45 protein-coding genes and 2 riboswitches (2 of these 47 only partly in view) are annotated in these 57,671 nt (G+C 72.2%); of the genes, 15 read left to right on the top strand and 30 right to left on the bottom strand.

The features are described 5' to 3' along the window. Together J8N05_RS01760 and trpS are read right to left on the bottom strand one after the other, a co-directional pair. Window positions 1-379: the 5' portion of a 2'-5' RNA ligase family protein gene (locus J8N05_RS01760; protein ID WP_210880729.1), read on the bottom strand. The gene continues 200 nt to the left of window position 1, outside the view; the window shows 379 of its 579 coding nt (coding positions 1-379); the start codon lies at window positions 377-379; its stop codon lies off the left edge, out of view. 149 nt (window positions 380-528) lie between these two features. Further along, complete coding sequence (trpS, locus tag J8N05_RS01765; RefSeq protein WP_210880730.1) at window positions 529-1,521, bottom strand: tryptophan--tRNA ligase; 993 nt, start codon at window positions 1,519-1,521, stop codon at window positions 529-531. Between the two features lie 176 nt (window positions 1,522-1,697). Here trpS and J8N05_RS01770 point away from each other — a divergent pair, with 176 nt between their 5' ends. The 3 genes from J8N05_RS01770 (at window position 1,698) to J8N05_RS01780 (ending at window position 4,352) form a co-directional block, all read left to right on the top strand. Next, window positions 1,698-2,345: an RNA polymerase sigma factor gene (locus J8N05_RS01770; protein ID WP_247706650.1), complete on the top strand. Its 648-nt coding sequence runs from the start codon at window positions 1,698-1,700 to the stop codon at window positions 2,343-2,345. Continuing rightward, the gene (locus J8N05_RS01775; RefSeq protein WP_407699961.1) at window positions 2,338-3,285 is read left to right on the top strand and encodes a hypothetical protein; all 948 of its coding nucleotides are present in this window, start codon (window positions 2,338-2,340) and stop codon (window positions 3,283-3,285) included. Before J8N05_RS01770 ends, J8N05_RS01775 begins: the two co-directional genes overlap by 8 nt. A 296-nt stretch (window positions 3,286-3,581) precedes the next feature. Then, window positions 3,582-4,352: a hypothetical protein gene (locus J8N05_RS01780; protein ID WP_308286783.1), complete on the top strand. Its 771-nt coding sequence runs from the start codon at window positions 3,582-3,584 to the stop codon at window positions 4,350-4,352. A 32-nt stretch (window positions 4,353-4,384) separates the two neighbouring features. Here the strand turns inward: J8N05_RS01780 and J8N05_RS01785 are convergent, their stop codons facing one another. From J8N05_RS01785 to J8N05_RS01795, 3 genes are all read right to left on the bottom strand, one after another. Next, complete coding sequence (locus tag J8N05_RS01785; RefSeq protein WP_210880732.1) at window positions 4,385-5,830, bottom strand: glycine hydroxymethyltransferase; 1,446 nt, start codon at window positions 5,828-5,830, stop codon at window positions 4,385-4,387. Window positions 5,831-5,861: 31 nt separating this feature from the next. Further along, a riboswitch (ZMP/ZTP riboswitch) is annotated at window positions 5,862-5,948 on the bottom strand. A 111-nt stretch (window positions 5,949-6,059) separates the two neighbouring features. Further along, the gene (locus tag J8N05_RS01790) at window positions 6,060-7,247 is read right to left on the bottom strand and encodes a glutathionylspermidine synthase family protein (protein ID WP_210880733.1); all 1,188 of its coding nucleotides are present in this window, start codon (window positions 7,245-7,247) and stop codon (window positions 6,060-6,062) included. A gap of 61 nt (window positions 7,248-7,308) precedes the next feature. After that, complete coding sequence (locus J8N05_RS01795) at window positions 7,309-7,665, bottom strand: hypothetical protein (protein ID WP_210880734.1); 357 nt, start codon at window positions 7,663-7,665, stop codon at window positions 7,309-7,311. Window positions 7,666-7,789: 124 nt separating this feature from the next. Here J8N05_RS01795 and J8N05_RS01800 point away from each other — a divergent pair, with 124 nt between their 5' ends. Next, window positions 7,790-8,656, top strand: coding sequence for a DMT family protein (locus J8N05_RS01800; RefSeq protein WP_210880735.1), 867 nt, complete (start codon window positions 7,790-7,792; stop codon window positions 8,654-8,656). Between the two features lie 20 nt (window positions 8,657-8,676). Here the strand turns inward: J8N05_RS01800 and pdxR are convergent, their stop codons facing one another. Further along, window positions 8,677-10,086: a MocR-like pyridoxine biosynthesis transcription factor PdxR gene (gene pdxR / locus J8N05_RS01805; protein ID WP_210880736.1), complete on the bottom strand. Its 1,410-nt coding sequence runs from the start codon at window positions 10,084-10,086 to the stop codon at window positions 8,677-8,679. Window positions 10,087-10,133: 47 nt separating this feature from the next. On the opposite strand from pdxR, the gene J8N05_RS01810 reads away from it, so the two are divergent. Next, on the top strand, window positions 10,134-10,628 hold the full coding sequence (locus J8N05_RS01810) for a carboxymuconolactone decarboxylase family protein (RefSeq protein ID WP_210880737.1): 495 nt from the start codon (window positions 10,134-10,136) through the stop codon (window positions 10,626-10,628). Window positions 10,629-10,866: 238 nt separating this feature from the next. Here J8N05_RS01810 and J8N05_RS01815 read toward each other — a convergent pair whose 3' ends face one another. From J8N05_RS01815 to J8N05_RS01835, 5 genes are all read right to left on the bottom strand, one after another. Beyond that, window positions 10,867-11,844, bottom strand: coding sequence for an ABC transporter substrate-binding protein (locus J8N05_RS01815; RefSeq protein WP_210880738.1), 978 nt, complete (start codon window positions 11,842-11,844; stop codon window positions 10,867-10,869). Between the two features lies 1 nt (window position 11,845). Next, window positions 11,846-13,843, bottom strand: a complete 1,998-nt coding sequence (locus tag J8N05_RS01820; RefSeq protein ID WP_210880739.1) for an ABC transporter permease — start codon at window positions 13,841-13,843, stop codon at window positions 11,846-11,848. After that, a complete protein-coding gene (locus J8N05_RS01825) occupies window positions 13,843-15,003 on the bottom strand; it encodes a quaternary amine ABC transporter ATP-binding protein (protein ID WP_210880740.1) in 1,161 nt (386 codons plus the stop codon). Before J8N05_RS01825 ends, J8N05_RS01820 begins: the two co-directional genes overlap by 1 nt. Further along, the gene (locus J8N05_RS01830) at window positions 15,003-16,580 is read right to left on the bottom strand and encodes a GMC family oxidoreductase (RefSeq protein WP_247706112.1); all 1,578 of its coding nucleotides are present in this window, start codon (window positions 16,578-16,580) and stop codon (window positions 15,003-15,005) included. Before J8N05_RS01830 ends, J8N05_RS01825 begins: the two co-directional genes overlap by 1 nt. A 69-nt stretch (window positions 16,581-16,649) precedes the next feature. Continuing rightward, entirely contained in the window at window positions 16,650-18,161 is a 1,512-nt protein-coding gene (locus tag J8N05_RS01835) for an aldehyde dehydrogenase family protein (protein WP_210880741.1), read from the bottom strand. Between the two features lie 170 nt (window positions 18,162-18,331). On the opposite strand from J8N05_RS01835, the gene J8N05_RS01840 reads away from it, so the two are divergent. Then, a complete protein-coding gene (locus tag J8N05_RS01840) occupies window positions 18,332-19,258 on the top strand; it encodes a bifunctional helix-turn-helix transcriptional regulator/GNAT family N-acetyltransferase (protein ID WP_210880742.1) in 927 nt (308 codons plus the stop codon). Window positions 19,259-19,312: 54 nt separating this feature from the next. On the opposite strand, the gene J8N05_RS01845 is transcribed toward J8N05_RS01840, so the two are convergent. The 4 genes from J8N05_RS01845 to J8N05_RS01860 all read right to left on the bottom strand — a co-directional run bounded on the left by J8N05_RS01845 (window position 19,313) and on the right by J8N05_RS01860 (window position 24,609). Next, the gene (locus tag J8N05_RS01845; protein WP_210880743.1) at window positions 19,313-20,302 is read right to left on the bottom strand and encodes a malate dehydrogenase; all 990 of its coding nucleotides are present in this window, start codon (window positions 20,300-20,302) and stop codon (window positions 19,313-19,315) included. 594 nt (window positions 20,303-20,896) lie between these two features. Further along, on the bottom strand, window positions 20,897-22,093 hold the full coding sequence (locus J8N05_RS01850; RefSeq protein WP_210880744.1) for a helix-turn-helix domain-containing protein: 1,197 nt from the start codon (window positions 22,091-22,093) through the stop codon (window positions 20,897-20,899). 880 nt (window positions 22,094-22,973) lie between these two features. Beyond that, window positions 22,974-23,414: a DUF3017 domain-containing protein gene (locus tag J8N05_RS48100; RefSeq protein ID WP_210889960.1), complete on the bottom strand. Its 441-nt coding sequence runs from the start codon at window positions 23,412-23,414 to the stop codon at window positions 22,974-22,976. Between the two features lie 340 nt (window positions 23,415-23,754). After that, entirely contained in the window at window positions 23,755-24,609 is an 855-nt protein-coding gene (locus J8N05_RS01860) for a bifunctional methylenetetrahydrofolate dehydrogenase/methenyltetrahydrofolate cyclohydrolase (protein ID WP_107015734.1), read from the bottom strand. A gap of 297 nt (window positions 24,610-24,906) precedes the next feature. Between J8N05_RS01860 and J8N05_RS01865 the strand changes: the two genes are divergently transcribed. Next, window positions 24,907-25,551, top strand: a complete 645-nt coding sequence (locus J8N05_RS01865) for a hypothetical protein (protein ID WP_210880745.1) — start codon at window positions 24,907-24,909, stop codon at window positions 25,549-25,551. A gap of 102 nt (window positions 25,552-25,653) precedes the next feature. Here the strand turns inward: J8N05_RS01865 and purH are convergent, their stop codons facing one another. Beyond that, window positions 25,654-27,261, bottom strand: a complete 1,608-nt coding sequence (gene purH / locus J8N05_RS01870; RefSeq protein ID WP_210880746.1) for a bifunctional phosphoribosylaminoimidazolecarboxamide formyltransferase/IMP cyclohydrolase — start codon at window positions 27,259-27,261, stop codon at window positions 25,654-25,656. Continuing rightward, window positions 27,258-27,887 (bottom strand): phosphoribosylglycinamide formyltransferase, encoded by a 630-nt coding sequence (gene purN, locus J8N05_RS01875; RefSeq protein WP_210880747.1) that lies wholly within the window; start codon window positions 27,885-27,887, stop codon window positions 27,258-27,260. The genes purH and purN overlap by 4 nt, the downstream gene beginning before the upstream one ends. Window positions 27,888-28,241: 354 nt before the next feature. On the opposite strand from purN, the gene J8N05_RS01880 reads away from it, so the two are divergent. Then, window positions 28,242-29,033 carry a hypothetical protein gene (locus J8N05_RS01880; protein ID WP_210880748.1) on the top strand — a complete coding sequence of 264 codons (792 nt, stop codon included), beginning with the start codon at window positions 28,242-28,244 and terminating at the stop codon, window positions 29,031-29,033. 22 nt (window positions 29,034-29,055) lie between these two features. On the opposite strand, the gene J8N05_RS01885 is transcribed toward J8N05_RS01880, so the two are convergent. After that, window positions 29,056-31,239 (bottom strand): cell division protein PerM, encoded by a 2,184-nt coding sequence (locus J8N05_RS01885; RefSeq protein ID WP_407699879.1) that lies wholly within the window; start codon window positions 31,237-31,239, stop codon window positions 29,056-29,058. 97 nt (window positions 31,240-31,336) lie between these two features. On the opposite strand from J8N05_RS01885, the gene J8N05_RS01890 reads away from it, so the two are divergent. Continuing rightward, window positions 31,337-32,221, top strand: a complete 885-nt coding sequence (locus tag J8N05_RS01890; protein ID WP_247706114.1) for a SigE family RNA polymerase sigma factor — start codon at window positions 31,337-31,339, stop codon at window positions 32,219-32,221. 87 nt (window positions 32,222-32,308) lie between these two features. On the opposite strand, the gene sucD is transcribed toward J8N05_RS01890, so the two are convergent. The 7 genes from sucD to J8N05_RS01925 all read right to left on the bottom strand — a co-directional run bounded on the left by sucD (window position 32,309) and on the right by J8N05_RS01925 (window position 42,469). Then, window positions 32,309-33,193 (bottom strand): succinate--CoA ligase subunit alpha, encoded by an 885-nt coding sequence (gene sucD / locus J8N05_RS01895; protein WP_107015729.1) that lies wholly within the window; start codon window positions 33,191-33,193, stop codon window positions 32,309-32,311. Window positions 33,194-33,214: 21 nt separating this feature from the next. Next, a complete protein-coding gene (sucC, locus tag J8N05_RS01900; protein ID WP_210880750.1) occupies window positions 33,215-34,393 on the bottom strand; it encodes an ADP-forming succinate--CoA ligase subunit beta in 1,179 nt (392 codons plus the stop codon). Window positions 34,394-34,850: 457 nt separating this feature from the next. Beyond that, window positions 34,851-36,086, bottom strand: coding sequence for a hypothetical protein (locus tag J8N05_RS01905; RefSeq protein ID WP_210880751.1), 1,236 nt, complete (start codon window positions 36,084-36,086; stop codon window positions 34,851-34,853). 223 nt (window positions 36,087-36,309) lie between these two features. After that, entirely contained in the window at window positions 36,310-37,239 is a 930-nt protein-coding gene (locus J8N05_RS01910; RefSeq protein ID WP_210880752.1) for a hypothetical protein, read from the bottom strand. Between the two features lie 339 nt (window positions 37,240-37,578). After that, complete coding sequence (locus tag J8N05_RS01915; protein ID WP_247706115.1) at window positions 37,579-38,832, bottom strand: vWA domain-containing protein; 1,254 nt, start codon at window positions 38,830-38,832, stop codon at window positions 37,579-37,581. Then, on the bottom strand, window positions 38,829-41,321 hold the full coding sequence (locus J8N05_RS01920) for a DUF5682 family protein (protein ID WP_210880753.1): 2,493 nt from the start codon (window positions 41,319-41,321) through the stop codon (window positions 38,829-38,831). Before J8N05_RS01920 ends, J8N05_RS01915 begins: the two co-directional genes overlap by 4 nt. Further along, the gene (locus J8N05_RS01925; protein ID WP_210880754.1) at window positions 41,318-42,469 is read right to left on the bottom strand and encodes an ATP-binding protein; all 1,152 of its coding nucleotides are present in this window, start codon (window positions 42,467-42,469) and stop codon (window positions 41,318-41,320) included. Before J8N05_RS01925 ends, J8N05_RS01920 begins: the two co-directional genes overlap by 4 nt. 134 nt (window positions 42,470-42,603) lie before the next feature. On the opposite strand from J8N05_RS01925, the gene J8N05_RS01930 reads away from it, so the two are divergent. Further along, window positions 42,604-43,956, top strand: coding sequence for an SWIM zinc finger family protein (locus J8N05_RS01930; protein ID WP_210880755.1), 1,353 nt, complete (start codon window positions 42,604-42,606; stop codon window positions 43,954-43,956). A 73-nt stretch (window positions 43,957-44,029) separates the two neighbouring features. Continuing rightward, window positions 44,030-45,718, top strand: coding sequence for a DUF5691 domain-containing protein (locus J8N05_RS01935; protein ID WP_247706116.1), 1,689 nt, complete (start codon window positions 44,030-44,032; stop codon window positions 45,716-45,718). A 201-nt stretch (window positions 45,719-45,919) separates the two neighbouring features. Here J8N05_RS01935 and J8N05_RS01940 read toward each other — a convergent pair whose 3' ends face one another. Beyond that, on the bottom strand, window positions 45,920-46,330 hold the full coding sequence (locus J8N05_RS01940) for a cobalamin B12-binding domain-containing protein (protein ID WP_210880757.1): 411 nt from the start codon (window positions 46,328-46,330) through the stop codon (window positions 45,920-45,922). A 563-nt stretch (window positions 46,331-46,893) separates the two neighbouring features. Here J8N05_RS01940 and J8N05_RS01945 point away from each other — a divergent pair. Together J8N05_RS01945 and J8N05_RS01950 are read left to right on the top strand one after the other, a co-directional pair. After that, on the top strand, window positions 46,894-47,799 hold the full coding sequence (locus J8N05_RS01945; RefSeq protein WP_210880758.1) for a lipase family alpha/beta hydrolase: 906 nt from the start codon (window positions 46,894-46,896) through the stop codon (window positions 47,797-47,799). 334 nt (window positions 47,800-48,133) lie between these two features. Then, window positions 48,134-49,864, top strand: coding sequence for a M23 family metallopeptidase (locus tag J8N05_RS01950; RefSeq protein ID WP_210880759.1), 1,731 nt, complete (start codon window positions 48,134-48,136; stop codon window positions 49,862-49,864). A 161-nt stretch (window positions 49,865-50,025) separates the two neighbouring features. Here the strand turns inward: J8N05_RS01950 and pcrA are convergent, their stop codons facing one another. Then, window positions 50,026-52,572, bottom strand: coding sequence for a DNA helicase PcrA (gene pcrA, locus J8N05_RS01955; RefSeq protein WP_210880760.1), 2,547 nt, complete (start codon window positions 52,570-52,572; stop codon window positions 50,026-50,028). A 530-nt stretch (window positions 52,573-53,102) separates the two neighbouring features. Continuing rightward, window positions 53,103-53,274, top strand: a riboswitch (cyclic di-AMP (ydaO/yuaA leader). A gap of 7 nt (window positions 53,275-53,281) precedes the next feature. On the opposite strand from pcrA, the gene J8N05_RS01960 reads away from it, so the two are divergent. Next, window positions 53,282-54,436, top strand: a complete 1,155-nt coding sequence (locus tag J8N05_RS01960) for a C40 family peptidase (RefSeq protein WP_210880761.1) — start codon at window positions 53,282-53,284, stop codon at window positions 54,434-54,436. Between the two features lie 148 nt (window positions 54,437-54,584). On the opposite strand, the gene J8N05_RS01965 is transcribed toward J8N05_RS01960, so the two are convergent. Continuing rightward, window positions 54,585-54,938, bottom strand: coding sequence for a hypothetical protein (locus J8N05_RS01965; RefSeq protein ID WP_210880762.1), 354 nt, complete (start codon window positions 54,936-54,938; stop codon window positions 54,585-54,587). Between the two features lie 440 nt (window positions 54,939-55,378). Here J8N05_RS01965 and J8N05_RS01970 point away from each other — a divergent pair, with 440 nt between their 5' ends. Then, window positions 55,379-56,443 carry a C40 family peptidase gene (locus tag J8N05_RS01970; protein WP_210880763.1) on the top strand — a complete coding sequence of 355 codons (1,065 nt, stop codon included), beginning with the start codon at window positions 55,379-55,381 and terminating at the stop codon, window positions 56,441-56,443. Between the two features lie 43 nt (window positions 56,444-56,486). Here the strand turns inward: J8N05_RS01970 and J8N05_RS01975 are convergent, their stop codons facing one another. Beyond that, window positions 56,487-57,266: a LuxR C-terminal-related transcriptional regulator gene (locus J8N05_RS01975; protein WP_210880764.1), complete on the bottom strand. Its 780-nt coding sequence runs from the start codon at window positions 57,264-57,266 to the stop codon at window positions 56,487-56,489. Next, window positions 57,263-57,671, bottom strand: partial view of an ATP-binding protein gene (locus tag J8N05_RS01980; protein WP_210880765.1) — the 3' end only. 875 nt of this gene lie beyond the right edge of the window; 409 of the gene's 1,284 nt are visible here — the last part of the coding sequence; its start codon lies beyond the right edge, outside the window; its stop codon occupies window positions 57,263-57,265. Before J8N05_RS01980 ends, J8N05_RS01975 begins: the two co-directional genes overlap by 4 nt.

A 57,671-nucleotide genomic window follows, 5' to 3' on the forward strand; every position in this document is an offset into this window, starting at 1 on the left:
GCGCCACCGTCACATGCGGGTGGTACGGGAACTGCAGCTCGCGCGCCACGGGCCCGGACGCGTCCCGGACCTGCTTCTGCAGCCAGGTGCAGGCCTCGGCTCCCTCGACCACCTGCACGAACACGACCGGGGACAGCGGACGGAACGTTCCGGTGCCGTTCAGCCGCATCGAGAAGGGCCGGCCGGCCGCCGCGACCTCCACGAGATGCGTCTCGATCGCGGGCAGCGCCGCCCGGTCGACCTCGGTCGGCGGCAGCAGTGTGACGTGGGTGGGAATGCCGGAAGCCGCGGGGTCGCCGAAGCCCTCGCGCCGCTCCTGGAGCAGGCTGCCGTGTGGCTCCGGGACCGCGATCGACACACCGATCGTTACGGTCCCCACGTCGTCTCCTGTCGTTGTGCCGGTGTTCTGTCGCACCGTGTCCGCGTTCCGGTCGGGCGAGGGTCGCCGCCGGTTCGGCTATCGACTGTACGGCGGTGCGGGCCCGTTCCGGATGTCGTGCCGGTGTTGTCCTGGTCTCGTCCAGGCGATCAGTGCTTGGCGGGCAGGAAGCCCACCTTGTCGTACGCCTGGGAGAGCGTCTCCGCCGCGACCGCGCGAGCCTTCTCCGCTCCCTTGGCCAGGATCGAGTCGAGCGTCTCCGGGTCGTCCAGATACTGCTGGGTGCGCTCCCGGAAGGGCGTCACGAAGTCGACCATGACCTCAGCCAGGTCCGTCTTCAGCGCACCGTAGCCCTTGCCGACGTACTTCTGCTCCAGTTCCGCGATACCGGTGCCGGTGAGCGTGGAGTAGATGGTCAGCAGATTGCTGACGCCCGGCTTCTCCACCGGGTCGAACCTGATCACCGTGTCCGTGTCCGTGACCGCGCTCTTGACCTTCTTCGCGGTGGCCTTCGGCTCGTCGAGGAGGTTGATGAGGCCCTTCGGCGTGGACGCCGACTTGCTCATCTTGATCGTCGGGTCCTGAAGATCGAAGATCTTCGCCGTCTCCTTGAGGATGTACGGCTTCGGAACCGTGAACGTCTGCCCAAGACGGCTGTTGAACCGCTCGGCGAGGTCACGTGTCAGCTCGATGTGCTGGCGCTGGTCCTCGCCCACGGGTACCTCGTTGGCCTGGTACAGCAGGATGTCCGCGACCTGGAGGATCGGGTACGTGAAGAGGCCGACGGAGGCGCGGTCCGCGCCCTGCTTGGCGGACTTGTCCTTGAACTGGGTCATGCGGGAGGCCTCGCCGAAGCCGGTGAGGCAGTTCATGATCCACGCGAGCTGGGCGTGCTCGGGGACATGGCTCTGGACGAAGAGTGTGCAGCGCTCGGGGTCGAGCCCGGCGGCCAGCAGCTGGGCGGCGGCGAGCCGGGTGTTCGCACGCAGGTCCGCGGGGTCCTGCGGAAGGGTGATCGCATGCAGGTCCACGACCATGTAGAAGGCGTCGTGGGACTCTTGCAGGGCCACCCACTGGCGGACGGCGCCGAGGTAGTTGCCGAGGTGGAACGAGCCTGCGGTGGGCTGGATTCCGGAGAGCACACGCAAATCAGGCTGCGGCGCGGAGCGCCCCGTTTGAGGGCGGGGGTGGGAGACGGGCGGGCGGTCAGAAGCCATGCTCACCATTCTCTCAGGTGTCGGGGCCCACTCCGGAACTGGTCGGAAACAGGTGGGAACCGATCTGTCTCCGGCGGTGTAACAAGAGTGTGGGGACGAGCTTGGGGACGGGTGCGCAGGAGCGTGAGGGGGGCCGCATCGTCGATGAGGACGCGGTCATCGCACGGGTGCGCGCCGGAGAGCCGGAGGCGTACGCGCAGCTGGTGCGCGCCCATACGGGCCTCGCGCTCAGGGCCGCCGCGGCGCTGGGCGCGGGGGCGGACGCGGAGGACGTGGTGCAGCAGGCCTTCTTCAAGGCCTACAGCTCCCTGGGGCGTTTTCGGGACGGCGCGGCGTTCAGACCGTGGCTGCTCTCGATCGTCGCCAATGAGACGAGGAACACAGTGCGGACGGCGGTGCGGCAGCGGTCTCTGGCCGGCCGCGAGGCCGCGCTCGTGGAGGCGGAGCCGCTGATACCGGAATCGGCGGACCCGGCGGCCGCCGCGCTGGAGACCGAGCGCAGGACGGCGCTGCTGACCGCCCTGGAGAGCCTCGGCGAGGAGCACCGCCTGGTCGTCACCTACCGCTATCTGCTGGAGATGGACGAGTCGGAGACGGCCCAGGCCCTGGGCTGGCCGCGCGGGACGGTGAAATCCCGGCTCAACCGCGCCCTGCGAAAGCTGAGCAGACTCCTCCCGGACTTCGAACCACACCGGGAACGGCCCGTGACGAGAAGAAACGAGAGGAGAGGAGGTGATGAGCATGAGTGAGCGGTACGAGGACGGGGGCGGCGAGGCCTCCGGTGACGGGGGGCGGCATGGGCAGGGGCATGGGCATGGGCGGCGCGACGGGTTCGGGAATCGGCCCGGGCTTGAGCGCGAGCGGGTCTCGCGGCTGACGGAGGAGCTGCGGGCGCTCGGGCGGTCGATGGACCGGCCCGGGGGCCCCGACGGCGAGTCGATGGTCGAGCGGGTGCTGGAGCAGATACTCGCCGAGCGGGTGCCGACCCCGGTGGCCGAGCCGCCGGCGCCAGCCGAGCGGCTGCGGATGCTGCGCCGCTGGGTGCGGGCGCGGGGGCGCGTACTGACCGCGGGGCTGTGCGGTCTGCTGACGGTCCTCGTGCTCACGCCTCCGGTACGGGCCGAGGTCGTCGACTGGTTCGACTTCGGCGGGGTCGAGGTGCGGCACGACCCTTCGGTGAAGCCGTCGCCGGGCGCCGAGGTGCCCGGCTGCGGAGGCCCCTCCCTCACACTCGCCGAGGCCGGACGGCGGGCCGGGTTCGCACCCCGCACGCCGCCCGCCCTCGGGCCTCCGGACGCGGTGACGGTGACCCGTGAGCCCAGGGAGCGGTTCCTGATGAGCCTGTGCTGGCGCGAGCGGGGGCACACGGTCCGGCTCGACGAGTATCCGGCGTCGCTGAGCCCCGGTTTCGCGAAGGTCGTGCCGGAGCCGCCGGAGTACGTCCCGCTGGACGAGGCCGCGGAGTTCGCCGGCGGCCGGGCGCTGTGGTTCTCCGAGCCGCATCTTCTGCGGCTCTGGCTGGTGGACTCGGACGGCGACTTCACCCGCTCCGTCCGGACCGCCGGACCCACGCTGCTGTGGACGCACCGGGGCGACACGACGCTCCGGCTGGAGGGCGTGGCGTCCAAGACACGGGCGGTGGAGATCGCGAGGTCGTTGGAACAGGCGCGGGCGGGGGCGCGGGAGTAGGGGACGGTGCGGGAGTACCGGCCAGTGCGGGAGTACCGGCCGGTGCGTGAGTAGGGGCCGGTGCGGTGGCGGATTTTTTTGGTGGCCGCGGAGTGGGAACCCCGGCGGGTCGGGCGGTGTACCAGAAGTGACGGGCGGTCGCGGACGGACCGGGACCGTCGTGGGCGGACCGCGCCGGGTGTGCGGGGCGCACGCGGGCGCCAGGGAAACGGCGAAACGGGGAGGGACAGCGATGCGAGGAGGGGTGGGGATGCAAGGAGAAATGGGCGCAGGGTGGCCTCGACAGGAGCCGAGCGATGGCTGAGGTGGGGGCCCGGCCGGGAGCGGGGGTTGTTGCCGGCGCCACGTTCGGCGGGTTCGGCGTGTTCACGGCGCTCGCCGCTGTCGCCGTGGCCGCCGTGGTCACCGTCGCCGCCGCGCTCGCCCTGGTCGTCGGGTTCGGGGCGGCTCGGGCTCACGCGGCGGTCCCGGGTCCGGACCGCGGCTCGCCGAATCTCGCGGTCGTCGTGGCGGGCGACGGTACGGGGCAGACCACGAGCGTGAGTTCCGGGGAGCCGGACTTCGCACGGCTCTGGCAGTTGACGGGACCGACGGCCACCGGCACGGAGAAGGTCCCGCAGGACTGGCTCGAAGGCCGTTTCCCTGCCGTGCGGGCCACGGTCATCTGGGGGACGACCGGAGTGGGCGGCTGGCCGGAGACGGACAGCGCGCCCGGGGGCGACATCTTCATGGGCCGCCAGGACCAGGTGTTCCTCGCGAAGGACGGCACGCCCTGGATCCGGTCCGACCCGGCACTCGACGTGAACGACGACGACATCCGCTGGCACCGGGCGCCGCGGTCGGTCTACGACCAGGTGCAGCGAAGGGAGTTGTTCGGTTCCGGACCCGTCGTGGGCGATGGGTCGCGCTCCGGGGACCGGGCGTGGTGGGCGGCGCCGGGGCTCTCGTCGGGCCTGGCCGCGGGACTCGTTCTCGGCTCGGGCGGCACTCTGCTGATACGCCGCGCGGCGGCCGGGCGTGAGCCGGGGCCGCCGCGGGAGTCACGACAGGAACTGATCGACTTGTGAGACGACCGGCCGGGGCCGGGGTGGCCGGGAACTCAGCCGAGGTCGATCTCCGGGTACAGCGGGAAGCCGGTGAGGAGGTCGGTCGCACGGTGGGAGATCTCGTCCGCGATCTTCGGGTCGAGGACGTGCTGGGCCTTGGAAGGGGTGCCCTTCTTGGTGGTGCCCGGTTCCGTGGTGGTCAGGACGCGGTCGATGAGGCCGGCGATCTCGTCCATCTCGGTGGCCCCGAGGCCCCGGGTGGTCAGCGCGGGCGTGCCGATCCGGATGCCCGAGGTGTACCAGGCGCCGTTCGGGTCGGCGGGGATCGCGTTGCGGTTGGTGACGATGCCCGAGTCGAGCAGGGCCGACTCGGCCTGGCGGCCGGTGAGGCCGTAGGAGGAGGCGACATCGATGAGGTTGAGGTGATTGTCCGTGCCGCCGGTGACCAGCGTGGCACCGCGCCGCATCAGGCCCTCGGCGAGGGAGCGGGCGTTGTCGACGACGGCCTGGGCGTAGTCGCGGAACTCGGGGCGGCGTGCCTCGGCGAGTGCGACCGCCTTGGCGGCCATGACGTGCGGAAGGGGGCCGCCGAGGACCATCGGGCAGCCGCGGTCGACCTGGTCGGCGAGCGACGAGTCGCACAGGACCATGCCGCCGCGCGGGCCGCGCAGCGACTTGTGGGTGGTCGTGGTGACGATCTGGGCGTGCGGCACCGGGTCGAAGTCCCCGGTGAGGACCTTGCCGGCGACGAGGCCGGCGAAGTGCGCCATGTCGACCATGAGCGTGGCACCGACCTCGTCGGCGATCTCGCGCATGATCCGGAAGTTCACGAGACGGGGGTAGGCGGAGTAGCCGGCGACGATGATCATCGGCTTGAACTCGCGGGCCGTGGCACGCAGGGCCTCGTAGTCGATGAGGCCGGTGGTGGGGTCGGTGCCGTAGGAGCGCTGGTCGAACATCTTGCCGGAGATGTTCGGGCGGAAGCCGTGGGTGAGGTGGCCGCCGGCGTCCAGGGACATACCGAGCATGCGCTGGTTGCCGAAGGCCTGGCGCAGTTCGGCCCAGTCGGCCTCGGAGAGGTCGTTGACGTTGCGGACGCCGGCCCTCTCCAGGGCGGGGGCCTCGACGCGCTGGGCGAGGACGGCCCAGAAGGCGACGAGGTTGGCGTCGATGCCGGAGTGCGGCTGGGCGTAGGCGTGCTCGGCGCCGAAGAGCTCGCGGGCGTGCTCGGCGGCGAGGGCCTCGACGGTGTCCACGTTGCGACAGCCGGCGTAGAAGCGGCGGCCGACGGTGCCTTCCGCGTACTTGTCGCTGAACCAGTTGCCCATCGCGAGGAGGGTGGCCGGGGAGGCGTAGTTCTCGGAGGCGATCAGTTTGAGCATCTCGCGCTGGTCGGCGACCTCCTGCCCGATGGCGTCGGCGATCCGGGGTTCGACGGCACGGATCACTTCGAGGGCACTGCGGAAGGCGGTGGATTCGGTGGAAAGGGGCTCTGGCATGACGGCCTCCGGACGTGGCGTTCGGCGTTCACGGTTCGGCCCAGGCGCACGGCACACGGTTCCCGGGCCGCTCCCCGATGGTCGATCCCATCCCAGCGCGCCAGTCACGGCCCGTGGATCAGCGTACCGGGAGGGCCCGCGGGAGAGGGCCCGCCGTCCACCATGCGAGCGACGGCGGGGTCCGGTCGGGAGCGGGCCCCGCCGTGGGTCGGCCGGGCCCTGCCGTGGGTCACAGGATCACGTGCGGCAGGAAGCGCGCGTATTCGTCCGTCACCAGGCCGGACGATTCGCGGATGCCGAGGCCGGCCGATTCGTGTCCGACGACCCAGGCGCCGAGGACGACCCGGTTGCCGTCGAAGGACGGCAGGGGCGCCAGCTCCTGGTAGCAGCAGGCCTCCTCGCGGACGGCGGCGGGGCCGGAGCCCGGTTCGTGGATGGTGACGCCGGCGCCCTCGCGGCCGAGGAGGGGCTTGGCCACGTATCCGCTGGTGCCGGCCAGTTCGCGGGGGCCGTCGAGATAGGCGGGGAGGAGGTTCGGGTGGTCCGGGTAGAGCTCCCAGAGGATCGCGAGGAGGGCTTTGTTGCTGAGGAGCATCTTCCAGGCGGGTTCGATCCACATCGTCGTGCCGGTGCCGCCGCCGTTGTCGAGGGTGGCGAGGACGTGCGGGGCGAAGCGGTCGGTGGTGAGCCATTCCCAGGGATAGAGCTTGAAGCAGCTGCGGATGAACCGGAGCTGCTTGTCGACGAAGCGTCCGGAGAGGCGGTCCCAGCCGATCTCCTCCATCGCGATCCAGGCGGTGTCGAGGCCGGCCTGTTCCGCGGTCTCCTTCAGATAGCCGACCGTCATGAGGTCCTCGCCGAGTTCGTCGGCGGCGGAGTGCGCGAAGTAGAGGGGGCTGCCGGGCGGGAGGAGGGAGGCCTGCTTCCGCCAGGCTTCGACGAGCCGTTCGTGGAGGGAGTTCCACTGGTCGGCGCCGGGGAAGCGTTCCTCCATCCAGAACCACTGGGGGCTCGCGGCCTCGACGAGCGAGGTCGGGGTGTCGGCGTTGTACTCCAGGAGCTTCGCCGGTCCCGTGCCGTCGTAGCGGAGGTCGAAACGCCCGTACAGGGAGGGGAGTTCGGCGCGGCGGCGCCAGGCCTCGGCGACCGGTTCCGCCACGCGCGGGTCGGTGATCCCGAGGTCGGCGAGGCGGTTCTCGGTGACGATGTGCTCGGCCGCGGCCAGGCACATCGTGTGGAGTTCCTCGACGACCTCTTCCAGGGCCTCGACCTCGGGCAGGGAGAAGACGTAGTGGGCGGACTCGTCCCAGTAGGGGCGCAGGGAGTCGTCCGGGTAGCGGGTGAGGGGGTAGATGAGGCCCTGCTCCTCGACCGTTCGCTGCCAGCCGGGGCGGGGTTCGATGGTTCGGCGTTCCACAGTCGTGTGTCCGTAGATCTGTCAGTAGTCCGTAGATCCGTCGGTGCGTTCCGTGTCCCGGTCAGCCGCCGCCGCTGCCGGAGCCCGAGCAGCCGAAGCCGTCCCGGTCGACGGCCTCGCTGCGGCTGAAGGTGCCGTCCTCGGCGCGGCCTGCGGAGACGTCGGCGTCGTAGTACCAGGCGGCGTCGACCTTGCCGCTCCCGTTCGTCCCGCGTTTCCTGCCCGACGAGGTGGAGCCGGAGCCGGACGCGCAGTTCTTGTCGACGACGACCTTGTAGCCGCCCGCGTAGTCGTAGCTGTCGCGGTCCACGCAGCGGCGGTCGGGATCGGAACCGCACGAGGTGAGGGCTGTCGCGAGGATGCCCATGCCACCGAGTACGACCGTGCTGGACCGTAGTCTTCTGCGCTGCTCCGCCATGTCTCTCCCCCGTCCGGCCCGTTCTTCGGGCTCATCAGTCCGACAGCGTAAAGATCACGCGCCCCGGTTGTACAAGCGGCTACCCCAACTCTCCCTCCTCTAATGTCACTTTGTGCTCTTTGGAATGCTGTGTGCCCTTGGTGCGTCGGTGTGCTTCGGGACGGCGACGGTGTTGCAGGCGATCGCCGCGAGGGCGGCCGGGCCGGGCACGGAGCCCTCCGAGACGGCTTCCGGGGTGGACGCCGCGCTGTTCCTGCGGGCCGTGCGGGAGTGGCGGTATCTCGCCGGGCTCGCGCTCGACGGGGTCGGGTTCGTGCTGCAGATCGCGGCCCTGCGGTCGCTGCCGATCTACACGGTCGGGGCGGCGCTCGCCGCGAGTCTCGCGGTGACGGCGGTGGTGGCGGCCTGGCTCCTGGGGGTGCGGCTGAGCGGGATCGAGTGGGGCGCGGTCGCGGTGGTGTGCGCGGGGCTCGCGATGCTCGGGCTGGCGTCCGGCGAGGAGGGGGACAGGGCCGGTTCGACGGCGCTCAAGTACGCGATGCTGGGCACCGCCTTCGCGGTCCTGCTCGTCGGGGCGCTCGCCGGGCGGTTGCCCGGGCGGGGGCGGGCGCTCGCGCTCGGCCTGGGTGCCGGGTTCGGCTTCGGGGTGGTCGAGGTGTCGGTCCGGCTCATCGACGGCCTCACCCCCTCGGTGCTCCTCACCGGTCCGGCGGTGTACGCGCTGCTGCTGGGCGGGGGCGCCGCGTTCCTGTTGCTCACCTCGGCGCTCCAGCGCGGCTCGGTGACGACGGCCACGGCGGGGCTGGTCGTCGGCGAGACCGTCGGGCCGGCCGTGGTGGGCGTGGTCTGGCTGGGCGACCGCACCCGCGAGGGTCTGGCCTGGCTGGCCGTCCTCGGTTTCGCGGTGGCGGTGGCGGGCGCGCTGGCGCTGGCGCGCTTCGGGGAGGCTCCGGCGGACGACGGGGCGAGGGCGGAACCGGGCACTCTTTAGCCCCCTGGGTCCCGGCGGGGCTAGGGCAGCGCGCCGCACAGGGTTTCCAGGGCTCCGGGCCAGCCGCTGTCCGACGGGGTTCCGTAGCCGACGACCAGGGCGTCCGTCGGAGGGGGCGTGGCGGCCGGGTGGCGGTAGCTGGTCAGGCCGTGGACGGCCAGGCCGTGCCAGGCCGCCGCGCGGACCACCGACTGCTCGGTGCCGGGCGGGAGCCGCAGCACGGCGTGGAAGCCGGCCGCGATACCGGTGGCGGTGACCGACGGGGCGCGGGCCGCCAGGGCCGCGACGAGCTGATCGCGGCGGCGCCGGTAACGGAGACGGGAGGCGCGTACATGACGGTCGTACGCGCCCGAGGTGATGAACTCCGCCAGGGTCAGCTGGTCCAGGACCCCGCACGACCAGTCCACGGCGCCCTTCGCCGCCATGACCTCGGGCGCCACGTCCGGCGGCAGGACCAGCCAGCCGAGGCGCAGGCCGGGCGCGAGCGCCTTGCTGGCGGTGCCGAAATACACCACGCGGTCCGGGTCGAGGCCCTGGAGCGCGCCCACGGGCTGGCGGTCGTAGCGGAACTCGCCGTCGTAGTCGTCCTCCAGGATCAGCCCGCCCGTGCGCCGCGCCCAGTCGACGGCGGCGGCACGGCGGTCGGGGCGCAGCGGCACACCCATGGGGAACTGGTGGGCGGGCGTGAGCAGCACCCCGCCCGGGGAGCCGCTCCCGCCTTCGGCCAAGTCGTCGGTGCGCGTGCCCAGTTCGTCGAACGGGAGCGGCACCGACGCCAGCCCCGCCCGTTCGATCAGGTCCCAGTGCACGTCGAGGCCGTACGACTCCACCGCGAGGGTCCGTGCGCCCCGGCGCCGCAGCACCTCTCCGAGCAGCATCAGCCCGTGGACGAAACCCGAGCAGACGAGGATGTGGTCGGGGTCGGCGCGTACGCCGCGGGCGCGGGCGAGGTAGCCGGCGAGGGCGGTGCGCAGTTCGACCCGGCCGCGCGGATCCCCGTAACCGAGGGCGTCGTTCGGTGCCGCCGTGAAGGCCCGGCGGTAGGCCCTGAGCCACTCGGCGCGCGGGAAGGAGGCGAGGTCCGGGGTGCCGGGCACCAGGTCGTACGCGGGTCCCTGGCGTGAGCGGGGCCTGCGCGCGGGAGAGGCCGGGACCGGCACGTCCCGCTGTGCCACGCGCGTGCCCGAGCCCTGGCGTGCGGTGAGCCAGCCCTCGGCGACGAGGTCGGCGTACGCGTCGGCGACCGTGTTGCGGGCCATGCCGAGGTCGGTGGCGAGGGAGCGTGAGGACGGCAGTCGGGTGCCCGGTGCGAGCCGTCCGCCCCGCACCGCCTCCCGCAGTGCGTCCGTGAGGCCTCTGCGCAGGCCGGAGCCGGTACGCGCCACGTCGACATGCAGGTCCACTCCGAAAGTGGCCCAAGATCCAGCCATGGAAATGGACCATACTCCTGGGCTGGTTCACTCGTAGGGTCGACGGTATGACGACGACACAGAGCACCACCGCCCCCGAGGAGAGCCCCCGGCTCCAGTGGGCCAAGTTCGCCCCCGAGGTCTACAAGGCCATGGTCAAGCTGGACGCGGCGGCCCGGCGGGGCGTCGACCCCGTGCTGCTGGAACTGGTGAAGATCCGCACCTCGCAGCTCAACCACTGCGCGTTCTGCCTCGACATGCACACGAAGGACGCGTTCGCGGCGGGTGAGAGCGTGGAGCGGATCGTGCAGCTCAGTGCCTGGGAGGAGTCCCGGCACTTCTATACGGAGAAGGAGCTTGCGGCGCTCGCGCTGACGGAGGCGGTGACGGTTCTGACGGACGGGTTCGTGCCGGACGAGGTGTTCGAGGTCGCGGCGCGGCACTTCGACGAGACGGAGCTGTCGCAGTTGCTTGCGTCGATCACGGTGATGAACGCGTGGAATCGGTTCGGGGTGACCTGTCGTCTTGTGCCGGGGCACTACACGGCCGGTCAGTACAAGTGACGACCGTCTTCTCGGACGGGTCCACGTGATCGCTTCGGCTGCGGGCCGGTGGGGGTTGCCCGCGCAGTTCCCCGCGCCCCTAAAAGATTGCGCAGTTCCCCGCGCCCCCATGGGGCGCGGGGAACTGCGCAATCTTTTCGCTTTGAGCGGCACGGGGCAGCGGCGGCCGGCCCGGTCTTTCAGGGGCGCGGGGAACTGCGCGGCACGCCCCCACCGGGCCGCAGACGACGGGTGAACGTCAAACACCCTGCCCCAGCCACGTCCTCCACGTGCGTTCGTGACCCCGTACCCACTTCTTCGCCGCCTCCTCCGGAGACAGTTTCTGGTCCGCGATCAGGAGGGAGACCTCGTTCTGGTCCTCGGTCGTCCACTTGAACTTCTTCAGGAACGCGGCGGCCCCGCCCCCCGACTTCGCGAAGTCCGCGTTGAGGTACTTGCGGAGCGGCGTGTGCGGATACGCGCAGGCGACCGCGTCCGGATCCGCGTCGCAGCCCTCCTTGTACGCGGGCAGTTTCACCTCCGTCATCGGCACCTTCTCGAAGAGCCACTGCGGCGAGTACCAGTACGTGAGAAACGGCTTCTTCTCCTTGGCGAACTGCCGCATCTGCGTGATCTGCGCCGCCTCCGAACCGGCGAACACCACCTGGAAGTCGAGGTCCAGGTTCTTCACCAGCGCCTTGTCGTTCGTGACGTAGGAGGGTGAGCCGTCGAGCAACTGCCCCTTGCCGCCGCTCTCGGCGGTGCGCAACCGGTCGGCGTACTTGTTCAGGTTCTTCCAGTTCGTCACGTCGGGGTGCTGCTTCGCGAAGTACGTCGGTACGAACCAGCCGATGTGCCCGGTGACGCCGAGACCGCCGCCGTCGACGATCGTCTTCTTGTCCTCGACGTACCGCTGTTCCTGCTCGGGGTGGCCCCAGTCCTCCAGGATCGCGTCGACGCGGCCCTGGCTGAGCGCGTCCCACGCGGGCACCTCGTCGACCTGGACGGTGTCGACGCGATAGCCGAGTTCGTGCTCCAGCAGGTACTGCGCGACGGCCACGTTGGCCTGCGCGCCGACCCAGGACTGCGTGGAGAGGGTCACGGTTTTCGCGCCCTGCGCGTTGGCGAAGGGCGAGGACTGCTTGGTCATGTCGGCGGCTCCGCAGCCGGTCGTCAGCACCAGCAAGGAGCAGCCGACCGCGAGCACCCCGGTCGTACGTGTCACACGTGTACGCATCTCAGGCTCCCTTCTTCGTACGGCGCCGCGTCGGTTGCGTGACCCGGTCGAGCATCAGGCCGAGGCAGACGATCGCCGCGCCGGCCACCAGACCCGTGGCCAGGTCGCCCTGGGCAAGCCCGAACACGACGTCGTAACCGAGCGCGCCGCCGCCGACCAGGCCGCCGATGATGACGACGGCGAGGACGAGGACGACGCCCTGGTTCACGGCGAGCAGCAGGGCGGGGCGGGCCAGCGGCAGCTGGACCTGGCGCAGTTGCTGCCAGCCGGTCGCGCCCATGGAGCGCGAGGACTCCATGGCCGCCGGGTCCACGTTGCGCAGGCCCTGCGTGGTGATGCGGACGACGGCGGGCAGGGCGTAGACGACCGCGGCGGCGACCGCGGGGGCACGGCCGACGCCGAAGAGCGCCACGACGGGTATGAGGTAGACGAACTGCGGCATCGTCTGGAAGACGTCGAGGACGGGGCGCAGGAGGCGTTCGCAGCGCTCGCTGCGGGCCGCCGCGACGGCCGTGCCGAAGCCGAGAACCAGCGTGACCGCGACCGCCGCGAGGACCTGCGAGAGCGTGTCGAGGGACGGCTGCCACACGCCGAGCACTCCGATCGCGGCCATCGCGAGGACGGCGGTCAGGGCGGTGCGCCAGGTGCCGATCAGCCAGGCGAGCGCGGCGACGGTCAGCAGGACCGCCCACCAGGGCAGCCACTGGAGGCCGTCGCGCACCGGGTTGAGGACGCCGGTGGTGAAGTGGGCCGCCCAGTCGGCGGTGCCGCCCACGTAGGGGACGCCGGAGTAGAGGTGGGCGGTCATCCAGTCGACGGCGCGGTTCACCGGCTCGGCGATGTCCACGATCCATGTCTCGGGCCAGTCGAGCCGGCCGGCCAGACGCCCGGCGACCGCGACGGCCACCGCGGCGACGGCGGCCAGCGCCCAGCCGCGCCGGCCGGTCCAGAGGGAGCCGGTCCCTTCGGACCCCTCCCCCGCCGAAGCCGCCGAGCCCGCCGATCCCTCCGATCCCGCCGCTCCGGTCACCCGGTCCAGGACGACCGCGAGCAGCACGATCGGGATACCGGCGGCGAGCGCGGCGCCCACGTCGACCGAGGCGAGTGCCTGGTAGACGCGGTCGCCGAGGCCGCCCGCGCCGATGACGGACGCGATGACGGCCATCGACAGGGCCATCATGATGGTCTGGTTGAGTCCGAGCAGGAGTTCCTTGCGGGCGAGCGGCAGCCGGGCCGTGAACAGCCGCTGCCGTGCGGTGGTGCCCAGGGACTCGACGGCCTCCATCACCCCGGCGTCGGCGCCGCGCAGCCCGAGGGCGGTGAGGCGGGCCATGGGCGGGGCCGCGTACACGACGGTGGCGAGCACCGCGGCCGGGACGCCGATGCCGAAGACGAGGACGACCGGCAGGAGGTACGCGAAGGCCGGGAGCACCTGCATGGTGTCGAGGACGGGCCGCAGGGCGCGGTACGTGCGGTCGGAGAGTCCGGCGGCGAGGCCCAGCAGCGCGCCCAGGGCGACGGACGCGAGGACCGCGACCACCATGAGCGCGAGGGTCTGCATGGTGGGCACCCACATACCGAGCAGCCCGCAGGTCAGGACCGCGGCGGCCGTGCCGAGCGCGAGCCGTACCCCGGCGACCCGCCAGGCGACCAGGGCCGCCGCGGCCGTGACGCCCGCCCAGCCCGCGGCGAGCAGGACGAGGTAGACGGCGCGTACGGCGAGGACGACCGCGTTCGAGACGTGCCCGAAGAAGTAGAGGAACAGCGGGTGGCTGTCGCGGTTGTCGATGATCCAGGTGCTGGCCCTGCCGAGGGGTTCGGTGAGGTCGACGGTGAGGGCGCCCGGCCAACTGCCGCTCGCCCAGCGGGAGTCGGCGAGCGGGACGAGGACGGCCGCGGCGACGGCGAGCAGGAGGAGCTTGCCGACGGCCGGGCGCCGGAGGACGCCGAGGAAGCCGGGCAGGGCCGTACGGGGAGCGGGCGCGGTGGCAGTGGCCATCAGGCCACCCCTTCGCGAGCCAGCCCGGCGGACCCGGCCGAACCGGCGGACCCGGCCGACCCCGCCGACCCGTTGGCCGTCCCCGCCACCACCTCCAGCAGCGCGTCCGAGTCCACGACTCCGAGGCAGCGCCCCTGGTCGACCACGCGGGCGGTCTGTCCGGAGCGCGCGACCGCCTCGATGGCCTGCGAGACCGTGGCCTCCGGCGACAGCGCCGGACCCTCGCCGGCCTCCTGCGCCGACGCGGCCCGCATGGCTCTGCGGACCGTCATGACCTGCTCGCGCGGCACGTCCCGGACGAACTCGCGTACGTAGTCGTCGGCCGGCGAGCCCACGATCTCCTCGGGCGTGCCCAGCTGGACGATACGGCCGTCGCGCATGAGGGCGATCCGGTCGCCCAGGCGCAGCGCCTCGTTCAGGTCGTGCGTGATGAACACCATCGTGCGGCCCTCCTCGCCGTGCAACCGGATCACCTCCTCCTGCATGTCTCGTCGAATCATCGGATCGAGAGCACTGAACGGTTCATCGAAGAGCAGGACCTCGGGATCCACCGCCAGCGCCCGCGCGAGACCCACCCGCTGCTGCTGGCCGCCGGAGAGCTGACCGGGCCTGCGCTGCTCCATGCCTTCGAGGCCGACCTTGGCGACGACCTCCTGCGCCTTCGCCCGCCGTTCGCGCTTCGGCACGCCCTGGACCTCAAGCCCGTACGCGACGTTGTCGAGGACGGAGCGGTGCGGGAGCAGGCCGAAGTGCTGGAAGACCATGGCGGCACGGTGGCGGCGCAGGGCGCGCAGCCGCGCCCGGTCCATCGCGCGCACGTCCTCGCCGTCGATGGCGATCGTGCCGGCGGTCGGCTCGATGAGCCGGGTCAGACAGCGGACGAGAGTCGACTTGCCCGAGCCGGACAGGCCCATGACGACGAAGACCTCGCCCTTGCGCACATCGAAGCTCACATCCCGTACGGCGGCCGTGCAGCCGGTGCGGGAGCGGAGTTCGGCGGCGGAGAGTGCGGCGAGTTCGGGGTCGGCGGGGACCCGGTCGGCCTTGGGGCCGAAGACCTTCCACAGGCCGTCGACGGAGAAGACGGGCTCGGCACCCTTGGCGTCCTCGGCACCCGCGCGCTCGGCGGCGGCTTCCTGAACAGTGGTCGTCGTACTCATCACGCACCGCCTCCCAGCAGGTCCACGCACTTCTCGCCGACCATGAGGACCCCGATCATCGGGTTCACGGCGGGCATGGTCGGAAAGACGGACGCGTCGGCGATCCGGAGGCCGTCGAGGCCGCGGACCCGCAGTTCGGGGTTCACGACGGCGAGTCGGTCGTCGGCCGCGCCCATCCGGCAGGTGCCCGCCGGGTGGTACACGGTGTGGGCGACCTTGCGCGCGTACTCGCCCAGTTCCTCGTCGCCGGTGACGTCGGGGCCGGGGCACACCTCGCGGGTGAGCCAGTGCGCGAGCGGTTCGCTCTTCGCGATCTCGCGGGCGATCTTGATGCCGTCGACGAGGGTGCGGCCGTCGTAGTCGTCCTCGTCCGTGAAGTAGCGGAAGTCGAGGGCGGGCTTCTGGGCCGGGTCGGCGCTGGTCAGGTAGAGCCGGCCGCGGCTGCGCGGCTTGGGGATGTTGGGGGTCATCGAGACGCCGTGCGCGGGGCGTTCGTAGCCGAGGCGCTCCGGATTGTCCGTGAACGGGATCTGGTAGAAGTGGAACATCAGGTCGGGGCCCGCCCGTTCGGGGTCCCGCCGGACGAACAGGCCCGCGTCGGAGTCCATCGCGGAGTTCTCGGGGATCGGCCCGTCCGTCTCCCAGACGATGACCGACTCGGGGTGGTCGAGCAGGTTCTCGCCGACGCCCGGCAGGTCGTGGGCCACGGGTATGCCGAGCTGTTCGAGGTCCGCGCGCGGCCCGACGCCGGAGTGCAGCAGCAGCCGGGGCGAGTCGACGGCGCCGGCGCACAGCAGGACCTCCCGACGGGCCCGTACGAGGAGTTCGTCGCCGTCCTTCGTCGTCACGTGGACCCCGCGGGCCCGGGTGCCGTCCAGCTCCAGCTTGTTCGCCCAGGTCTCCAGATACAGGTGGAGGTTGGGCCGCTCGTCCATGAAGGGGTGCAGATAGGCGACGGACGCGCTGGAGCGCTTGTTGGTCTCCGGGTGGTACGCGAGGTCGAAGAAGCCGACGCCCTCGGTGAACGGCTTCTTGTTGAAGCCCTCCACGCGCGGCACGCCGAGCGTCGACTGCGCCGCGTCCACGAAGTCGCGGGCGATGGCGTTCCGGTCCTTCTCGTCGACCGGCACGATGTTGTTGCGCAGCCGCGGGAAGTACGCCTCCATCGGGACCGAACCCCAGCCCTCGGCGCCCGCCGCCTCCCACTCGTCCCAGTCGGACGGCAGCGGCTTGAACGCGATGAGGGTGTTGTGCGAGGAGCAGCCGCCGAGGACCCGGGCGCGGCTGTGCCGGATGTGCGAGTTGCCGCGCGGCTGCTCGGTCGTCGGGTAGTCGTAGTCCAGCTCGCCGCCGAGCAGGCCCATCCAGCGGCGCAGGGTCAGGACGTCGTCCCGGTCCACGTCGCTGGGGCCGCCCTCGATGACGGCGACGGTGACCTCGGGGTTCTCGGTGAGACGGGAGGCGATGACGGATCCCGCGGTGCCGCCGCCGATGACGACGTAGTCGTACGTGTGCTCGTGCTCGGGCTCATACGTGTGCGTGTACGTGCTGTCGGGCTCGCGCTTGTTTTCGGGCATGCGGTGGCGCTCCAGGGGGCCTTGTGAGGTGGGGGGGCGGCGTGAGGGCCGTTGAAGAGGTGCCGGGCGTCAGCCCGCGAACCAGCGGACCGGCTTCGGCGCGAGGTTCTGGTAGACGTGCTTCGTCTCGCGGTACTCGGCGAGCCCCGCGGGACCCAGCTCGCGGCCGACGCCGCTCTTGCCGAAGCCGCCCCACTCCGCCTGCGGGAGGTAGGGGTGGAAGTCGTTGATCCAGACGGTGCCGTGCCGCAGCCGTCCTGCCACGCGCCGGGCGCGCCCCGCGTCGGCGGTCCAGACGCCTCCCGCGAGTCCGTACTCCGTGTCGTTGGCGAGCGCCACGGCCTCGTCCTCCGTACGGAAGGTCTCCACCGTCAGGACGGGCCCGAAGACCTCCTCCCGTACGACGCGCATCTCGCGGTGGCACTGGTCGAGGACGGTCGGCTCGTAGAAGTAGCCGGTCGCGGGGAGCCGGTCGGAGGGGTCGGGGCGGGCGCCGCCGGTCCGCAGCACCGCGCCCTCGGCCAGGGCGGCGGCCACGTACCCCTCGGTCTTCTCGCGCTGTTCGGCGGAGACGAGCGGGCCGCACTCGACGCCCTCCTCGGTGCCGCGGCCGAGCCGGATCAGCTCGGCGCGGCGCACCAGTTCGGCGACGAACCGGTCGCGGACCGACTCCTCGATGATCAGCCGGGAGCCCGCCGAGCAGACCTGGCCGCTGTGGATGAACGCGGCGTTCAGGGCCTGGTCGACGGCGGTGTCGAAGCCCTCCTCGGTGGCGCAGGAGTCGGCGAAGACGACGTTGGGGTTCTTGCCGCCGAGTTCGAGGGCGACCTTCTTCACGGTGAGGGCGGCGGCCTGCGCGACCTTCGTACCGCTGGCGAGGCCGCCGGTGAAGGAGACGAGGTCGACGCCGGGGTGCTCGGCGAGCCGGGCGCCGACGCTGTGTCCGGGGCCGGTGACGAGGTTGGCCACTCCGGCGGGCAGCCCGGCCTCGACGAGCAGTTCGATGAGGGCGACGGTGGTCAGCGGGGTGATCTCGCTGGGTTTGAGGACGAAGGTGTTCCCCGCGGCGAGGGCCGGAGCCACCTTCCAGCTGGCCTGCAGCAGCGGGTAGTTCCAGGGCGTGATCATCGCGCAGACGCCGACGGGCTCGTGCACGACGACGCTGTGGATGTCGTCCGAACCGGCGTCGACGACCCGGCCGCCGCCCTCTGCGACGACGAGATCGGCGAAGTACCGGAAGGCGTCGGCGACGCAGTCGATGTCGACCCGCCCCTCCTCCAGCGTCTTGCCCGCGTCCCGGCTCTCCAGGAGCCCGAGCTTCTCGCGGTCGCGGACGAGGAGGTCGGCGACGCGGCGCAGGAGGGCGGCCCGCTCGGTGACGGGCGTGCGGGGCCACTGTCCGTGGTCGAAGGCGTGCCGGGCGGCCTCGACGGCGGCGTCCGTGTCGGGCACCCCGCCCTCGGCGACCTGGGCGAACGGCTTCGCGTCCGCCGGGTCGAGGATGTCCCGTAGGGCTCCCGAGGCGGCCGCGCGCCACTCGCCGTCCACGTGAATCGTCTGCTGCGCCTGGTGTCCCGACATGATCCGGTGCTGCCTTCCGTTCCTGTTCCGTGCCCGTCACTCTCGGGGCCGGGTGCACCTGCCCCTCGGCCCGGATGTCATGCGCGCCCTGTCTCCGAAGTGCGCGGGGTCACTGACAAGCCGCCCGAAACATGGACACCCTCATCGTTCTTTGACTAAAGTCAAAGATTATGGAGCCGGTATCAGCGCCCGTCCCCGGACCCGGGGTGTCCGCGGCCCACGTGACCGCCCTGCGTAGCTTCAACCGCTACTTCACGCGCCGGATCGGTGTGCTCGACGACCACTACCTCGGGCAGGACCGGCCCCTCGGCGAGGCCCGGCTGCTGTACGAGATCGGAGCCGGCGCGTCCCTGCGGGAGCTGCGGACCCGGCTCGGCCTCGACGCCGGCTACCTGAGCCGGATGGTGCGCGCGCTGGAGAAACAGGGGCTCGTACGGGTCACCGTGCACCCGGCGGACAGCAGACTGCGCCTCGCGGAGCCGACCCCGGCCGGGCGGGCGGAGCTGGCGGAGCAGAACCGCCGCGCGGACGACCTCGCCGAGGGGCTGCTGCGCGGGCTGACCGAGACCCAGCGGGGCCGGCTGACCGAGGCGGTCGCGGTCACCGAGCGGCTGCTGCGGCTGGCCGCGATCACGGTACGGCCCGTCGGGGCGGCCTCGCCCGACGCCCGCGCCTGCCTCGCCGCCTACGCCGCCGAACTCGACGGACGGTTCCCCGAGGGGTACGCCGCCACCGACCTCGTACCGCCGGAGCGGATCGCCGCGCTCCTCGTCGCGTACGAGGAGGAACGTGCCGTCGGCTGCGGGGCGCTGTGCGCGCTCGACGCGGGGACGGCCGAGATCCGGCATCTGTGGGTGCACCCGCAGGCGCGCGGGCTGGGCCTCGGACACCGGCTGCTGACGGGGCTGGAGCAGGTGGCGGCCGAGCGCGGCCATCGCGTCGTACGCCTGGACACGCACAAGGTGCTCAAGGAGGCGGCGGCGATGTACCGGAGCGGCGGATACACCGAGATCCCGGCGTACGACGACAACCCGCACGCCGGGTACTGGTTCGAGAAGCCGCTCACCCCTGTCGGCGAGGGGCCCGGAACGCACTGATCCCCGGGCGGGCGCCCGGGGATCAGTGGTGGAACGGCTCAGAGGTGAGCGGCCCTAGATGAGGCCGAGGGCGCGGACCGCCTCGCGCTCCTCCGCGAGCTCCTGCACCGACGCGTCGATGCGCGCGCGGGAGAACTCGTTGATGTCGAGACCCTGGACGATCTCGTACGAGCCGTCCTTCGTGGTGACGGGGAAGGAGGAGATGAGACCCTCCGGAACACCGTACGAACCGTCGGACGGGATGCCCATGGAGGTCCAGTCGCCGTCCGCCGTGCCGTTGACCCAGGTGTGCACGTGGTCGATGGCGGCGTTCGCGGCCGAGGCGGCGGAGGAGGCGCCACGGGCCTCGATGATGGCCGCACCGCGCTTGGCGACGGTCGGGATGAACTCCTCGGCCAGCCACTTCTCGTCGTTCACGGTCTCGGCGGCGTTCTTGCCGGCGATCGTGGCGTGGAAGATGTCGGGGTACTGGGTGGCGGAGTGGTTGCCCCAGATGGTGAGGCGCTGGATGTCCGCGACCGTGGAGCCGGTCTTCTTCGCGAGCTGCGTGAGCGCGCGGTTGTGGTCCAGGCGGGTCATCGCGGTGAAACGCTCCGCCGGTACGTCCGGGGCGGCGGCCTGGGCGATGAGGGCGTTGGTGTTGGCCGGGTTGCCGACGACGAGGATCTTGACGTCGTCCGCGGCGTTGTCGTTGATGGCCTTGCCCTGGGGCTTGAAGATGCCGCCGTTGGCCTCCAGGAGGTCACCGCGCTCCATGCCCTTGGTACGGGGGCGGGCGCCGACGAGCAGACCGACGTTCGTGCCGTCGAAGGCCACGTTCGGGTCGTCGGTGATGTCGATGCCCTGAAGAAGCGGGAAGGCGGAGTCGTCGAGCTCCATGGCGGTGCCCTCGGCGGCCTTCAGCGCCGGCGTGATCTCCAGCAGACGCAGCTTGACCGGCACGTCCGCGCCGAGCAGCTGGCCGGAGGCGATGCGGAAGAGCAGGGCGTAACCGATCTGGCCGGCCGCGCCGGTGACGGTGACGTTCACGGGAGTGCGGGTCATGGCGTTCTCCGTATGGCAGCTGACGGTGGGGCGTCCCTGCCCCGGGGTGCGGGATCCCGGCCCTGGCGGCGCGATGATCGATCACCGGTGCCGATGATCGATCTCTCGGCGTCAAGAGAGATCCAGCGGTCAGGCTATCGCGCATCCGGGATCCCGGACGGCCGGGGCCGATGTGGGGCGTCCCACAGGGCCGTGCCCGGCGGGTGGCGGAGCGGTGTGGGCTGCGCCCGGCGGGTGGCGGAGCCGTGTGGGCTGCGCCCGGCTGGTTTGGTGCGTTGTCGGGTGCGGGGCGGTGGGGGCTGGTCGCGCCGTTCCCCGCGCCCCTGAAGGGGCTGCGCCCCTCCGAAGACACCCCCGCGCCCTTGAGAGGGAGGTGGCGGCCGTTGATCCGGGAGAGTGGGCCAACGACCGCCACCAGGTGGGGGTGCCGGTCGGCAGCGCGGGGGCTGCCACCTTGCCGAAATAACGCCGGACTCCCGTGGGGGTACGGTCCGCCTGCCCCGAAGCACGCCGCCCATTCCTCCCTCACGGCAACGGGCGCCCGGCTCAAGGGAGTCGGGCGCCCGTCCTGGTCGCGTCCGGTGACGCGTCCGCCTACTTCGTGCAGCCCTCCACGCCCGACGCGAGCGTCGCGCAGGCCTTCGCCCCGGTGGCGCTCTTCACCGCGACCATCGGCGTGTAGGCGTCGGTGTCCGTCTCGACCTCGGCGGTCTGCGCGGCGGCCGACCCGGCCGATATCCGGACCGTGTCCCCCGCTCCGGCCGCGGTGATACGGGCCCAGGCGGCGCCGCACGTCTCGCTGTACCGGACCTCGACCTGGGCGGTGCCGACGACGGCCTTCTCCACGGTCTGCGCCAGCGTCCCGCCGCAGCCCATGTTCTCCGGGTCCTTGCCCGCGCAGTCCGTGCCGCTGCACTCGACACCGGCCGGCAGTTCCTTGCTCACCGTCGGACTCGGGCTCGGCTTGGCCTCGTTCTTGCCCTCGTCACCGCCGGAGCTCGTGAGGTACACGGCCGCGGCCACCACCACGAGCGCGCCCACGACGCCGGCGAGGAACATGGTGAGCCGCCGCTTGCGCCCCTGCCCGTCGGGCGAACCGCCGGTTCTCCGCCCCGCGGCCGGGGGCGCGCCCCCGGCCGGACCGCCGGGTCCCGCAGGACCGCCGGATCCCACAGGACCGGCCGAGCCGGACGGCCCGTACGCTCCCGGGGGCGAGGCGACGACTCCCCAACCGCCGCCCCGCGCATCCGCACCGGTCCTCGCGCCGGCACCCTCGCCGGCACCGGCCCCGGCGCCGTACGACGGCCTGCGCTCGTCCCCCTGCGCCGGGCTCTGCGGGGGCACGGTGGGTGACACTCCGGCCGGGCCCGCGATACCCGGCTTGGGCGCGGTCGTGCTTCCCCCGGCGCGCGCCTGCTTCCCGCTCTTTCCCCCCTTGGCCGGAGTCGGCCCGAACTCCCCCAGCGCGGCGCGCGCCTGGGAGATCCGGATCGCCTCCATGGTCATGTCGTGGCGCATCTCCGAACGGCTCCAGGCGCGCTCGGCGAGCTCCCACATCGTCGTCAGATGGACGGGATTGGTCCCGGTCACCTCGGCCAACGCCACGATCGCGCCCTTGGGCGCGAGCAGGCGGCCGTTCAGATACCGCTCCCAGGACGTCTTGCTGTATCCCGTGCGGTCGGCCACGGCGGCGATGCTCAGCCCACCGCGGTCGACAAGTCGGCGCAACTGACTGGCGAACTCCCTTACCTGCGGATCGAGTTCATCCGGCAAGGGCCTCCAACGAGGCATTGGTACCCCCCTCTTCCCCCCGTACGTGCTGGTCTTTTCCCGCGTGTGAAGCCCTTGCCGAGTCCCCGTTCCGGCTACCCACAGGGATGCGTTCGGTCAGGATCTCAGTTCCCGGGAGGGGGGCGCACGGGAGCATTCGGGCCTGTGGGCATGCACCGTCGCATGCCCCCTGGTCTGCGGTCCAGTGTCCCACCGACTTGTCCCCCGGCTGACGGGTCGGCCGGGCCACTGGACCGGCCGCTGGACGGGGGCATGCGCGGGATCGTGCACGCAGACGTGCACGGGGACGTCCGAGAGCATCCCGCTTGCCCATGTTGTCCACGGTATCCATGGACTTGGCAGTGATCGCGACCCTTCCCCGAACTTGTCAACATATCGACACGCAGGGAACACATGCACGTTCTCGTGCGTCACTCGCGGCTTCAGGGGGATCACACGCACACCAGGGGCAGATCGGATCGTCGACCGCTCGCCGCCGTCACGATGAGGCGACGGCCGCGGTCGGTCCGCCAGGCTATCGACGGAACCGGTGGCGCGTACGGCGTCCTGGGCGACCGGTACCGGCGAGGACACGTTTTGCGCGCCCCGCGCGCGGGAGGTGCCGGAACGGTCACCGCCCTGCCACAGGCGACTGACAGGTATTGAACGGCCGTTGGCACGTCCATGACCCTTGACCCAGGCGGCGCCCCTCCGCGCTTCGGGGGAGCGGACGGGCGCCGCCGCTCCAAACGCCCGAAGCCGGACGCCCCGAAGGGACGCGAGGATTTGCGCGCTCAGCCGGACGCCCCGAAGGGGCGCGGGGAACCGCGCGCTCAGCCACGACGAACGGTCAGATCCCCACGACGCTCAACCCCGAAGGCACCAAGCGGAGCGCACCCGTTCACGTCCTGATCGTGAAGTGCAGCGTGTCGTCCAGGAACGGAAGCTCCAGCCAGGGATTCGGCTGCGCCATCATCGCGAGCAGTGCGATGGTCGCTCCCAGGACGCCGTACGTGACAAGGTCCGTGAACCGGGAGCGGACGGCGAGCATGCCCACGTCGGGCAGCACCCAGCGCATGGCGGCGCCCGCGAGCAGCGCGACGCCGATCAGCAGGGTCCCCGCCTTGAACGCGTCGAGCGCGGTCAGCAGCAGTCCGAGTCCGACCAGGCCGGTGACCGCGAGGATGGGCCACTGCCGTGCGGGCGCGGGCGCGTCGCGGGGGGCCGCCCTGCCGCCGCCCTCGGGCCGTGCGGTGTCCCGGGTGAACAGGGGGAACCGCCGCGTGACCCGCCGGGGCTCCCCGTCGGGCCCGGGCGCACTGACGGCATCGCGAACGGTCAGGTCATCACCCTGCTCGCCCCCGGCGCCCGCTTCCGACGCCCCCTCCGAAGCCGAACCGGCTCCCGCATCCGCCCCGGAGGCCGCTTCCGACTCCGAGTCGGGCGCCGTAGCCGGGGCCGCATCCGGAGCCGTAGCCGTTTTCGAGACCGATCCCGCAGCCGGGGCCGGGTCCGAGGCCGCTCCCGGAGCCGGGACCGACGCCGACGCCTCGGCCGGAACCGGGGCCGACGTCGTGGCCGGGGCCGGGGCGTCGTCCTGCCCCCGGGCCCCGTTCTCCGCCGGGGTCACGGTCTTCTGCGTCGAGGGCACGGTCTTCTCCGCCGGGATCGCCGGCTCGCGGTCAGCCGGCACTGCGTTCCGCCGCCTCGACCACGTTGACGAGCAGCTGGGCGCGGGTCATCGGGCCCACTCCGCCCGGGTTCGGCGAGATCCACGCGGCGACCTCGGCCACCCCGGGGTGCACGTCGCCCACGATCTTGCCCTCGGCGTTGCGGGAGACGCCGACGTCGAGGACGGCCGCCCCCGGCTTCACGTCCTCGGGGCGGATCAGGTGCGCGGACCCCGCCGCGGCCACGATGATGTCGGCCTGACGCAGATGCGCGGCCAGATCACGCGTACCGGTGTGGCACTGCGTGACCGTCGCGTTCTCCGAGCGCCGCGTGAGCAGCAGCGGCATCGACCGGCCGATGGTCACACCACGGCCGACGACCACGACCTCCGCGCCCTTGATCTCCACTCCGTACTGCCGGAGCAGGGTGAGGACGCCGTTCGGGGTGCAGGGCAGCGGGGCCGGCTCGTTCAGGACGAGACGGCCGAGGTTCATCGGGTGGAGCCCGTCCGCGTCCTTGTCCGGGTCCATCAGTTCGAGGATGCGGTTCTCGTCGATGCCCTTGGGAAGCGGCAACTGGACGATGTACCCGGTGCAGGCCGGGTCCTCGTTGAGCTCGCGGACGACCGCCTCGATCTCCTCCTGCGTGGCGGTCGCGGGCAGTTCACGCTGGATGGAGGCGATACCGACCTGCGCGCAGTCGCGGTGCTTGCCCGCGACGTACTTCTGGCTGCCGGGGTCCTCACCGACCAGGACGGTCCCGAGTCCGGGCGTGATGCCCCTCTCCTTCAGGGCCGCCACGCGGACGGTCAGATCGGACTTGATCGCGGCTGCGGTGGCCTTGCCATCGAGAATCTGGGCGGTCATGGGCCCATCCTCGCGGATGACGGGGCCCCGGTTCCAATCCGGCCCCCCGCCCACGCTCCCCGGCCTCCCCCGACACCCCGTCCCGCCCCGTCGCTGTCCCGCTTCGCCCCATGATCGACGAGGTTGCACTTGCACAACACAGCCGGTATCCGGCTGGACAAATAAGTGACGCGTTAAGGACGATGAATGACACAGTGCCGCGGACAGTACCGGGGGGACGAACCGCATCTGTAGAACTTTCCTCCGAAATGTGCCGCGTCGTCCCCGCACTTGACGCAACGACGGAGGAAAGACGCCATGAGTTTCGGCGATCCGAACAACCCCTACGGCCCGCCTCCCCAGGGCCAGCAGCCCGGATATCCGCCGCAGCAGCCGCAGGGCCAGCCCGGCTACCCGCCCCAGGGCCAGCCCGGTTACGGCTACCCGCAGGGCGCCCCGCAGCAGCCCGGCTACAACTACGGCTACCCGCAGCAGCAGGCGTACCCCGGTTACCCGGGCGGGAACTACATGCCGATGGAGATGCCGGGTCTGATGAAGACCGCGCGCGTCCTGCTGTTCATCCTGGCGGGCCTGCAGATCCTGTTCGGGATCATCGCCGGCATAGCCGTCGGCGCCGCGCAGGACGCGTCGAACGGCTTCGGCAGCGGTGACGACACCGACACCCTCGCGGGCCTGGGCTTCGTGCTCGCGGTGTTCCTGGTCGGTGTCGGCGCCCTGTCGATCTTCCTGGGCGTGAAGTTCAAGACCGGCGGCACCGGCATCCGCGTCACGACGATCGTGTACGCGTCGCTGATGATCCTCGGCGGTCTCAGCAACCTCGTGCAGGGCGGCGGCGGTTCCGTCACCTTCGGCGGGATCATCTCGCTGGCCATCGCAGGCATCATCCTCGCCTCGATGGTGAACGGCGCCGCCTCGGCCTGGTTCAAGCGCCCACGGTACTGACCTGGGGAAACGGCGCGTCCACGCCGTACACACGCCAAGGGCCGTGCTCCGCCTCGCGAGGGGGAACACGGCCCTGGCGCGTACCGGGGTCCTGCCGGAGTCCTAGTGGAAGAAGTGGCGCGTCCCCGTGAAGTACATGGTCACGCCGGCCTTCTTGGCCGCCTCGACGACCAGTTCGTCGCGGACCGAACCGCCGGGCTGGACCACCGCCCTGACGCCGGCCGCGGTCAGGATCTCCAGGCCGTCGGGGAACGGGAAGAAGGCGTCCGAGGCGGCGAAGGAGCCCCGGGCCCGCTCGGCGCCCGCGCGCTCGACCGCGAGCTTGGCGGAGTCGACGCGGTTGACCTGGCCCATGCCGACGCCGACGGAGGCGCCGTCCTTGGCGAGGAGGATCGCGTTGGACTTGACGGCCCGGCAGGCGCGCCAGGCGAAGGCCAGTTCGTCCAGCTCGCCCTGGGAGAGGGCGTCGCCGGTCGCCAGGGTCCAGGAGGACGGGTCGTCGCCGTCGGCCTGGAGACGGTCGGTGACCTGCAGGAGCCGGCCGCCGTCGATCTGCTTGACCTCGACCTGCGCGGACGGGGCCTGGTGGGCGCGCAGCACGCGGATGTTCTTCTTCTTGGCGAGGGCCTCCAGCGCGCCGTCCTCGTACTCGGGCGCGACGATGACCTCGGTGAAGATCTCCGCGACCTGCTCCGCCATCTCCTTGGAGACCGGGCGGTTGACGGCGATGACGCCGCCGAACGCGGAGAGCGGGTCGCAGGCGTGCGCCTTGCGGTGCGCCTCGGCGACGTTCGCGCCGATCGCGATGCCGCACGGGTTGGCGTGCTTGATGATCGCGACGCACGGGTCGTCGTGGTCGTACGCGGCACGGCGCGCGGCGTCCGTGTCCGTGTAGTTGTTGAAGGACATCTCCTTGCCGTGCAGCTGCTCCGCGTCGGCCAGGCCGCCTGTGCCGTCGACGTAGAGCGCGGCGCCCTGGTGCGGGTTCTCGCCGTAGCGCAGGGTGTTGCGCTTCTCGAAGGTCGAGCCGATGAACTCGGGGAAGCCCGAGTCGTCGGCGGGCGCGTACTCGCTCGCGAACCAGGAGGCGACGGTGACGTCGTACGCGGCGGTGTGCTGGAAGGCCTCGGCGGCGAGCCGCTTGCGGGCGTGCAGGTCGAAGCCGCCGTCGCGGACCGCGGACAGCACGTCGGCGTACCGCTCGGGGCTGGTGACCACGGAGACGGACGGGTGGTTCTTGGCGGCGGCGCGGACCATCGAGGGGCCGCCGATGTCGATCTGCTCGACGCACTCGTCGGGGGTGGCGCCCGAGGCGACGGTCTCCCGGAACGGGTAGAGGTTCACGACGACCAGCTGGAACGGCTCGACGCCCAGCTCGGCGAGCTGCTCCCGGTGGGACTCAAGGCGCAGGTCGGCGAGGATGCCCGCGTGCACGCGCGGGTGCAGCGTCTTGACCCGGCCGTCCAGGCACTCGGGGAAGCCGGTGAGCTCCTCGACCTTGGTGACGGGCACCCCGGCGGCGGCGATCTTCGCGGCGGTGGATCCGGTGGAGACCAGCTCCACGCCGGCCGCGTGCAGGCCCTGGGCGAGCTCTTCGAGTCCGGTCTTGTCGTAGACGCTGACGAGCGCGCGCCGGATGACGCGCTTGCTGCCCTCGGCCGTGTCTGTGCTGCCGGCGCTGCCTGCGCTGCCTGTGCTCTCGGCGGTCACTGGATAACTACCTTTCGTCCCTCGATGCGATAGCCGTTGCGGGCGAGCCGCCCCACGACATCGACGAGCAGCCTTCGCTCGACTTCCTTGATGCGCTCATGGAGAGCGGATCCATCGTCTTCGTAGTCCTCGTTGCGGACCTCGACCACGCCCTGGGCGATGATCGGGCCGGTGTCGACGCCGTCGTCGACGAAGTGGACGGTGCACCCGGTGACCTTCGCGCCGTAGGCGAGGGCGTCACGGACGCCGTGCGCCCCCGGGAAGCTGGGCAGCAGGGCGGGGTGGGTGTTCACGCACCGGCCGCCGAAGCGGGCCAGGAACTCCTTGCCCACGATCTTCATGAACCCGGCGGAGACGACGAGATCCGGTGCGTACGACCCGGTGGCCTCGGCCAGGGCCGCGTCCCACTCGTCACGGGTCCCGTAGTCCTTCACCCGGTGGACGAAGGTCGGCAGCCCGGCACGCTCGGCGCGCTCAAGCCCCGCGATGTTCTCGCGGTCCGCGCCGACCGCGACGATCTCGGCTCCGTAGCCGGCCGCTCCCTGCGACGCGATCGCGTCGAGGAGGGCCTGCAGATTCGTACCTGATCCGGAGACCAGCACGACGACGCGCTTGGCCTTGGCCACGGCGGGGCCCTTTCTCGGGGAGTGCCTTTGTACGGTCGTACGAATGCTTCGCGCCCCCGGATACGGGGAAGTCTACGAAGCGGCCGACCGCCAGCAACGATACCGGCACACCGGGCGGCCCCCACGGGACGGGGGCGTGGCCGGAAGGTAGCGTCTGGGGAGGAACCACCCCGGGAAGACGGTCCGAGCAGGGGAACGCCTTTTGCACACGGGACGTTGACCGGGGAGAGGTACAGGTACGAATGTCCGGGAAGTGAGCCCCCGGAGGCGTAGCCGACTCCGTGGCCGGTTGCCCGCCGGTCACCAGCACCGATCACCACCGCCCGACACCACCAAGGGGAAGACGCACACCTGATGCCGGACCGAAGTCTCCGACGCCCTCCGCTCCTGCTGCGCGAGCGGCGCTCCTCTCCCACTCCGCCGCGGGAGAGCGACGACGTGCCCGAGAGCGGGCAGGGCTCCGGCGCACCGGGAAACCCCTCGGACGACAACCCCTTCGCCCCGCCGCCGGAGGGGACCCCCGACCGGCCGTGGCAGCCGCGGCGTCCCGCGGGCGGCCAGGGCCAGGACGGCAGGGGCGGCCAGGACGACGGCAGCTCCCCCTGGGGCAGCCAGTGGAGCGACCGGCAGCCGGGCCCCGCGCAGGGCGGCCGTTTCGGTGACAGGCCGGGCTCCGGCAACTCGGGCCCCGGTGGCGGCCAGGGCGGTCCTGACGGCTCCGGCGGACCGGGCGCGGGGATGCGCTGGGACCCGACCGACCCGGCACAGCGGCGCGCACGGTACTCGCTGCTGTCCGGCATGTGGGCGTTCTTCTTCGCCCTCTTCAGCTGGCCGTACGTGGCGTTGCTGCTCGGCGCGCTGGCCCTGTACTGGTCGATCAGCGCCCTGCGCGCCAAGCCGCGCGCGGCGGACCCGGACGCCCCGGCGCCGTCCGGCCGGGACTCGAAGCCCCAGACCACCGCGGCGATCAGCGGCCTCGTCACGGCGTCCCTGGCGCTCGCCCTGGTCGCGACGACGTTCACGGCCCAGCTGGTGTACCGCGACTACTACACCTGTGTGAACGACTCCCTCACCAACACGGCGAAGAAGTCCTGCGACTCGCTGCTGCCGGACGAGCTGCAGGGCTTCTTGGGCACCCAGGACTGACCCGGGGCGGGCGCACCTGCCGTCAGTCCGGGGGGTCGACGGGGGCGGACGCCTTCTTCAGTGCCGCCCAGCGGGTCTCGCGTGAGACGTCGTCGTGCCAGTCGTCGTTCCAGAGGGACCCGTAGAGGTCGGAGGGCGGCAGGAAGTCGTACGGCTCGAAGTCGGGATCGGGAGTCGTACGGCTGGTACGGCTCGTACCGCTCCCACGGCTCCCACGGCTGCCGGTGGCTTCACCGGGTTCCCCCTCCGCCCGCCGCCCGGGCCGGAACCGCGAGAACCACCGGGTGCGCGGGGGCGGTGGCGGTGTCGGTGCTTGGGCGGGTGGCATCTGGGCGGACGGTGCCTGGGCGGACGGTGCCTGGCCGGACGGTGCCTGGGCCGACGGCTCGTGCGCCGGAGAGTCGGGGGGCGAAGACTCGCGTGCCGGGGGCGCGGGGGTCGCAGACCCGTTCTCCGGGGACGCCGGGCCCGGGGACCCGTTCGTCGGGGGCTCGTTCGTCGGGGGCTCGGGGCTCGGAGTCCTCACCGGAGCCGCGGAAGGCTCGTGGACCAGGAACTCGTAGATCGAGTGCTCCCCGGTCGGCCGCTTCCCGGTCGGCTGCCCCTCGGACGCCTGCTCCTCGGCGGACCCCTCGGCATCCCGTGCGCGCCGAACCCGAAGGCCCCGTACGCCGAGACCCCGTACCCCACGCCCGCGTACCCGGAACCCCGCTGCCCGGCGCGCCCAGCCGCCCCGCAGGCCACCCGGGTCCGCGGAACGTACGCGAGGGGTCCGGGGCTCGCGCAGGCGCCAGGAGCGCAGGGCCAGGCCCGTCGGCAGGCCCACCGCCGCGATCCAGAGCGCCGCGGCCGGGCCCGTCTGCCACCAGACAGGGCCGAAGTCGGCGAGCGCGGCCACACCGAGGGGGCCGCCCGCCAGGGCCGCGAGGACCGCGAGGGCCAGGCCGCACAGGGCCGCCGCGAGCGCCAGGGCCCCGGCGGTACGTCCGGCGGACCAGGCCGCCGCGCGCCGGGCCGCCGCCGAGGCCGCGTCCTCTCCCCCGCCCGCACGCGTGCGCCCCGGCACCCCCGCCTTGAGCGTGAACCACGCCACCACCACGCCGGCCACCACGGGGACGGCTCCCGCCGCCCAGTTCAGCTCCGTCCCCCGGCCGGCGTCCGGAAGGGCCGCCAGCAGGGGGAAGGGGGGCAGCCGCGAGCCGGGGTCGGACAGCAACGGACCCGCCGTATGCCCGGCCCCGAGCGTGAAACCGGGGCCGAGCGCGTACGCGGCCCCCCACACCGCCGCGTTCGGGATGAGCGCCAGCGCCAGCAGCAGCACCGCGAACCGGCCCGACCAGCTGTCCGTGAGCTGCAGGAACGACAGCCGCGCCGGGCCTCCGTGCCACACCAGCGAGACACCGACGAGGACGACCCCGCCGCCCACGAGCACCGCGGCCCCGGCGGCGGCGGCGCGTACGGCGGTCAGGAGCCGCGCCCCGGCGTCCGAAGGCAGGACGGACCCGAGCTGAAGAATGTCGAGGGCCTGGCGCAGAGCCCGTGGCAGCGGCCCGGGCAGCCGCCCGTACGCCGTCCAGACGCCCGCTCCGGCCGCGGTCACCACGAGCAGCGGCGGCCACAGGACGACGGACGTCCACGACGGGCTCGGTTCGCCGCCCGCGGCGTACACCGCGGCGGCGGCGCCGACCGCCAGATAGCCCACGACGGTTCCGGCCCACGCCGCGCGAACGGCGGGCGACCGCGCCCCGGACCCGTCACCGTCACCGACGCCATCGCCGTCGTTGTCACCGTCGCCGTCGTCGGCCTTGCCGTCCGCCGCGTCGCGCGCCGCGCGGTGCAGCAGCCACACGGGCAGGGCGACGAGGAGCAACGGAGTCACACCAATGGGTGCGGGTACGCCGGACAGCGTGTCCGTGCGGACGAGTTCGGCGCCGTGCGCCAGCAGCCACAGCGCGGCGGCGACGTGCAGGGCCCCGTCGGGACCGCTGTCCGGGTAGGGCGAACTGATCCACAGGACCGTCACGAGGACGGCGAGCGCCGCCAGTCCGAGGCCCGCCGCGAGCACGCCGCCGGCCAGGCCCGCGGCCAGCCCGGGCGACCGTTCGCGCAGCCGGGTGAGCGGCGGCGGCAACGACGGGCTGCGGTCCGAGCTACGGTCCGGGCTGCGATCGGGGCTGCGATCGGTCATCTGGGTCACGCCCGCCATGCTCCCAACGACACGCGCTTTCCCGTCGTAACAGGCGAACCTCGGATGTGTCGCTCAATATACGTTTTATGTACTTTTACGTACGGAAGGGCGCCCGGTGACGCAGACCGCTGCCCCCACCGACGCCGATACGGACACCGATACCGATACCGGCGGCACCGACACCGACGGCGCCGCCACCGGCCTGACGCCCGCCGAGGCCTTCGACGCCCTCTACGCCTACGCCGCCCCCGCCCTCGTACGGCAGGCGTATCTGCTCACCGGGCGGCGTGAGCTGGCGCGGGAGTCCGTGGAGCGGGCCTTCCAGTTGGCCTGGCAGCGCTGGCCCGAGGTGGCGGTCGACCGGGATCCGGCGGGCTGGGTGCGGGCGGCGGCGTACGAGTACGCGATGTCGCCCTGGCACCGGCTGCGGCTGCGCCACCGGGCCCCGGAGCCGCCGCCTGCCGCTCTGGACGACCGCCGGCTGCTGTCCATACTGCTGGGCCTGCCGCCCGTGTACCGGCGGACCCTGCTCCTCTACGACGGGGTCGGGATCGGGCTGGCGGAGACCGCGGCCGAGACGGAGGCGAGCACTCCGGCGGCGGCGAACCGGCTGCTGTACGCGCGCGCGACCGTCGCCCGGCGGCTGCCCGAGCTGGCGGAGAAGGAGGAGCTGCGGCGGCGGCTCGCCGAGCTGGGCGGCACGGAACGGCTGCGGACCGCTCCGAAGCCCGTCGTCGTGCGCTCCGGCAGCGAGCGCCGGGCCCGCCGCTGGACCCGCGCGGCCATCGCCTTCACGGTCCTGATCATCGGCTCCACCGCGTTCACGCTGCACACGGCCCCCGATCATTACGAGGCCCCGCAGGCCCCGGCCACGAAGGTGCCCGGGGTTCCGCCTCGGTCCGGCCCGGGCCCGCTGTCCGAGGAGGACCTGGAACTGCGGGCCACCCTGCGCGACATGGTCGGCAAGGGTCCGCACAGACTCGTACCGCAGCTGCGCTGAGAGCCGCCGCCCGGCGACGCGGACGGGCCCGCACCCCCGGTGAGGGTGCGGGCCCGTCGGCGTACCGTCGAACGGTGAACCGGCCGGTCAGCCGGCGAGGATGGCGCGGGCCAGCTTCGCCGTCTCGGTCGGCGTCTTGCCGACCTTGACGCCGGCGGCCTCAAGGGCCTCCTTCTTCGCGGCGGCCGTGCCGGAGGAGCCGGAGACGATGGCGCCGGCGTGGCCCATGGTCTTGCCCTCGGGCGCGGTGAAGCCCGCGACGTAGCCGACGACCGGCTTCGTCACGTTCTTCGCGATGTAGTCCGCCGCACGCTCCTCGGCGTCGCCGCCGATCTCACCGATCATGACGATCAGGTCGGTGTCGGGGTCGGCCTCGAACGCGGCGAGCGCGTCGATGTGCGTCGTACCGATGACCGGGTCGCCACCGATGCCGACGGCCGACGAGAAGCCGATGTCACGGAGCTCGTACATCATCTGGTACGTCAGCGTGCCGGACTTCGAGACCAGGCCGATACGGCCCGGCTTCGTGATGTCGCCCGGGATGATGCCGGCGTTGGACTGGCCCGGGGTGATGAGTCCGGGGCAGTTCGGGCCGATGATGCGGGTCTTGTTGCCCTTCGACTTCGCGTACGCCCAGAAGGCGGCGGAGTCGTGGACGGCGATGCCCTCGGTGATGACGACCGCGAGGGGGATCTCGGCGTCGATGGCCTCGACGACGGCGGCCTTGGAGAAGGCCGGCGGCACGAAGAGGACGGACACGTTGGCGCCCGTCTTCTCGATGGCCTCGGCGACCGTGCCGAAGACGGGGATGTCGGTGCCGTCGAAGTCGACCGACGTGCCGGCCTTGCGCGGGTTCACACCGCCGACGATGTTCGTGCCGTCGGCGAGCATGAGCTTGGTGTGCTTCATGCCCGTGGCACCGGTCATGCCCTGGACGATGACCTTGCTGTCCTTGTTGAGGAAGATAGCCATGGCTGTTCTGTCCCTCGTCCCTTACTTCGCGGCCGCGAGCTCGGCGGCCTTGTCGGCCGCGCCGTCCATGGTGTCCACGCGCTGGACCAGCGGGTGGTTGGCGTCGGAGAGGATCTTGCGACCCAGCTCGGCGTTGTTGCCGTCGAGACGCACGACCAGCGGCTTGCTGACCTCCTCGCCCTTGTCGGCGAGCAGCTGCAGCGCCTGGACGATGCCGTTGGCGACCTCGTCACAGGCGGTGATGCCACCGAAGACGTTGACGAAGACGGACTTGACGTCCGGGTCGCCGAGGATGATCTCCAGGCCGTTCGCCATGACCGCGGCGGAGGCGCCGCCGCCGATGTCGAGGAAGTTGGCCGGCTTCACGCCGCCGTGGTTCTCACCGGCGTACGCGACGACGTCGAGGGTGCTCATGACGAGACCCGCGCCGTTGCCGATGATGCCGACCTCGCCGTCGAGCTTGACGTAGTTGAGGTTCTTCGCCTTGGCGGCGGCCTCCAGCGGGTTGGCCGACTCCTTGTCCTCAAGAGCGGCGTGGTCCGCCTGGCGGAACTCGGCGTTCTCGTCCAGGGAGACCTTCCCGTCCAGCGCCAGCACGGCGCCGGAGGCGACCTTGGCGAGGGGGTTGACCTCCAGGAGGAGCGCGTCCTCCGCGACGAAGGTCTCCCACAGGGTCACGAGGATCTCGGCGACCTTCTCGGCCACCTCGGCCGGGAACTTCGCCAGCGCCACGATCTCGCGGGCCTTCTCGATCGAAACGCCCTCGACGGCGTCGACCGGGACCTTCGCGAGGGCCTCGGGGGTCTTCTCCGCGACCTCCTCGATGTCCATGCCGCCCTGGACGGACGCCATGGCGAGGAAGGTGCGGTTCGTGCGGTCGAGGAGGTACGAGACGTAGTACTCCTCAAGGATCTCCGGGGCCGTCTCGGCGATCATCACCTTGTGGACCGTGTGGCCCTTGATGTCCATGCCGAGGATGTCCGTCGCGCGGGCGACGGCCTCGTCCGGGGTGGCGGCCAGCTTCACGCCGCCGGCCTTGCCGCGGCCACCGACCTTGACCTGCGCCTTGACGACGGACTTGCCGCCAAGTCGCTCGGTCGCCGCGCGCGCCCCTTCAGGCGTGTCGATGACTTCACCGGCCAGCACCGGTACACCGTGCTTGGCGAAGAGGTCCCTCGCCTGGTACTCGAACAGGTCCACGCGCGTCCGTCCCTATCAGGTATTTCGCGGTTCGTTGTCTGCGTGGGCGTGCCGCGAGGGCAACGTGACTGCGCGGTCACAAGGAGGGCGTGAGCACGGTGGCCGGCACGCGGCATGTCCGCCTCGCAGGTTATCTCCGCCGACCGTGGGGTCGTAAATCGCAGATCACACCTGGGCGGTGATTACGGTCACAGATTGCCAGAGTAAAGGGCCTCACCAGGCTGGGGTTTGCCTGGTGAGGCCCCGCGAACAGCCCCTGAATGTGGCCCCAGGGGCGTGAGCCGGCGGTCCTCACCCCAATGAGGACCGCCGGCCCGGACCGCGGGGTCGTGCCCGGACGGACCGAACGGATTTCGGCCGTACGGGCCTGCGCCCCGCGGAGTCGGAGGTGGTGCTGAGGTCTTCCGGAGGGGTGCCGCACGGCCGGCCGGCGGGCTCGGCCGTGCGACGGAGGTGGTCAGACGCCGTACGCGGAACCGCCCCGGACGGGCGGCAGCCAGCTCGGCGTGACGGACTCGGCCACGTCCTGGACGCCGCCGACCGCGTCGGCGGCCAGGGGGACGGCACCGGACCCGACGGCTCCGGTCAGTTCGCCCGCGAGGGGGACGGCCTGTCCGGCCGTCTCCGTCACGACCGGGGCCGTCTCGCCGGCCACGCCGGCCACTCCGTACGCGAACGGCCGAATGTCGCCCGTCACGCCGTACGCGAGTGTCGTGGCGCTGCCGCCGACTCCGTCCACGACCGGCTGGACGTACCGGACGACCGTGTCCGCCGGCGGGCGCACCGCGCCGCCGACACCGTCGGCGAACGGGGGCACCCGCCCCGCCACGCCCCGCGCGAACGGACCGACCCGGCCGCTCACCCCGTACGCGACCGGAGGCACCTCGTCCACGACGCCGCCCGCGACGGGGCCCGTGTCGCGGGCGGCGCCCACCACACCGGCGGCGAGGACGGTCGCGTCACCGGCCGCCCGCCCCGCGACGGGCAGCACACCGCTCACCGCCGTGCCGGCGACGGGCGGCAGGACGGAGGCGACGGTCTCGTCACCGACCTGGGCGACCAGACCGGTGCCGTACGGGGGAACGTCCGCGACCACGCCTGTCGCGTACGGGGCGACCTCCGCGACGACGCCGGTGGCGTACGGCCGGGCGTTTGCGACCACGCCTGTCGCGTACGGGGTCACGTGGGCCACGGCTTCGCGGGCGAGGCCGGTGGTGTCGCCCACGGCACCGGTGGCGACGCGGGCGGTGCCGGTCACGGTCCGGCCTGCGACGGGTCCGACACCGCCGACCGCGTGCCCGGCGAGGGGAGTGACCCCCTGTACGGCGGTGGCGGCGACCGGCGGCAGCACGGCGTCGGCCGTCTCACCGACGACGGCGGAGCGGTCGACGGAACCGAGGGCCTGCTTCGGCTCCGGCTCCGCTTCGGGCTCCGGCTTCGGTTCCGCGGCGAATGCCGACAGGGGGCCGAAGAGGTAGTCGATCTCCTCCTGGGGGCGGGGGTCGGCCGTGGCGGCCTCGTCGGCTGCGTCGGCCGTGGCGGCCGCCGACACGGGCACATCGGGTACGGACACATCGGGTACGGACGCGGAGGTGGCGGGCAGTTCGTCGGCGCTCGCGACGGCGGAGCCGAGTGCCCACGCGCCGGAGACACCGGCGGCTATGACGAGGGAACGGCGGAAGTTCTTGTGCATGCGTACGTCAGATCCTTCGGATACCGAGAGTTCGGAATGGCTGGGGGACCTCTGCGAGACGTCTGCGTGACGTCAGGAGAGGAGGGCCGGATCTCCGGAAGGGTCGCCGCGCCGGTGGGAGGAGAGAGTCGGTGAGGGGAGTCGGGCAACGACACCCACGCCCGGGACGGGCGCGCTCTCCGGGCAGGCGGACAGACCTGTTCGGCGGAGGGAGAGGCCGGCCCTAGCCGGGGAACGCCGGAATGTCCCGGTGCCGGTCCCGGGGCCCGGCCGCGCTGACGTCCGCGGCGGCGCCGGGCACCAGCGTCGGCCGGGGCCTCTCGTTCAGGGTGACGGCCTGCGCGTCGCCGTGTCTGGGCGACCCGTTGTCGACCGCGGAATGACGCGCCAACGCACCCGCGGGGTCGCTGTCGGGCATCTGGTGCACGGGCGCCTGCGCGGCACCCGTCACGTGGTTGTCCCAGGCACTCCGGGTACGCCCCTGGTGGCGTGCGTCGTCACCGGTCGCCGCGAGGCCACCGGCGAACCGCGGCCCGTACACCACCGCGCCGCTCCCGCCGCCCGACTGCTCCTCGGCCGCCTGCTGCTGGTCCGAAGCTCCGCCGGGCTGCTGCGGCTGCGCCGCCGAGCCTGCCGGGAGGGTCTGACCGGGTATCGCGGGCAGGGGCAAGGGCAGCGGCAGCACCGACGACTCGGGCAGCTCGGGAAGACCGGGCAGCGTGGGCACTTGGGACGCCGGCGGCCACCACTGCGACGGATCCGGCTGCTCGACGGCTCCCTCGCCCAGCCCGTCGGCTATTCCGCCGACTATTCCGTCTATTCCGTCGGTGATCTGATCCACCAGATCACCGACGGGCTGGACGACGTGCCCGGAGGCCGGCGGTACGACCAGCTCGGTCACCGGCTGCACGACGTGCTCGGTGACCGGGCGCACGACCTCCTCGGTCACCGGCCTCACAACGTGCCGCACTTCGTCGGTCACGGGTCGCACGTCCGAGTCCGTCACCGAACGGACCAGCCCAGCAGGCTTCTTGGCCGGCCCGACACCGTCCGCCGCCTGCGCCCGCTCCCCGCAGAGGAGCCCCAGCACGAACAACCCGCCCACCAGAAGCACCACTTGCAGCGCACGCCGCCCCGCCGCTCCACGCGTCACACGCAGAGCGGTACCGGGCAGTACTGCTGACAGGGCCAAGGCGGGCAGAGCCTCCCGTGCGGAGGGACAGGACGGAGCGGGGTACGCAGACGTCGTGGAGTGAAGCGGGCTGGGGCGCGGTGTGGTGGAGCAAGGTGGGGTGGAGCGAGGTGTGATGGAGCGGGGTGGGGCGCGGCCGCAAGGCTGCACGCCCCCGAAGGCCCGCCGATCCTCGCACGGGACTCCCGAGGTAGCGCAAGCCCCCTGTTACCGATGGATACTCATGTCCGCTTTTTCCGTCGCTCCCCGCCCCGCCCTCTCTTCCGCCTTCGCTTCCGCACTCGCTTTTCTCCGCCGTCCCTACGTCGCCGGACTGCCGGTGTCCGGTATCGGCAGCGGGCGCTTCTCGATCGCCGCGGCCATCACCTCCGGAAAGAGGTCGGGCGTACAGGCGAACGCCGGTGCGCCCAGCCCCGCCAACGCCGCCGCGTGTTCACGGTCGTACGCCGGGGCCCCCTCGTCCGACAGCGCGAGCAACGTCACGAACTGCACCCCGGACGCCTTCATCGCGGCGACCCGCTTGAGCATCTCGTTGCGGATGCCCCCTTCGTAGAGGTCGCTGATGAGCACGACCACGGTGTCGGCGGGACGCGTGATCTGCGACTGGCAGTACGCCAGCGCCCTGTTGATGTCCGTGCCGCCGCCGAGCTGCGTGCCGAAGAGGACGTCGACCGGATCGTCGAGCTGGTCGGTGAGGTCGACGACCGCCGTGTCGAAGACGACGAGCCGCGTGTTGATCGACCGCATCGAGGCGAGGACCGCGCCGAACACCGACGCGTACACGACCGACGCCGCCATCGAGCCCGACTGGTCGATGCAGAGGACGACCTCCTTCTTCACCGACTGCGAGGCACGTCCGTAGCCGATGAGCCGCTCGGGCACGACCGTGCGGTACTCGGGCAGATAGTGCTTGAGGTTGGCCGCGATGGTGCGGTTCCAGTCGATGTCCTGGTGGCGCGGCCTGCTGATGCGCGCACTGCGGTCGAGGGCTCCCGTGAGGGTCGCCCGGGTGCGGGTCGCGAGCCGCTTCTCCAGGTCGTCGACCACCTTGCGCACGACCGCCCGTGCCGTCTCCTTGGTCGTCTCGGGCATCGCCTTGTTCAGCGAGAGCAGGGTGCCGACCAGGTGGACGTCGGCCTCCACGGCCTCCAGCATCTCCGGCTCCAGGAGCAGGGTGGACAGGCCGAGGCGGTCGATGGCGTCCCGCTGCATGACCTGGACGACGGAGGACGGGAAGTACGTCCGGATGTCGCCCAGCCACCGGGCCACGGACGGCGCGGACGCCCCGAGCCCCGCCGAACGCTCCTGCCCCGCCCGTGCCCTGCCGCCCTTCCCGTTGCCGTAGAGCGCGCCGAGTGCCCCATCCATCGCGGCGTCCTGCCCCGCGAGCGCGCAGCCCGTACCGTCCGCGTCCTCCCCGCCCAGCACGAGCCGCCAGCGCCGCAGCCGCTCGTCGCCGACACCGGCTGCCTGGTCGGCGACACCGGTCCGGTCGGTCGTCCCGGTCCGGTCGGCCTGGTCGGTCGGTTCCGTGTTCACCGCTCCCCCGCTCATCGGCCCGCCCCCACAAGGTCGTTGTTCCCCGGACCACTGCGATCGCCGGGATCACCGACATCGCCGCCGGCCTCAGCGCCGGTCTCGGCCTCGTCCAGCCCCAGCAGCATGCGCAGCACCGGCAGTACGGCGCCTGCCCGGTCCTCGTCCAGGCCGGATGCGAAGCCGGGTGTCCCGGAGACGGTGTCCTCGACGCCCCCGCGCGGCCCCGGCCCGCGTCTGACCAGTTCGCCCAGGGTGCGGCGCACTCCGGGCTCGTACTCCGAGAAGGTGCGCCGCAGCAGCGGGAGCACGTCGGTGAACGCGTCCCCCGGCACACCGGTCAGCCAGGAGTCGACCAGGCCGAGCAGCCGTTCGTCGTGCACGAGCAGCATGCCGCCCCCCGATCCCCCGCCGACGAACCCCTCGATCCACGCCGCCGCGTCGCCCGGTGCGGTCCCCGGTGACAGGACCAGCCCCATGAGCCGGGCCGCCTCCTCCTGCCCCAGCTCCCCGTCGTCCAGCAGCAACCGGACGGCCCGCCCCCGGACGACGCCCGGAACGGTGTCCCGCGCGGAGAGCGTGCCCAGCACGGAGTGCCACCGGCCCCGTATGCCGGCCCGGGGATCGCCCGCGCCGTCCTCGGACACCTTGGCCCCTTCCGCCCCCTCGGCCAGCAGTCCCACCGCGCCGTGCACCGCGTCGACGTGGCCCCGCATCTCCTCGGCGGCCTCCGCGTCGAGGGCGACGCAGGCAGGGGGCAGCCCGACGAAGACCCGCTCCGCGAGCCCGGCGGCGACCTCGGAGAGGGCCCGGGTGTCCGTGCCCCGTACGTCGCCGTAGCGCAGGGAGCGGACGAGGGCGGGCAGCGCCTGGGCGAGGTGGCCGACGTCGGCGTCCAGGGCGGCCCGGTCGGCGAGGACGCGCATCACCACGGGGAGGGCGTCCGGGAGTTCGGCGAGAAGGCAGCGCTCGGCGAGGCCCGTGACGTCGGCCAGGGACCGGGCGCCGACCGCGTCCGTCTCGGCCTTGGCGGTCGCGGCGGCGATCACCGTCGTCCCCCACACCCCCGCCTCGGCGACGCGCACCGCCAGCTCCGGCTCCCAGCGCAGGCGCCAGGTCTCCCGGAACGTACCCGTGCTGCCGCGTGAGGCGACCGGCTCTCCCCACCCGACGCCGAGGAGGCGCAGCCGGTGCAGCAGCCTGCTGCGTCCGCCGTCGGTCTCCTTGCGCAGATCGAGCTCCAGCTCTCTCTCCTGTGCCTCCGGCTTGAGCCGTAGCCGCCGCTGGAGCCGGGCGAGGTCGCGCTGGAGCGGGACGGCTGGTGCCGCCTCGGGCACCTCGCCCAGCACGTCGCCCACGACGAGCCGGTCGTGCACCAGGGAGAGCGGGACGTCCGAGCCCTCGCACATCACGGCCCGTACGGCGTCGGTAGTCTCCGTGAGGCCCGGCAGGGGGCGGCCCCGCATCGCCGCGAGCGTGTCGGCGAGCCGTACCGCCTCGATGACGTGCGCGGAGGACACGGGCCGGTCCTCGTCGCGCAACAGCCGGGCCACCTTCGTCATCCAGCGCTCTACGGGTCGGTCGGCGCAGGCGAACAGATGCCCGTACCAGCCGGGTGAGTCGATGCCCGCCCCGTACCCACTCGTGCGGGAGAGCCGTCGGTGGGTCCAGGGGACCCAGGTCATGTCGGCCTTCACCTTGGGCAGTCCCTTGAGCAGGGCCCGGTCGGCGGCAACGGTGGTCCGCTGCCGCAGCGCGGGCACGTGCCAGGCGCCGCACACCACGGCCACGTCGTCCTCGAACTCCCGCTGGGCCGCCCGCACCTGGAGCCGCATGTACGCCTCGCGCAGGAGGTCCCGGTCGTTTCCCCCCGTCCCGTAGACCTCCCGCAGCGCCTCCATGGCCTCGCCGAGCGCCTCGAACGGTGCGAACGCGTCCTCCCCGCGCGCTCCCCGGTGCTCGATCACGTCCTCCCACCACCGCTCGGGGTCGTCGTAGCCGGCGGTCTCGGCGAGGACGGCGAGCGGGTCGATCCGCGCGGCCCGGGCGGGTTCGGAAGGGGCCCCGTCACGCTCCCCCTCGTCCTCCCCCGCCTCTTCCTCACCCCCCTCTTCCTTTTCGTCCAGGGCGAGTTCCTTCTCGTCCCGGGCGAGCGTGTGCGTGGCCGGGAGGTCGATGAAGCGGGCCGGCACCTCGTGCTCCAGGGCCCATCGGATGGCCACCCACTCCGGTGAGAACTCGGCGAGCGGCCAGAACGCCGACCGTCCCGGCTCGTCCACGACATGCGCGAGGAGTGCGACGGGCGGCCTCATGTCCTCCTCGGCGGCGAGCGCGATCAACGCGTCGGCCTCCGGCGGCCCTTCGAGGAGCACCACGCGCGGACGCGCCGCGTCGAGTGCCGCCCGTACGGCCCGCGCCGAACCGGGCCCGTGGTGGCGCACCCCGAGCAGCAGAGGCCCGGGCGGCCGGCGGACCCCCGCCTCGCTCCCCTCGGCGTGCTCGCTCACGCGCTCACCTCCCGGCACGCCCGGTAGAAGTCCTTCCAGCCGTCGCGCTCGCGCACGACCGCCTCCAGATACTCCTGCCAGATGACACGGTCGGCCGCCGGGTCACGGACGACGGCGCCGAGGATGCCCGCCGCCACGTCCCCGGCGCGCAGGACGCCGTCCCCGAAGTGGGCCGCCAGGGCGAGGCCGCTGGTGACGACGGAGATCGCCTCGGCGGTGGACAGTGTGCCGCTGGGCGACTTGAGCTTCGTACGCCCGTCGGTCGTGACGCCGTCGCGCAGCTCGCGGAAGACGGTGACGACGCGGCGGATCTCGTCGATGCCGTCGGGCACGGCGGGCAGGTCCAGGGAGCGGCCGATTTGGTCGACGCGGCGCGAGACGATGTCGACCTCGGCGTCGGCGCTCTCCGGCAGGGGCAGGACCACCGTGTTGAAGCGGCGGCGCAGAGCGCTCGACAGGTCGTTCACCCCGCGGTCGCGGTCGTTGGCCGTCGCGATGAGGTTGAAGCCCCGGACGGCCTGCACCTCCGAGCCCAGCTCCGGGATGGGCAGGTTCTTCTCGGACAGGATCGTGATGAGCGTGTCCTGCACGTCGGCGGGGATGCGGGTCAGCTCCTCGACCCGGGCCGTCATCCCCTCGGCCATGGCCCGCATGACCGGGCTGGGCACCAGGGCGTCCCGGCTCGGTCCGTGCGCGAGCAGCTGCGCGTAGTTCCAGCCGTACCGGATCGCCTCCTCCGGCGTACCGGCCGTGCCCTGCACGAGGAGGGTGGAGTCGCCGCTGACCGCCGCGGCCAGATGCTCGGACACCCACGTCTTCGCCGTGCCGGGTACGCCGAGCAGGAGCAGCGCCCGGTCGGTGGCGAGCGTGGTCACGGCCACTTCGACGATGCGGCGCGGTCCCACGTACTTCGGCGTGATCACCGTGCCGTCCGGCAGCGTGCCGCCCAGCAGGTAGGTCGCGACGGCCCACGGTGACATCCGCCAGCGGGCGGGCCGCGGGCGGTCGTCCTGCGCGGCCAGCGCGGCGAGTTCGGTGGCGAACGCGTCCTCGGCGTGCGGCCGCAACTCCTCGCCCTTGTCCGGCGCGGGCACGGCCGCGGGCACGCCTTCGGACTGGTGGTGGTTCGGGTCGACGGACACGGACATGGAGCGGTCCCCCTTGCGGCTCGGCCGGTTCGGATCTGGTACCACCGTGCACCACGCCACTGACAATCGGCTCTGACCTGCGCGGACGCGGCCGTCACAGGCGATTGTCAGTGGCGGGATCTACCTTCGGACTCATGACTCAGCAGGGGGTGCGCTGGACGGCGGATCAGGTGCTGGCACTGGCGCCTGACACCGCGTCACGCAAGGCGGGCAGCAAGCTCGGCGTGGCCGGGCCGTGGTCGGAGGCGGGCAGTTCCGAGGAGGGGACGGTATGGGGCCTGTGCAAGGGAAGCGGCAGCAAGCCGTACCGGACGGTGATCGACATCGCGGACTCCACCGGGCCCGCGTACAAGTGCAGTTGCCCGAGCCGCAAGTTCCCGTGCAAGCACGCGCTGGGGCTGCTGCTGCTCTGGGCCGGCGAGGACGGCGCGGTGCCGCCGGGGAAGGCGCCGGACTGGGCGGACGAGTGGATCGAGGGCCGGAGGAAGCGCGCGGACGACAAGCGGGCGGAGGGCGCGGCCGGTTCGGCGTCCGCGGGTGATCCGGAGGCGGCGCGGCGCAGGGCGGAGCGGCGGGCCGAGTGGATCACCGCGGGGGCGTCGGAGCTGGAGCAGCGGCTGACCGATCTGCTGCGGGGCGGTCTGGCCTCGGCGGAACAGCGGGGGTACGGGCTGTGGGAGGAGACGGCGGCCCGCATGGTCGACGCGCAGGCGCCCGGACTTGCCGCGCGGGTGCGGGAGTTGGGGGCGATACCGTCGTCGGGGCCCGGCTGGCCCGTGCGGCTGCTGGAGGAGTGCGCGCTGCTCCACCTCCTCGACCAGGGGTGGCTGCGCCGTGCCGCGCTGCCCGACGGGCTGGCCGCGACGGTCCGTTCCCGGATCGGGCTGCCCGGCTCGGCGGACGGCCCGCCGGTGCGCGACCGCTGGCTGGTCCTGGCCCAGTACGACACCGCGGACAGCCGCCTCACCACCCGCCGTATCTGGCTGTACGGGGCCGAGTCGGGGCGCACGGCTCTGCTCCTTTCCTACGGGGCCGCCGGGCGCGCACCGGAGCTGACGCTGCCCGTCGGGCTGACGCTGGAGGCGGAGCTGTCCGCGTATCCGGGTGCGGGGCAGTTGCGGGCGACGCTCGGCGAGCGGTTCGCCGCGCCGGCGCCCACGGGGTTCCGGCCGCCCGGGGTGGATGTGGCGCGGGCCGTCGCCCAGTACGGCGAGGCGCTCCGGGACGACCCGTGGCTCGAATCGCGGCCCGTGACGCTGGGCCGCGTCATACCGACCCCGGACGGCGACGACTGGCAGCTGGCGGACGCCGACGGGGAGTTCGCCCTGCCGCTCACTCCGGCCGCCCGGTCCCGCTCCGGGCTGTGGCGTCTGGTCGCCCTCTCCGGCGGCGCTCCGGTGACGGTCTTCGGAGAGTGCGGCCACCGCGGCTTCTCCCCCCTCACGGCCTGGCCCGAGGGCCCGGGCGAGGCGGTGACCCTGTGCTGACGGCACCGCGCTCCAGCCTTCTCGACTCCCTGACGACCCGCCTCCTACGACGCCTTCCACGAGAGGGACGCCCATGACCAGCACCCCTATCCCTGCCTCTGCTCCTGTCCCTGTCCCCGCTCCCTCGCCCACTCCCGTTTCCGCTCCCTCGTCGGCCTCCGCGGAGGCGTCCGCCGGGAGCCACTGGGAGGAGCTCGTGACCGTGGCGCTGCTGGGAACCACGCGGCGTACGCCGTCGGGGGTCACGTCCCGGCGCGACGCACCGACGGCGTTGCTGGACGCGGCGGCCGTGGAGACCGTGCGGAGACGGGCCGGGATGCGGCCTGGCCGCGCGGCGGCCCGGATCGAACCGGCGGCGGAGGATGCCCGTCCCGCGCTGCCGCCGGCGGCGGCGCGGCGGCTGACGATGCTGCTCGCCGACCGGCCGGGGGCGGGGAGCGGTGGCCGCCGGGGGACGGCCCCCGACCTCATGGAGCTGCTGCCGCAGTGGCTCGCCACGGCGAACCGGCAGGGTTTCGCGGCCCCTCCCCAGGCGCTGCCCGCTCTGCTGGACGCGGCCCGGGGGCGTACGGACATCCGGCCGGCGGTGCTGGCGTTCGCGGGGCCGCGCGCACTGTGGCTGGCCCGGCTGAACGCGGACTGGCGGTTCGCGCTGCGGGCGGCCCCGGGCGGCGGTGCCGTGCTGCCCGGACCCGAGGAGCCGGAGCGGATGCGCGCGTTGTGGGAGGAGGGGCTGTTCGCGGAGCGGGTCGCGCTGTTGGCGGCGGTCCGGGCGCGGGACGCTGCAGCCGCGCGGGATCTGCTCGCCGGGACGTGGGCGTCGGAGCGGGCCGAGGACCGGTTGATGTTCCTCGACTCGTTGCGGACGGGGCTGTGCGCGGCGGACGAGCCGTTCCTGGAGGGGGCGTTGGCCGACCGGAGCCGCAATGTGCGGGCCACCGCGGCGGAGCTGCTGTCCGCGCTGCCCGGCTCGGCGCTCGCCGGGCGGATGGCGGAGCGGGCCGGGTCCTGCGTCGCGGTCGACCCCACGCACGGCACGCCGACGATAGCGGTGGAGGCGCCGCACGAGTGCGATGCGGGCATGGAGCGCGACGGCGTGGTGGCGAAGGCTCCGGCCGGGCGGGGCGAACGGTCGTGGTGGCTGGGTCAGTTGGTGGAGGCCGCTCCGCTCGACACCTGGTCGCGGCGGCTCAGGGGGCGCACGCCGGAGGAGATCGTGGCGCTGCCCGTGGCCGACGACTGGCAGGACGAGCTGCACGCCGCCTGGTGCCGGGCGGCGGTGCGGCAGCGGGACCCCTCCTGGTCCAGAGCGCTGCTGGGGACACCGGCTGCGCCGGAGGCGGGCGGGCCGGGAGCGGTCTCCCTGGCGGAACGGGCCAAGCTGCTCGGCACGTTGGGCGCCGAGGAGCGGGCCGGGTGGGTGGCGGGATTCATCGCCGTGCACGGATTGTCGGAGGCGTTTCAGCTGCTCGGGGTGTGCGCGGTGCCCTGGGCCGGCCCGTTGGGGCGGGCGGTGGTGGACGCGCTCAACATCGCGCGGGACGCGGGGAGTTATCCATGGAGTTTCAGCGGGGTCATGGGACTGGCCGAGCGCTGTCTGGATCCGGCGGAGGCCGTCCGCCTCGAAGCGCTCACATCCGTCCCCGACGAATCGGAGAACACGTCTCCGGGCGCCGGAGGTTACTGGGCCGAATCCTTCCAACGCCTGGTGACGACCCTGCACCTAAGAGCAGCAATCCACACGGAACTCACGCAGCGTTAGCCCCGACCCAGCGATACGCACCAGGGGGCGCGGGGAACTGCGCGACCAACCACAACCCGCCTGCACCAACCCCCTCACCGTCACCCCCACCCTCCAGGGGCGCGGGGAACTGCGCGACCAGCCACGACGGACCCGCACCCACCCACGCACACCGGGCCCCCGGCCCCAGCGTTGGCCCCGGCCGACCCGCCGCGCGCAGCCCTACACAGGCCGGCGCACATTCGCCCGCACCCAGTCCACGACGGCCGTGGTCGTGGCCCCGGGCGGGAAGATCTCCGCGACACCCTTCGCCTTGAGCGGCGCGATGTCCGCCTCAGGGATGCTCCCGCCGCCGAACACCTTGATGTCCGCGGCGTCACGCTCCCTCAGGAGCTCGACGACCGCCGCGAACAGCGTGTGGTGCGCGCCGGGCAGGACGGACAGCCCGATCGCGTCGGCGTCCTCCTGGATCGCCGTGCCCACGACATGTTCGGGCGTCTGGTGGGGGCCGGTGTAGATGACCTCCATGCCCGCGTCCCGCAGCGCCCGCGCGATCGCCTTCGCCTCGCGATCGTGTCCGTCGAGCCCCGGTTCGGCCACCACCACGCGGATCGGACCGGCTGCCACACCCATCACTGCCTCCATGAACCGACTGCACCGATCTTCAGAGATCCGTCTCGCCCGGCGACTACCACCACGCCCGTACCCGTGCCTGCACCCGTATCCGTACCTGCACCTGCACCCGTACCGACCGGCCGCGCAGGCGACCCGCCACCGCGCCCGTCTCAAGCACGCATTTCAGACAGGCTCGGCCCAGCCGCCCCGCACCGCACGGTCCGGGAAAGTGAACGAACGTTATCTCCACCATCCCGCAACCGGCAGTTTCGCGGTGGAGACCGAGGGGGACATCACACGATGGGACAAGTTCGCAGCGCATCGATCCCGCACACCGCGACACACGGTTCGCACCCGGGACGGGCGCAAGGGAAACCGCTACGAGGTCTCCGCACCTCCGCGCCGTCAGCCGCGCGACGAGGTGGTGCGGCGCACCGGCGATCGCACGACGACGGACAGCCCGTCGCTCCACCGGCGTCACCCACGCCGCACGTGCACCGTCGCCGTCCTCACCCATCGGCTTCCCACGAGGGCACACGGGGGACAGCGGGTTCCTGCCGTGCGCCGACAGGAGGTCGGCCATGAAGGTCACCAGGGCACTGCTGCCCCTTCTTCCACTCTGTCAGCGCCTGCTCCCCACCAGACTGGCCGGGCTCTCACTGACCCTGCTGAAGGCGACGGCCCTGGAGATCGCGATCCTCGCCGGCCATCTCGTCCTGTACCCCTCCGGCATCACCCCGGAGCGCCGCCGGTCCCCGATCCCGACCCGGTCCCTGGCAGACCTGCCCGACCCGGACCTCGACGCGGACGGCACCGCCGACGCCGCCCGGCTGCCCACTCCGGACAAGCCTCCGGTCGTCCTCCTGCACGGCTTCATAGACAACCGCTCGGTCTTCGTGCTGCTGCGCCGCTCCCTGGCGCAGCACGGCCGACAGCAGATCGAGTCGCTCAACTACTCACCGCTGACCTGTGACATACGGACCGCCGCCGAGCTGCTCGGTCGGCACATCGAGGAGATCTGCGAGCGCACCGGCCGCCAGGAGGTGGACATCGTCGGGCACAGTCTCGGCGGGCTGATCGCGCGCTATTACGTGCAGCGCCTGGGCGGTGACGTCCGCGTCCGGACCCTGGTGACCCTGGGCACCCCGCACGCGGGCACCCGCGTCGTGCCGCTGATGAACGCGCACCCGATCGTCCGGCAGATGCGCCCGGGCTCCGGCGTACTAGAAGAGCTGCGCGAGCCCGCCCCGCACTGCCGTACGCGGTTCGTGAGTTTCTGGAGCGACCTCGACCAGCTGATGGACCCGCTGGAGACGGCGTGCGTCGACCACCCGGATCTGCTCGCCCAGAACGTGCGCGTGAGCGGAATCGGACATCTCGCCCTGCCGGTTCATCCGGCGGTCGCGGCCGGCATACGCCAGGCCCTGGACGCCGAGGAGGAAACCGCCCGCGCCGCCGCTCACACCGGCGGCCTGACAGTGGCGTGACCGGGAGGGCGTAGCCAAGAGGGCTCGATGGGCGGGACGTATCCGCAGAGGCTCAACCGGAAGAGGACGTCCGGCGTCGATCCGCCCCGAACCGGGGCAACGGGGAGCGACGGGAAACACCTAAGCGGAAGCCGAGTTCGCCTTCGGAGACGTCTTTTCTTCGAACGTTCATCGAACGCAAGGCCAAAGCTCTGCCCATCCTCCGCCGAAAGGCGGCCGAATGCCCCTTTCCTGAGAGGAGGAAACCTGTTGAAGATTGTCGCGCCCTCATACCGCCGGGTACAGTCGCCGCACTGCTCTGCCAGCCCCTGTTGTCGAGGCGAAAGAGAAGTTGGTGAACGACCGTCACCCGTCGGGGACCGTAACTCCCCCGGCTCCGGCTCCCGATGCCACCTCGGCGCACTACGCGTCCCATGGTCGGCAGGGGGTCCAGTACGGCGACTTCACCACGTACGACGGATACCCCGCCACCGGTTTTGACCCGGCCGCGACCGGTTCGTACGGCACGACGGGTGGTTACGACATGACGGGTGCCTACGCGACGACCGCGTTCGACACCGACCCCCTCTTCGGCGATCTGCCCGGCAACGGAAGCGGAACCGACGGGAGCGGCGGCGGGACGGGTTCGTACGGCACCACGACCGGGGCGGCCCACAGTGGCAACTGGACCGATTCCACCGGCAGTCATCAGACGCTGAACTACGACCCGTACGCGGCCCAGCACCACGCCGCCTACGAGACCGGCAGCTACGACACGAGCGGTGTCTGGCCGGACTCCGGCTATCAGCAGCTCGGCGAGATCCCGACGCAGGGCACGAGCCCCGACGGCACCGGGCAGTGGGACGCGAACGCCTGGCACCAGGCCGAACACGCCGCCCCCACCCAGCAGTGGACGGCGCCGACCTTCGAGACGGGCACGTACGACGCCACGGCGTGGAACTCGGACGGCGGCGAGCAGCCCCAGCCCCACACGCAGCCCCAGCCCCACACCCAGCTCCACCCGCAGGCGCAGCACGAGTCCTACGGTCTGCACGAGTCGCACGACCAGCAGGACGCTTACGACCAGCGGGAGTCGTTCCACCAGCAGGCCACCGCCACGTTCGAGCAGGTGCCGTTCGAGGAACAGGTCACCGCGCAGGGCGAGTTCATCCACTCCGGCCTCACCGATGCCGACGCTCTCGCCGACGCGGACCCCGACGTTCACGCCCGCTCCCATGATCATGATCACGCCGACGACGAGCCCGAGTTGCTCGACGGCGTCGAGGAGATCACCACCGCCGCGCCGGCCTCCCGGGCCGGGTCCCGCGCGGCCGGCCGTTCCGCTTCCCGGTCGCGCCGCCGCACACCGCCCAAGCGCTCCGCGCTGCTGACGATCGCCGTGCCGTCGGCGTGTGTGATGGGGGTCGCCGGCATCGCCGCCGCGTCCGTGACCGGTGGCGACGGCGGAGACGATGTCCAGACGACGGCCGCCGCGCCCGACGCGAGCGCCGTGAAACCGTCGGTCGCGAACAACAAGCTGGACGCCCAGCTGCAGAGCCTCTCCGCGGACGCGGACGACTTCGCGGACCGGGCGAGCCGCACGCAGGAACGTATCGACTTGAAGGCCGAGCAGGCCGCCGAGAAGCAGAAGGCGTTGGCCGAGGCGGCCCGCAAGGAGCGGCTGCGGCCGAAGTTCGCGGTGCCGGTCGCGCGGCACGGGCTCAGCGCCTACTACGGCCAGGCCGGTATCAACTGGATGTCCGTGCACACCGGTATCGACTTCCCGGTCTCGTACGGCACGACAGTGATGGCCGCGACGGACGGAACCGTCCGTACGCAGTGGAACAGCGCCTACGGGAACATGATCATCGTGACGGCCAAGGACGGCACGGAGACCTGGTACTGCCACCTCTCCACGTACAAGGTCGCCTCGGGGACGGTCGTGAAGGCCGGCGACCCGATCGCGTACTCCGGGAACTCCGGCAACTCCACCGGCCCGCACCTGCACTTCGAGGTGCGCCCCGGCGGCGGTTCGGCGATCGACCCGCTCCCGTGGCTCCGCAGCCACGGCATCGACCCCACCTAGAGGCTGTCCGACCCTTCCCGTCCGCCGCGCGACGCCACGCATGCCTGCCAGCGCCCGCTCGGCCTGCGAGCTCCCGCTCCACGGGGCCCGGAACCGGCGGAAGCCACCCGATCGGCGGCCCCGCCCTCACGTCCCGTCCAGCTAGCCAGCCAGCTAGCTGGCTACAGCTTCTCCACCGGTGCGTACCGCAGCAGCAGGCGCTTCGGCTTCTCGCCGCCGAAGTCGACCGTCGCTTCCGAGTTCGCCCCCATGCCCTTCACCCCGACCACCGTGCCGAGGCCGAACTGGTCGTGCGTGACCCGGTCTCCGACCGCCAGCGATACCACCGGCTTCTCCGAGGAACCGCGCCGCGTCGCGAAGCCGGACGCGCCCGAGGCGGCCGAGCGCGAGCGGGAGGACGACAGGGAGGCCGCCACACCACCGGCCGGGCCGGAGGCCACCGCTCCCATCGAACCCGTGCGCTTCCAGTCCAGATGCGCCTCCGGGATCTCCTCCAGGAAGCGGGACGGCGGGTTGTACGAGGGCTGGCCCCACGCGCTGCGCATCGACGCCCGCGTCAGATAGAGCCGCTCGCGCGCGCGGGTGATGCCGACGTACGCGAGGCGCCGCTCCTCCTCCAGTTCCTTGGTCTGGCCGAGGGCGCGCATGTGCGGGAACACGCCGTCCTCCATGCCGGTCAGGAAGACGACCGGGAATTCCAGGCCCTTGGCGGTGTGCAGGGTCATGAGGGTGATGACCCCGGAGCCGTCCTCGTCCTCGTCGGGGATCTGGTCGGAGTCGGCGACCAGGGCCACCCGCTCCAGGAAGGCGGCGAGCCCGGTCGGCGTACCGGCCTCGGCCTCACCCTCGCCCTCGTTGGCCGCCGTGCCCGCGCCCTCGCCGCCGGCCGCCTCCTGCTCGAACTCCAGCGCCACGGAGGCGAGTTCCTGGAGGTTCTCGATACGGGTCTCGTCCTGGGGGTCGGTGGAGGCCTGCAACTCGGCGAGGTAGCCGGTGCGTTCGAGGATCGCCTCCACGACGGTCGCCGGGCCCGCGCCGGACTCGACGATCGTGCGGAGGTCCTCCATCAGTGTGTTGAACCGCTTGACGGCGTTCGTCGAGCGGGCCGCCATGCCGTACGCCTCGTCGACGCGGCGCAGCGCCTGCGGGAAGCTGATCTTCTCGCGCTGGGAGAGCGCGTCGATCATCGCCTCGGCGCGGTCGCCGATGCCGCGCTTGGGCACGTTCAGGATGCGGCGCAGCGGTACGGAGTCCTCGGGGTTCGCGAGCACCCGCAGGTACGCGAGGACGTCCCGGACCTCCTTGCGCTCGTAGAAGCGGACGCCACCGACGACCTTGTAGGGCAGGCCGACCCGGATGAAGATCTCTTCGAAGACACGGGACTGGGCGTTCGTACGGTAGAAGACGGCGACGTCGCCGGCCTTCGCGTCGCCCGCGTCGGTGAGACGGTCTATCTCCTCGACGACGAACTGCGCCTCGTCGTGCTCGGTGTCGGCGACGTAGCCGGTGATGCGCGCGCCCGCGCCCGCGTTCGTCCACAGGTTCTTCGGGCGGCGTGATTCGTTGCGCTCGATGACCGCGTTGGCGGCGGTCAGGATCGTCTGCGTGGAGCGGTAGTTCTGCTCCAGCAGGATCGTCGTCGCGTTCGGGTAGTCCTCCTCGAACTGGAGGATGTTGCGGATCGTCGCGCCGCGGAAGGCGTAGATCGACTGGTCGGCGTCACCGACGACGCACAGCTCGGCCGGCGGGAGGTCGTCCTCCCGCGGCGGTACGTCCTCGGGGTGCGCGACGGGGTCCGTGGCACTGCCGACGAGCTCCCGGACGAGAGAGTACTGCGCGTGGTTCGTGTCCTGGTACTCGTCCACGAGAACGTGGCGGAAGCGGCGGCGATAGTGCTCGGCGACGTCCGGGAAGGCGCGCAGGAGGTTGACCGTCGTCATGATCAGGTCGTCGAAGTCCAGCGCGTTCGCCTCGCGCAGCCGCGACTGGTACATCGCGTAGGCCTGGGCGGCGGTCTTCTCGAAGCCGTCGGAGGCCTGGGCGGCGAAGTCCTCCTCGTCGATCAGCTCGTTCTTCAGGTTCGAGATCTTGGCGCTGAAGGACTTCGGCGGGAAGCGCTTGGGGTCGAGATCCAGGTCGCGGCAGACCAGGGCCATGAGCCGCTTGCTGTCGGCGGCGTCGTAGATCGAGAAGGACGACGTGAAGCCGAGCTTCTTGCTCTCGCGGCGCAGGATCCGCACGCAGGCACTGTGGAAGGTCATCACCCACATCGCGTGCGCCCGCGGGCCCACGAGCTGCTCGACGCGCTCCTTCATCTCGCCCGCGGCCTTGTTCGTGAAGGTGATCGCGAGGATCTGACCGGGATGCACCTTGCGCTCGCCCAGCAGGTGGGCGATGCGGTGGGTGAGCACACGGGTCTTCCCGGAGCCGGCGCCGGCCACGATGAGCAGGGGGGAGCCGTGGTGGACCACCGCCGCGCGCTGGTTCTCGTTCAACCCGTCCAGGAGCGCGGCCGGGTCCACGAGCGGCCGGGGCGCGCCGTCGCGGTAGTGGCCGTCCCTGCTCGGGGGCACGTCGAAGCGCCCGCCGAACAGGTCGTCCGGACCGTGGTCCGGCGCCTCGTCCTCGGGCGGCGGCGGGGGCTCTTCCTCGTGGGCCCCGGAGGGCTTGAGGTCCGCCAGGAAGCTGTCATCAAAGAGGCTGCTCATCGCTCTCCGAGTCTAGGCGTCCCCACTGACACCCGGCCGCCACCCCGGAAACTCGGCGGAATCCCGGCCGGGCGGCCATGGGCAGGGCTTCACCCGTGATGAGCACGCCATTACGCACGGTGGCCACCGCGGCGGCGACGGGGTGCACTGCGGTCCCGTCACGGGGCGCGGACTTCAACCCGCATCTGAACGGCGTACGGACGGCCTCCGTATAACCGTGCGAAGGCGGGGCGCGCAGGCAACCGTGCGAAGGCAGGGTGTGCCGGCCACCACCTGCCGGAGGGCATCCCCGAGCCGACCGGAAGCCGGTCCGTCGGCTCGGGCGCCGCGCCGGGACCCGATCGGCCCACTCCCGCACCCCGGGGACAACTCGGAGCAGATCGCGACCAATTGACGTCGCCGGACGACGCCCGTGGTTCAGGTCACGAAAATGTATCGGGCATATCGCACATCAAACTTCACAGGTGCCACACGTATTGGCTAACTTTCGCGTAGGCCGCTCGACCCGCACCGGCGAACAACGCCGGGCCGAGCGGGCTCCGCCGAATCCGGCTGCCCTCGTGGCCTCCGGAACCGGGGACCCAACCGATCCTGGGGTGAATCGGTCCGAACTCCCGCGTGGGACAAGGACCGTAGGGCAAACCTTCCGAAGCACTCGCCCGAACCCGACAGCTAACTCGGTAGGCGGATGACGGAAGGAGACGCCCTCGTGGCGCCACACCGCAAGTCGCGGCCCCCCAGTTCCCTGGGCATCCGCACGCCTGCCCTCGCCACCGCGGCCCTGACCTCGGTGGCCCTGCTCTCCCAGACGGCGGACGCCTCGCCGGCCGCGGAGCCCAGGCCGAGCACGGAGGAGGTCCAGAAGAAGATCGACGACCTCTACCAGCAGGCGGGCACGGCCACCGAGAAGTACAACGCCGCCAAGGAGAAGACCACCAAGCAGCGCAAGCGCGTCGCCACGCTGCTCGACGACGTGGCGCAGCGCACGGAGAAGCTGAACTCCGCGCGTGAGGCGCTCGGGACGTTCGCCGCGGCGCAGTACCGCACCGGAGCCTCCGCCCCCGACAGCGCTTCCCTCCTCCTCGCGGACAACCCGCAGGACTACTTCGACCAGACCCAGCTGATGAACCGGCTGACCGCCCGCCAGAAGCAGGCCGTCGACGAGTACGTCACCCAGCGGGCCACCACGTCGAAGAAGCGGCAGGAGGCCTCCGAGGGCCTGGAGACGCTCACCACGACGCAGAACACGCTGAAGACGTCCAAGGCTGACGTCCAGCGCAAGCTCGCCGAGGCGCGCGAGCTCCTCTCCAAGCTGACCGCCGAGGAGAAGGCCCGCCTGGCCGCGATCGAGCGGAAGAAGCAGGAAGAGGCCCAGCGCAAGGCGGACGAGCTGGCGCGGCAGCAGGCGGCCGACGCGGAGCGCCGGCGCCAGGAGGCGGCGACGCAGGGCACGGGAGCTGGTACCGGTACCGGTACGGGCACCGGGAGCACGGCGGGCTCGGACTCCGCCTCCTCCACCAAGGCGGCCAAGGCGCTCGCCTTCGCCCGCGCCCAGATCGGCAAGCCGTACGTCTGGGGCGCGAGCGGTCCCGGTTCGTACGACTGCTCCGGTCTGACCCAGGCCGCATGGAAGGCCGCCGGTGTGACGCTTCCGCGCACCACCTGGGACCAGGTCGACACCGGCACGACGGTCTCCGTGGACAACGCCCAGCCCGGCGACCTGGTCTTCTTCTACGACGACATCAGCCACGTCGGCATCTACATCGGCGACGGCATGATGATCCACGCTCCGAAGCCGGGTGCGTACGTCCGCGAGGAGTCGATCTACTACATGCCGATCCACAGCGTGGTGCGGCCGGGCTGAGAGCCCACCGGGGACGGGGACGGGGACGGGGTCCCACAGGGAACGCGGACGGGGTACGGCACGTGGGTGCCGTACCCCGTCCACGTTCCGGGCCGGTTTCCGGGGCGGCTCCCGAGACAGTTTCCGGGGCGGCTCCCGGCGCGGTCGCTCAGGTCCAGAGCACCGCGATGAAGACGTTCACCGTGGTCAGCCCGCCCACCAGGGCGAACAGGCCCTTCTCCACCTTCTCGTCGTCGCGTTTGACGTAGACGAGGCCGAGGATCACGACCAGGAGTGCCAGCTTCACGCCGATCTTGACGTTACTGACGGTCTGGTCGTCGGCCTGGTTGAGGCCGACGAGGACCGCGCCGGTGACCAGCATGGTCAGCGCGCCGTGGAGCATGGCGGGGGTGAAGCGGGCCGTGCCGTCGCCCATGGCCTTCATCTGGGTGAGGAAACCGCCCAGCAGGGAGGCGATGCCGATGATGTGCAGGGCGACGAAGACATGAATGAGTACGTCCATGAGCCCGGACCCTAACCGGACGCCCGCATACCGCCGCGCACCGGCCCACACCCCGGCTCCTGGCGGGCCCGGTGGCGGAGCCCATAGCACCGCCGCGTGTGCCGCTCCCCCACAACGCGTCCATCGGTCACCCCACCACGCCAAGTCGCCGGCACCGGGCCCGGATCACGGTCGCACCCGGTCAGCTCGTGGCCGAGTGCCACCACTTCCGTACATGCCGTTACCACCGGCGCGTCGTGAGGTTTAGCGTCCTTCCCCAGGTGACCGGCTCCCCACCACAACCGCCCGGGCCAGGGCGGCAGTCGGCACCACCGCCAAGAGGTCCGGCGGCGGTCCGCTCCCCCTGTGCGGGCTGCCGCCGGACGTGCAACCAGCCCCTGAGGGCCACCGCCGTGGACGTACCAGTGCCTCGGCGGCTACGGAAGGAACGTGGATCGCACGTGGCAGCGCACCGCAAGCCCCGACAGCGCTCACTCGGCGGCGGTACGGCCCGCACCGCCTTCACCATCGCCCTCGCGGGCGCGGCGAGCGCGACCGGGTTCGACGGGACGGGGGTCGCCGCACCCGAGCTGACACCGGCCCAGGTGAAGGCGAAGGTCGACAAGCTGTACCAGGAGGCGGAGGTCGCCACCGAGAAGTACAACGGCGCGAAGGAGAAGTCCACGAAGGCGGCCGACCGGCTCGGCACGCTGCAGGACGAGGCCGCGCGCAAGACGGAACGGCTCAACTCCGAACGTGACGCGCTCGGTTCCCTGGCGACCGCCCAGTACCGGGACGGCGGCGTCGATCCCTCGCTGGGGCTGATGCTCTCCTCGGACCCCGATCGATATCTGGACGGGGCCGCGTTCGCCGAGCGGGCCGGCAGCAGGCAGGCCTCGGCGGTCTCCCGCGTACGCACACAGCTGCGCGACATCGAGCAGTTGCGCGGCGCCGCCCACATCGAACTCGCCTCGCTCGAAGCACGCCAGGCGGACCTGAAACGCCACAAGAAGACAGTCACCGGCAAGCTCGGCGAGGCACGCCAACTGCTCTCGCGGCTGCCGGACGCGGACCGGGACCGCATCGGCGCGGACGACCCGGACACCGCGCGCGCCTCACGGTCCGGCCAGGCCCCCCGCGGCCTCGGCCAGGGCTCCGCCTCCACGACCGCGCCCAACTCCCGGGCGGCGGCCGCGGTCTCGTACGCCTACGGGAAGCTCGGCAGCCCCTATGTGTGGGGGGCCACCGGTCCCGACGCCTTCGACTGCTCGGGGCTGATGCAGGCCGCGTACCGCTCCGCGGGCGTCTCACTGCCCCGGACGACGTACGCGCAGATCAACGCGGGCCAGCGCGTCTCCCGTTCCGCACTCCAACCCGGTGACCTGGTGTTCTTCTACTCGGGCATCAGCCATGTGGGAATGTACGTGGGCAACGGACAGATGGTCCACGCACCCAACCCGTCGGCTCCGGTACGGGTCGCGCCCATCGACGAGATGCCGTTCGCGGGGGCGACGCGGGTGGCGTGAGCCCGGACTCGGCATCGCCGGCGGGCAGGGCGGCGGGGCGGCGCTACACCAGCCTTCGCGCCGTCGCCCACCGCGTCAGCTCATGGCGGTTGGAGAGCTGGAGCTTCCGCAGGACCGCCGAGACATGGGACTCGACCGTCTTGACGGAGATGAAGAGCTGCTTGGCGATCTCCTTGTAGGCGTACCCGCGGGCGATGAGGCGCAGGACCTCGCGCTCGCGCTGGGTGAGGCGGTCGAGGTCCTCGTCGACCGGCGGGGCGTCGGTGGAGGCGAAGGCGTCGAGGACGAAACCGGCGAGGCGGGGCGAGAAGACGGCGTCGCCGTCCTGGACGCGGAAGACCGAGTCGACGAGATCCGTGCCGGTGATCGTCTTCGTCACATAGCCGCGGGCGCCGCCCCGGATCACACCGATGACGTCCTCCGCCGCGTCCGACACCGACAGTGCGAGGAACCGCACCGGCTGCTCGGGGTCGGCCATCAACGGCGAGCAGCGGCGGAGCACTTCGACCCCGCCGCCGCCCGGGAGGTGCACGTCGAGCAGGACCACTTCGGGTCGGGTCGCCGTGATGACCGTGACCGCCTGGTCGACGTCCGCGGCCTCGCCGACCACCTCGACGCCGGTCCGCTCGGTCTGCCCGATCTCCGCCTGGACTCCGGTACGGAACATGCGGTGGTCGTCGACGAGCACCACGCGCACCCGCCGCCCGGGCGCGGAAGCCGCCGGGTCCTCCGCCGAGCCCGCGCCGGCCGCACCCGCACCGGTCGCGCCGGCGTCCGGCCCGACTGCTCCGGCCGCTCCGGTCGGTTCGCTCGCGTCGCTCATGTCTCCGCCCTCTCCATCTCCAGCTCGACCTCCGTGCCGCCGTCCGGCACCGCGCGCAGCCTGGCCGTACCGCCGTTGCGCTCCATGCGGCCGATGATCGATTCTCTGACGCCCATGCGGTCGGCGGGTATCGAATCCAGGTCGAATCCGGGACCGCGGTCCCGGACCGACACGAAGACGGTCCTTCCCTCGACCTCGGCGAAGACCTGTACCGCGCCGCCGTCGCCACCGTACTTGGCCGCGTTCACCATGGCCTCCCTCGCGGCCTGCATCTGGGCGGCGGTCCTCTCGTCGAGCGGGCAGTCGCCGACGACCACGACCTCTATCGGAACACCGTGCTTGTCCTCGACCTCCGCCGCGCTGCGCTTGACGGCCTCGGCCAGGGTGTCGGGCTCGTCCGCCTCG

This window comes from Streptomyces liliiviolaceus (assembly GCF_018070025.1).
Lineage (GTDB): Bacteria > Actinomycetota > Actinomycetes > Streptomycetales > Streptomycetaceae > Streptomyces > Streptomyces liliiviolaceus.

Excerpts from the sequence above, each read along its gene's own strand:
- J8N05_RS01935 (WP_247706116.1), top strand. The coding sequence starts at position 44,030 with ATGACCAGCACCCCTATCCCTGCCTCTGCTCCTGTCCCTGTCCCCGCT.
- J8N05_RS01810 (WP_210880737.1), top strand. The coding sequence starts at position 10,134 with ATGACGACGACACAGAGCACCACCGCCCCCGAGGAGAGCCCCCGGCTC.
- J8N05_RS01800 (WP_210880735.1), top strand. The coding sequence starts at position 7,790 with ATGCTGTGTGCCCTTGGTGCGTCGGTGTGCTTCGGGACGGCGACGGTG.
- J8N05_RS01845 (WP_210880743.1), bottom strand. The coding sequence starts at position 20,302 with ATGACCCGCACTCCCGTGAACGTCACCGTCACCGGCGCGGCCGGCCAG.
- J8N05_RS01915 (WP_247706115.1), bottom strand. The coding sequence starts at position 38,832 with ATGAGCGGGGGAGCGGTGAACACGGAACCGACCGACCAGGCCGACCGG.
- J8N05_RS01965 (WP_210880762.1), bottom strand. The coding sequence starts at position 54,938 with ATGGACGTACTCATTCATGTCTTCGTCGCCCTGCACATCATCGGCATC.
- sucD (WP_107015729.1), bottom strand. The coding sequence starts at position 33,193 with ATGGCTATCTTCCTCAACAAGGACAGCAAGGTCATCGTCCAGGGCATG.
- J8N05_RS01945 (WP_210880758.1), top strand. The coding sequence starts at position 46,894 with ATGAAGGTCACCAGGGCACTGCTGCCCCTTCTTCCACTCTGTCAGCGC.
- J8N05_RS01865 (WP_210880745.1), top strand. The coding sequence starts at position 24,907 with ATGAGTTTCGGCGATCCGAACAACCCCTACGGCCCGCCTCCCCAGGGC.
- J8N05_RS01925 (WP_210880754.1), bottom strand. The coding sequence starts at position 42,469 with ATGTCCGTGTCCGTCGACCCGAACCACCACCAGTCCGAAGGCGTGCCC.
- pcrA (WP_210880760.1), bottom strand. The coding sequence starts at position 52,572 with ATGAGCAGCCTCTTTGATGACAGCTTCCTGGCGGACCTCAAGCCCTCC.
- J8N05_RS01825 (WP_210880740.1), bottom strand. The coding sequence starts at position 15,003 with ATGAGTACGACGACCACTGTTCAGGAAGCCGCCGCCGAGCGCGCGGGT.
- J8N05_RS01775 (WP_407699961.1), top strand. The coding sequence starts at position 2,338 with ATGAGTGAGCGGTACGAGGACGGGGGCGGCGAGGCCTCCGGTGACGGG.
- J8N05_RS01780 (WP_308286783.1), top strand. The coding sequence starts at position 3,582 with ATGGCTGAGGTGGGGGCCCGGCCGGGAGCGGGGGTTGTTGCCGGCGCC.
- J8N05_RS01795 (WP_210880734.1), bottom strand. The coding sequence starts at position 7,665 with ATGGCGGAGCAGCGCAGAAGACTACGGTCCAGCACGGTCGTACTCGGT.
- J8N05_RS01820 (WP_210880739.1), bottom strand. The coding sequence starts at position 13,843 with ATGGCCACTGCCACCGCGCCCGCTCCCCGTACGGCCCTGCCCGGCTTC.
- J8N05_RS01860 (WP_107015734.1), bottom strand. The coding sequence starts at position 24,609 with ATGACCGCCCAGATTCTCGATGGCAAGGCCACCGCAGCCGCGATCAAG.
- J8N05_RS01905 (WP_210880751.1), bottom strand. The coding sequence starts at position 36,086 with ATGCACAAGAACTTCCGCCGTTCCCTCGTCATAGCCGCCGGTGTCTCC.
- pdxR (WP_210880736.1), bottom strand. The coding sequence starts at position 10,086 with ATGGCTGGATCTTGGGCCACTTTCGGAGTGGACCTGCATGTCGACGTG.
- J8N05_RS01830 (WP_247706112.1), bottom strand. The coding sequence starts at position 16,580 with ATGCCCGAAAACAAGCGCGAGCCCGACAGCACGTACACGCACACGTAT.
- J8N05_RS01940 (WP_210880757.1), bottom strand. The coding sequence starts at position 46,330 with ATGGGTGTGGCAGCCGGTCCGATCCGCGTGGTGGTGGCCGAACCGGGG.
- J8N05_RS01840 (WP_210880742.1), top strand. The coding sequence starts at position 18,332 with ATGGAGCCGGTATCAGCGCCCGTCCCCGGACCCGGGGTGTCCGCGGCC.
- J8N05_RS01835 (WP_210880741.1), bottom strand. The coding sequence starts at position 18,161 with ATGTCGGGACACCAGGCGCAGCAGACGATTCACGTGGACGGCGAGTGG.
- J8N05_RS01930 (WP_210880755.1), top strand. The coding sequence starts at position 42,604 with ATGACTCAGCAGGGGGTGCGCTGGACGGCGGATCAGGTGCTGGCACTG.
- J8N05_RS01850 (WP_210880744.1), bottom strand. The coding sequence starts at position 22,093 with ATGCCTCGTTGGAGGCCCTTGCCGGATGAACTCGATCCGCAGGTAAGG.
- J8N05_RS01815 (WP_210880738.1), bottom strand. The coding sequence starts at position 11,844 with ATGCGTACACGTGTGACACGTACGACCGGGGTGCTCGCGGTCGGCTGC.
- J8N05_RS01785 (WP_210880732.1), bottom strand. The coding sequence starts at position 5,830 with ATGCCAGAGCCCCTTTCCACCGAATCCACCGCCTTCCGCAGTGCCCTC.
- J8N05_RS01880 (WP_210880748.1), top strand. The coding sequence starts at position 28,242 with ATGCCGGACCGAAGTCTCCGACGCCCTCCGCTCCTGCTGCGCGAGCGG.
- J8N05_RS01885 (WP_407699879.1), bottom strand. The coding sequence starts at position 31,239 with ATGGCGGGCGTGACCCAGATGACCGATCGCAGCCCCGATCGCAGCCCG.
- J8N05_RS01975 (WP_210880764.1), bottom strand. The coding sequence starts at position 57,266 with ATGAGCGACGCGAGCGAACCGACCGGAGCGGCCGGAGCAGTCGGGCCG.